Below are 54,971 nucleotides of genomic sequence, written 5' to 3' on the forward strand. Positions count from 1 at the left end.
GATCGCCGACTTCGACACCGCCGAGGAGATGATCAAGTACTTCATCCGCAAGGTGCACAAGCGCTCGACCTTCTCCAAACCCAAGATCATCGTCTGCGTGCCGCACGGCGCAACGCCGGTCGAGAAACGCGCGATCCGGCAGTCGGTTCTGTCCGCGGGTGCGCGCCGCGCCGGCCTGATCGCAGAGCCCATCGCGGCCGCCATCGGCGCGGGCATGCCGATCACCGACCCGACGGGCAGCATGGTCGTCGACATCGGCGGCGGCACCACCGAGGTCGCCGTGCTGAGCCTGGGCGATATCGTCTACGCGCGCTCGGTGCGCGTCGGCGGCGACCGCATGGACGAGGCGATCATTTCCTACCTGCGGCGTCAGCAGAACCTGCTCGTCGGCGAGACCACCGCCGAACGCATCAAGACCTCCATCGGCACCGCCCGCATGCCCGACGACGGGCGCGGCACCTCGATGCAGATCCGCGGCCGCGACCTGCTGAACGGTGTGCCGAAGGAAATCGAGGTGACCCAGGCCCAGATCGCCGAGGCGCTGGCCGAACCGGTGCAGCAGATCTGCGAGGCGGTGATGACCGCGCTCGAGACCACGCCGCCGGATCTTGCCGCCGACATCGTCGACCGCGGCGTGATGCTCACGGGTGGCGGCGCGCTGCTGGGCGATCTAGACCTCGCACTGCGCGAGCAGACCGGCCTTGCGGTGTCGATCGCGGACGAGTCGCTGAACTGTGTGGCCCTCGGGACCGGGAAAGCGCTCGAATACGAGAAACAGTTGCGCCACGCCATCGACTACGACAGCTGATCGCGTCACACTAGAGCCAAGGCCCCGGTCCGAGCCTCGCCGGGGCGAGGAGGCCCGCCAGCATGGCCAGGGATCGTTCCGGAAGTTCAGACTACGCCGGCCCGCTCCGCCGGCTGCTGCTGAGCGTGCTGGTGCTTTGCCTGCTAGCCGTGTTTCTCGTCTGGCGCATCGACAGCCCGCGCGTCGAACGCTTTCGTGCGCAGGTCAGCGACCGCTTCGTGCCGAGTTTCTCCTGGGCGATGGCTCCGGTCACGGGTGCGATCAATCTGCTGCGCGATTTCCAGAGCTACCAGAACCTCGCCGAGCAGAACCGCGAGCTGCGCTCCGAACTGCGCCAGATGCAGGCCTGGAAGGAGGCGGCCCTGCAGCTCGAGCAGGAGAACGCCCGCCTTCTCGACCTCAACAACGTGCGCCTCGATCCGCGCCTGACCTACATCACCGGCGTGGTTATGGCCGACAGCGGCTCGCCCTTCCGCCAGTCGGTCCTGCTAAACGTGGGCTCGCGCGACGGGCTGATGGACGGCTGGGCGACGATGGACGGCATCGGCCTTGTCGGGCGGATCTCCGGCGTGGGGCAGAACACCTCACGGGTGATCCTGCTGACGGACGCCTCGAGCCGCATTCCAGCGGTGATCCAGCCGTCCGGCCAGCGCGCCATCATCGCCGGCGACAACTCCGCCGCCCCGCCCATCGACTTTCTGGAAAACCGCGACCTCGTGCGCCCCGGCGACCGGATCGTGAGTTCCGGCGACGGCGGCGTGTTTCCGCCGGGGCTGCTGATCGGGCAGGTTGCCTCGGATCCCGGCGGTCGCCTTCGCGTGCGCCTTGCCGCCGATTTCGAGCGGCTCGAATTCCTGCGCGTGCTGCGCCACCACGGGACCGAACCCGTCTCCGATACCGCCCAGGTGATCGGCCCCGAACTGCCGCCACTGCCGGTGGAGCGCGGCGATGACTGAGCTGTCGCTGACCCGGCTCTGGGCCATGCGGCTCGGGTTCGCGCTGCTGGCGGCGGTGATCCTGTTCTTCCGGCTGCTGCCGCTCGACACCGCGCCGCGCAGCTGGGCGGGACCCGACCTGCTGCTGTGCTTCGCCGCGGCCTGGGTGCTGCGGCGCCCGGAATACGTGCCCGCCCTGCTGCTCGCGGCGATCTTCCTGCTTGCCGACCTGCTGCTGCAACGCCCGCCGGGCCTCTGGGCCGCGCTGGCCCTGATCGGCTGCGAAAAGCTGAAATCCCGCGCCCGCACCTTGCGCGATACGGGTTTTGCAGGCGAATGGTTCTCGGTCTGTCTGATGGTCGTGATCGTCACCCTAGCCTACCGCGCGGCGCTGGTTCTGACGCTGACCGAGCCGCCGACGCTCGGCCTGCATCTCTTCGCCATGGTCATGACGATGCTGTTCTACCCGCTTGCCGTGGCGGCCACCCACGGGCTGATGGGCGTGCGCAAGACGGTGCCGGGCGAACTGGACGCGGTGGGAGGCCGGATGTAATGTTCGCACGTTTCCTCCGGAGGGCAGTTCCGTGAGACGCACCCGCGCCGAAACCGATGCCAGCAACCGCGTGATCAGCCGCCGCGCCGCCGTGCTTGGCGGGGCGCAGCTGCTGTTCGTCGGCACACTCGGTGCGCGCATGCGGCACCTGCAGGTCGACCAGGCCGACCAGTTCCGCCTGCTCGCCGAGGAAAACCGCATCAACATCCGCCTGATCCCGCCGACCCGCGGCGAGGTATTTGACCGCAACGGGCTGCGGCTGGCGCAGAACGTACCTTCCTACCGCATCGTGATGGTGCGCGAGGATGCCGGCGACATCGACGCCGTGCTGGACCGGCTGCGCCGCATCGTGACACTCGACGAGGACACGCTGGAACGCGCCCGGACCGAGATGAACCGCTCGGCGCCCTTCCTGCCCGTGACCATCGCCGAGGACGTGAGCTGGGAGGACATCAGCCGGGTCTCGGTCAACGCGCCGGCCCTGCCGGGCGTGACGCCAGAGGTCGGGCTCAGCCGGATCTACCCGCGCCGCGGCGATCTGGCCCATGTTCTGGGCTATGTCGGGCCGGTCTCTGACTACGACCTCGAACGCATGGAAGACCCCGACCAGGTCCTGCGCATCCCGCGGTTCCAGATCGGCAAGGTCGGCGTCGAGGCCAAGCTCGAGAACGGATTGCGTGGAAAGGCCGGCGCCAAGCGGGTCGAGGTCAATGCCACAGGCCGCGTGATGCGCGAACTCGACCGCCGCGAGGGTGTCCCCGGCTCGGACGTGCAGCTGACCATCGACGCCAACCTGCAGACCTACGTCCAGGCGCGGTTGTCGGGCGAAAGCGCCTCGGCCGTCGTGATCGACTGCGACAGCGGCGACGTCGTCGCCTGCGCCTCGGCCCCGAGCTATGATCCCAATCTTTTCGTGCGGGGCATCTCGCGCAAGAACTACGCCGAACTGACCGAGAACAAGTACCGCCCGCTGGCCAGCAAGACGGTGCAGGGGCTCTATCCCCCAGGCTCCACCTTCAAGATGATGACGGCGATGGCCGCGCTCGAGGCCGGCATCATCGGCCCCGACGACACCGCCTATTGCCCCGGTCACATGACCGTCTCGGGGCGCCGTTTCCACTGCTGGAAGCGCGGCGGACATGGCTATGTGGACCTTCAGACCTCGCTGAAGCGCTCTTGCGACGTCTATTACTACGACCTGGCCGTGAAGATCGGCATCGAGAGGATTTCCGCCATGGCCGAGCGTTTCGGTCTCGGTGTGCGTCACGACGTGCCGATGTCCGCCGTGGCCCAGGGGATAGCGCCGACCAAGGACTGGAAATTCGCCAACTACGGAGACGATTGGCGCGTCGGCGACACGGTGAACGCCTCCATCGGACAGGGCTTCGTGCTGGCCTCGCCCCTGCAGCTTGCAGTGATGACCGCCCGCATCGCGACCGGTCGCGATGTGCGCCCGCGGTTGGTGAAATCCGTCGACGGCATCGAGCAGCCCTCGGGCGCCGGCGAAGCGATGGACATGAACCCCAACAACCTCGCCCGCATGCGCCGCGCGATGTTCGCGGTGGTCAACGACCGCCGCGGCACTGCCTACCGCTCCCGCATCATCGACGACGCCATGCGCATGGCCGGCAAGACCGGCACCAGCCAGGTCCGCAACATCACCGCCGCCGAACGCCGCGCCGGGGTGGTCAGCAACGCCGACTTGCCTTGGGAACGCCGCGACCACGCGCTCTTTGTAGATTTCGCACCCTACGAACAGCCGAAATATGCGGTGTCCGTCGTTGTCGAACATGGCGGCGGCGGCTCCACCGCGGCTGCCCCGATCGCCCGCGACATCACCCTGCAGGCGCTATTCGGCGGCGCGCCCCCGCTCGAGGCCTATCCCGCAAGCGAACGCGACGCCGCCGCCGAACGACAGGAGCAGCTGCAGAACCTGCATCCCGAGACCGCCACGCTCGAGAAGGATCAGGCATGAGCTATCTCGAGTATGCGGTCAAATCGGTCCCCAGCGGCTACCGCAAGATCTTCTATCTGAACTGGCCGGTGGCGATCCTCCTCGCCTCGGTTGCCGGTGTCGGGTTCCTGATGCTCTACTCGGTCGCGGGCGGCTCGTTCTCGCCCTGGGCCGAACCGCAGATGAAACGCTTCGCGCTCGGCTTCGTGCTGATGCTCGCCGTGGCGATGGTGCCGACCTGGTTCTGGCGCAGCGTGTCGGGCGCCGCGTACCTGCTGACGCTGCTGCTCCTGGTCGCGGTCGAGTTCTTCGGTACGGTCGGCATGGGCGCACAGCGCTGGATCGACATCGGCTTCATGCGGCTGCAGCCGTCCGAACTGATGAAGATCACTCTGGTGATGTTTCTCGCCGCCTATTACGACTGGCTGCCCGCGCGCAGGACGTCGCACCCGTTCTGGGTTCTGCTGCCCGTCATAATCATCCTGATCCCGGTCGCTTTTGTCCTCAAGCAGCCCGATCTCGGCACCGCGATCCTGCTTCTCGCCGCGGGCGGCGGGCTGATGTTTCTGGCCGGTGTGCACTGGGCCTATTTCGCCGCCGTCATCGCCGCCGGGATCGGTCTCGTCTCTACCGTGCTCCAGTCGCGCGGCACGTCCTGGCAGCTGCTCAAGGACTACCAGTTCCGCCGCATCGACACCTTTCTCGACCCGTCCTCCGACCCTCTTGGCGCCGGCTATCACATCACGCAGTCCAAGATCGCGCTTGGCTCCGGCGGCTGGACCGGCCGCGGCTTCATGCAGGGCACCCAGTCACGCCTGAATTTCCTGCCCGAGAAACACACCGACTTCATCTTCACCACGCTGGCCGAGGAATTCGGCTTTGTGGGCGGCGTGTCCCTGCTCGGGCTTTATGCGCTCATCATCCTGTTCTGCGTCTGGTCGGCGCTGGTCAACAAGGATCGGTTCTCATCGCTTCTGACCCTGGGCATCGCGCTGAACTTCTTTTTGTTCTTCGCGGTCAACATGTCGATGGTCATGGGGCTCGCCCCCGTCGTCGGCGTGCCGCTGCCGATGGTCAGCTACGGCGGCTCGGCCATGCTGGTGCTCATGCTCGCCTTCGGCCTCATGCAAAGCGCGCACGTCCACCGTCCAAGATAACAAGGTACACCAAAACATGACCCTGAACGTCCTGTTCGCGGCCCAGTCCGACCTCTGGGCCGACTACGAGGCGCCGCTTGCCGCGGCCTTGGCCGAAGCCGGTCTCGATGCGCGCCTCGACCTGTCGATTCCCGCGGCAGAGGTCGACTACATCATCTATTCGCCGGATTCCGAGCTGCAGGATTTCGCGCCCTACAGGCGCGCCAAGGCGGTGCTGAACCTTTGGGCCGGCGTCGAGAAGACCGTCGGCAACCCCACGCTCGTTATTCCCTTTGCGCGGATGGTCGACCCGGCGATGACCACCTCGATGACCGAATGGGTCTGCGGGCATGTGCTGCGCTACCACCTCGGGATGGACGCCGATATCGTCAACCCGGATCGAACCTGGGGCCCCCGCGTGCCGCCGCTCGCCGCCGAACGCCGGGTCTGCGTGCTCGGACTCGGGGAACTCGGCACCGCCGCGACGCAAAAGCTGGCGCAGTTCGGTTTTTCCGTGAGTGGCTGGAGCCGCAGCCCCAAGCGGATTGACGGCGTGACCTGCCATCATGGCCCGGACGGGTTCAGCAGGGCGCTGGGTTCGGCCGAGATCTTCGTGACCCTGCTGCCCGACACGCCGGCGACCGAGAACCTGCTCGACACGGCGGCCTTCGCGCAGATGCCGCGCGGCGCCTTTCTCATCAATCCCGGGCGCGGCCCGCTGATCGACGATGACGCGCTGCTCGCGGCTCTCGACAGCGGCCAGTTGGCCGGCGCCACCCTCGACGTCTTCCGCACCGAACCGCTGCCGAAGGACCACCCCTTCTGGGCGCATCCCCGGGTCACCGTCACACCGCACATCGCCGCCGCGACCCGGCCCGCCACAGCGTCGCGCGTGATCGCCGACAACATCTTCCGCAGCGAGGCCGGAGACCCGCTCCTGCACCGCGTCGACACCACGCGCGGCTACTGACCCTGCGGTCACAGCAGGTTTCTCTGGTTGAAAAATATCCCGGGGGAGTCGCGGCACCGCCGCGGCGGGGGCAGCGCCCCCGTCCGTCCTACCAGTCGCCGGCCTCGCGGTCGCCGAAACGGTCAACGAGAAAGTCGATGAACGCCCGCACCTTGGGCTGGGTGAAGCGTCCCGGCGGGTAGACCGCGTAGATACCCAGCTTCTCGCCCGGCAGATCCGGGATGGCATCCTGCACCAGACCCTTCTGCAGCGCATCGGCATAAAGAAAGCTCGGCAGGTAGGCGATGCCGAGACCCGAGATCGCGGCGTTGAGCAGCGACTGGCCGTCGTTGACGCTGAGCCAGCCCGCCGTGCGCACCTGGCGCTTCTCGCCCGAGGGCGCGGTCAGCTTCCAAACGTTGCCCGAGGACTGGCTCGAGTAATGCAGCAGCTTGTGCTCGTTCAAATCGTCGATGCGCATCGGTCGCCCGAAGCTCTGGAAATAGGAGGGCGAGGCGATCATGCGCTTGGTGGTCTCAGACAGCTTGCGCGCCCGAAGCGAGCTGTCTTCCAGCTCGCCGATCCGGATCGCCATGTCGAAGCCTTCCGAGATCAGCTCTACGTAGCGGTTGCTCAGCACCATGTTGACGGTGATGTCGGGAAAATCGGCTAGGAAGTCTCCGAGGATCGGCGACAGGTGGTTCACCCCGAAATCCGTCGCCACGGAGATCCGCAGCAGGCCCGAAGGCGCCGACTGCATCGACGTGACCAGCGCATCGGCCTCGCCCGCGTCGTTCAAAACGCGGCGTGCGCGGTCGTAGTATGCAAGCCCGATCTCGGTCGGGCTGACCCGGCGTGTGGTGCGATTCAGCAGCCGGGCACCCAGCCGCGCCTCGAGGCTCGAGACATGCTTGGAGACGGCGGATTTCGAGATACCCATCTTGCGCGCGGCATCGGTGAATCCGCCCTGGTCCACCACCGTGGCAAAAGCTTCCATTTCGGTCAGGCGGTCCATGTCCGTCCCCTTGAGCAGCATTCGACGTGCCCCCGGTTCTGTCGGTCAAATCAGGCAGGAAGGCGGCGTCTGTGGGACAGTATCGCGGTTTTTCGCCGCATCGTGGCGGCAACAGAAACGGACCCTAGGCTAGAGCCAGCGTTTCCAGCGCATGACCAGCACGACCAAAAGGGCGATGACGGCCATCGCCAGCGACAGCAACGCGAAGGCCACGGGGCTTCCGACCCCCGGCATGCCGCCGACGTTGACGCCGAACAGACCGGTCAGGAAGCCCAACGGCAGGAAGATCGCGGCGATCACCGACAGCACGTAGCCATTGCGCCCCTGGCGCAGCGTGGCCTGGGTGTCGTGGTGATCCTGTACCGAGGCCAGCCGCTCGCGGATCGCCGAGAGCTCCTCGACCGACACGGCGGCGCGGTTGGCCAGTTCGCGCAGATCGAGCCGGTCGGCCTCGGTCAGCAGGGGCGCGTCCGATCCGGCCAGCTTCTGCAGCGCAGCACGCTGCGGCTCGAGATAGCGCAAGAGGCGGATCACGCTGCGCCGCGCGGCGCCCAGGCCCGCTGGCAGGTGATCCTCGTCCTCATGTGTCACGCTTTCCTCAAACGTGTCGGACTGGTCCATGATGACGAGCACGCGCTCCTCGACCCGGTCGACCAGGCGCGTGACCAGCGCGTCGATGAACCGCGCCACGGTCATCGGGCTGCGCCCCGCCGCGATTTCGGAGCGGATGTCGTCGACCGCGAAGACGCGCCGGACCCGCGCGGTGACCAGGCAGCTCTCCGTCGCCCACATCCGGACCGAGACCATGCGGTCGAAAGACTGGCCTTCGTTGAGGTTGATGCCGCGCAGGTTTAGGATCAGCCCGTCCTCGAACCTGTCGCAGCGCGGCCGCGTCTCGGATTGCAGAAGGGCCTCGGCCGGGATCTCATGCAGCCGTTCGCGAATCCAGGGTTCGAATTCGGGGTCGGCGACATCGAAATGCCACCAGCGATAGCTTCCCTGTCCGGTCAGCCCACGATCTGCGGGCACCTGCGCGGTACCGTCGGGAAAGATGTCGAAAACGCAGACTGGCATCGGTGACCCGGGTGTTTGCCGAAACAGTGCCTCGGACCCGTCGAAAGGGCAACCGACACCGCGCGGCCGGCAGCGCGACACGGCGGCCGGCTTCGCGCAGGATCGCGCCCGACGTGAACCCCAACACGACCGCATCCATTCGCTCGCGTATGTTTGCAGCCAAAGTGCCCGCAGCGGCGCACTCCCACCGCTCCGTCTTGGGCGTGGTCAGAGGTTGGCGGCGAGTCGCGTGCCCTGGTCGATCGCGCGCTTGGCGTCGAGTTCGGCGGCGACATCCGCCCCGCCGATGACGTGGCAGGCGATGCCCTGCGCCTCCAGACGGTCCGCGAGGCCACGTTCCGACAGCTGCCCGGCGCACAGCACGATCGTATCGACCTCGATCAGTGTCGGGTTCTCGCGGCCCTCACCGAAGGACACGTGCAGACCTTTCTCGGAGATGCGCTCGTAGTTCACGCCGCCGACCATCTCGACCTGTTTCATCGCCAGCGCCGCACGGTGGATCCAGCCGGTGGTCTTGCCCAGCCCCTTGCCGGGGCGCTGGGCCTTGCGCTGAAGCAGCGTGACCTTGCGGGCCGGAGGTTCGGGTTGCGGCCCTTCTGGCGCGAGACCCGAGCGGTGTTCCGCCGGGTCCGCCACGCCCCATTCGCGCATCCATTCGGGCAGGTGCTCGGTCGGGCTGTCGCCTTCGTGCACGAGATATTCGGCCACGTCGAAGCCGATCCCGCCAGCACCGATAATGGCGACGCGATCGCCGACCGGCGCCTTGCCGCGCAACACGTCGATGTAGCCCAGAACGTTCGGGCCGTCCTGTCCGGGGATCTGCGGATCACGCGGCAACACGCCCGTCGCGACGATGATGTCGTCGAAACCGCCAAGCGCTGAAGCCTCGGCCTCGGTGTTGAGCCTCACGGTCACGCGGCGGTCGTCCAGCATCGTCTGGTACCAGTGCACCAGCCCGTGGAACTCTTCCTTGCCGGGGATCTCCCGGGCCATGTTGAGCTGACCGCCGATCCGGTCGTCGCGGTCGAACAACGTGACCGCATGTCCGCGCTCGGCGGCGGTGATCGCCGCAGCAAGACCCGCCGGGCCGGCCCCGACCACGGCGACCGATTTCTTGACCTCGGCCGGCGTGATGCGCAGTTCGGTCTCGTAGCAGGCACGCGGATTGACAAGGCAAGACGAAATCTTGCCCGAAAAAGTGTGATCGAGACAGGCCTGGTTGCAGGCGATGCACGGCGCGATTTTCTCGGCCTCGCCCGCCTTTGCCTTGGCGACGAAATCGGCGTCGGCAAGGAAGGGCCGCGCCATCGACACCATGTCGGCGCAGCCGTCGGCAAGCACCTCTTCGGCGACGTCGGGCGTATTGATCCGGTTCGAGGTGATGACCGGGATGCCCACCTTGCCCATGAGCTTCTTCGTGACCCATGCGAAGGCCGCCCTCGGCACCGAGGTGGCGATGGTCGGGACCCGTGCTTCGTGCCAGCCGATGCCGGTGTTGATGATCGTCGCACCGGCCGCCTCGACGGCCTGCGCCAGCTGCACCACCTCGTCATGCGTCGAACCGTTGGGCACCAGGTCGATCATCGACAGGCGGTAGATGATGATGAAATCCGTCCCGACGGCTTCGCGCGTGCGCCTGACGACCTCGACCGGAAGGCGCATGCGGTTCTCGTAGGCGCCGCCCCAGTCGTCGGTGCGCTTGTTGGTATGCGTGACAAGGAACTGGTTCAGGAAATAGCCTTCGGACCCCATGATCTCGACGCCGTCATAACCCGCCTCCTGCGCGCGCCGGGCACAGGCGACGATATCGGCGATCTGCTTTTCGATCCCGGCCTCGTCGAGTTCCTTCGGCGGGAACGGGGAGATCGGCGATTTCAGCGCCGAGGGCGCGACGCACTCGGGGCTGTAGGCATAGCGCCCGGCGTGCAGGATCTGCATCGCGATGCGGCCGCCGTCGGCATGCACGGCGTGGGTGATAACCGAATGGTTCGCCACATCCTCGTCCGAGACCATCATAGCCGCACCCGGAAGCACCGAGCCTTCGAGGTTGGGACCGATCCCGCCGGTGACCATCAGGCCGACACCGCCGCGGGCACGGGCGGCATAGAATTCGCCGACGCGCTCCCAGTCCTTGGTCTCTTCCAGTCCGGTGTGCATGGAGCCCATCAACACCCGGTTCGGCAGCGTGGTGAAGCCGAGGTCGAGCGGCGCCGTCAGGTTCGGGTAAAGCGTCATGAAACCCCTCCGTTGAGACTTGCCGGAGAACACCCTATGAGCGGATGCGTGTCACGCGCAACGCGGCGTCACGGAGGATGTCATGCTGAGATGGGCCGATCAGTCCGACGCGGCGGCGCTGGGTGAGGTGTTCCACCGCGCGATCCGGGAAGGGACGAGCCCCTATTCCGAGGCGCAGCGGGCGGCATGGTCGCCGCGACTGCGCGCGGCCGCTTTCTGGACGAAAAGGCTGGCCGGGCTCGAAACCCTGCTCGAAGAGACCGACGGGCGTATTCTGGGGTTCATGAGCATGGATGCGGCCGGCTATGTTGACCTCGCCTTCATCCTGCCCGAGGTGCGCGGCACCGGTATGTTCCGCCGCTTGCTGACCGGTCTCGAAGATCGCGCTTGCGGTCTCGGGATCGCACGGCTCTGGACCTTTGCTAGCCTGAGTGCCGAACCCGCCTTCCGGTCGGCAGGCTTTCGCGTTATCCATCGCGAAGAGGTCGAGATGACCGGCCAGATCCTGCGCCGCGCGAAGATGGAGAAACCGCTGGCATGACACCGGAGGAGATTGCCCGCCTGCCCTACCGACCCTGCGTCGGGGTCATGCTGGTCAATCGCGACGGAAAGGTCTTCGTCGGTCAGAGGCGCGACCGCGATCAGGATGCCTGGCAGATGCCGCAGGGCGGTGTCGACAAGGGCGAGGCGCCCCGCGCGGCAGCGCTGCGCGAGCTGCGCGAGGAAACCGGCGTCACCGAGGACCTGGTCTCGGTCGAGGCGGAAACGCCCGGATGGCTGACCTACGATCTGCCGCACGAGCTGGTGCCGCATATCTGGAAAGGCCGCTATCGTGGCCAGAAACAGAAGTGGTTCCTGCTGCGCTTTACCGGTAGCGACACCCAGATCGACATCGAGACCGACCACCCCGAGTTCTCGGAGTGGCGATGGTCACCGGCCGGCGACCTTGTGGCGAACATCGTTCCTTTCAAGCGGCAGGTCTATACGCAGGTGATGCAACTCTTCGAGGAGAAACTGTGATGCGACATGCAGGACTGTACTGTCTCGCGGGTGTGCTGACTGCGGCAATGCCGCTGCAGGCGGCGGCCCAAAGCTGTCCGCGCCAGCCGCTCGAAGCCGCATGGGAGCGCGCCTCCGAAGCCGAGGAGACCTTCGTGATCGTGCGCGGCGCGTTCGACTTCGATCCCGCGCTGAACCCCGAGCCGGACCCGTCCCGGTCCGAACCGGTCGAGTTCACCGCCGGCTTTCGCGGCGCGGTCATGGGTCCGGACGGCTTCGACACGCCGGTTGCCCTTGACCTGACGGTCGCCATCGACTGCGACACGGACGCCTGCGGCCTGCTCGAACCCGGCAAGGACGCCATCGCCTTCCTACGCGAGGGCACGGATACATATGTCCTCGAAACCGGCCCCTGCGGCGATTTCCTGCTTCAACCGGCCCCGTTGCGGTCCGAGCAACGGCTCATGGAATGTTTCGCCGGCGCGGATTGCGGGACCGAATAAATCCCGGGCATTGGCGCGCAACCGCACTGATTTACCAATTCCGGGTTGCGAATCTGCAATTCTGAATTGCGCAATACCTGCGGTCACCCAGGTCAACGCTTAGTTGTTTTTCTTTTTTCAAAGCTACTTCTAATTGTTGTCGCTTCTCCGGACTATCAAGCTCACCATATTTCGCGCGGCAATTCCGCAACGAAAATGCAGTGAACGCCTTTGCGCATCGAATAAATTTCGGGATTCTGCTTGTCCGCATGGCCACGTGATGCAGATACTTCGGTAATCGACTGGACCCGGTCGTATCGGGACAGACGGCAACAGATTGGAAAGGATTTCATCCGAAACTTCTAAATGGCGAACCGGGTGTAATGCACCGGAGCCCAGACTCGGAAGAAGTCCGAAATAAAAAGGAAAGCTGCAATGGCTACTATCAAACTCGAAAAGCTGTCGCTGGAAGAACTCAAGCAACTGCAAAAAGACGTGGCGAAGGCAATCGACGGCTACGAGACGCGCAAACGCCAGGAGGCTCTGGCCACGCTGGATGCGAAGGCAAAGGAAATGGGTTTCACGCTGGCCGAGTTGACCGGCGCGTCCAAGAAAAGCGGCCGGAGCGTCAACGCACCGAAGTTCCGTCATCCGGAGAACCCGGAAATGACCTGGAGCGGTCGCGGACGCCAGCCCGGGTGGATCAAGGAAGCGCTCAAGGCCGGGAAATCCCTCGACGACTACTTGATCGCGAAGTGATCTCCGCGCAGCGCGCGACGCAATTGGAAAGGCCGCCCGAAACCGGCGGCCTTTTTCAATGCGGTCGACAGGCATAACCCGGGATCAGAATTCAATTTTCGTCCGGCTGGCTTCCGGGAAATAGACATGCCCCGGATCGAGCAACGCCAGGATGTCGATCAGGGAATGCTGGATCGGAACAAGACGCTGACACAGGATCACCGGGCTGGTCGCGTAACGCTGGATATCTTCACGCAACGGATCGAGCCAACGATCCATTTCCGGCGGTCGTCCAGTCAGGAAAGACGCATATCCAAGGCAATGGGATCCACCTGTTTCTCGCCGGATCATCAATTCACCAACGGCACGCTGCTCACCCGCGAAGAGCCGAAAGACCGGGCCCAGCGCATCGGTCTGGAAACTGGCGTAAACACCGTCCTGCAACTTGCGAAGCGCCTGGGTCTTTTCCTGCTCTTCCATTTCCATGAAGCGGATGTCCTGACGCACGAGTTCGGTCCAGCCGAGAAATTGCGCGACAAGGAAAACCGTGTTCTCGACCGCGTATTTCTGTTCGCGATCATTGCCGTTCGCGAGGTACCGCTGCAGAAATCCCTGCTCGGAGATATTGTAGATCCGGCTTTGCAGGTCGAACGCCGCGTGCAGCAAAGGGTCGCGATAACGCGCGACGATATCCTGTTTCTCGAACAGGCGTTCGCGCCGGGATTTCTCTTCGTCGATACGCGCGTCCATCCGGCGCAGGCTGCTTTCGGTCTGCCGCGACAGGCCGGTGTTCACGATCGCCAGCACCAGCGCCGTCAACAGCCCTATCGCCGCACTGACCATCCCGGCCACGATCGTCGGATCATCGAACATATCAGCCCCGCCCCACGCAAGTCGGGCGCGAGTCTAGCACGGTCGCGATGCTTCAGGCAGTGTCGTGTTCAGCGCGTGAAGATGGGCGCGCGTGGACCCGCGGTGTCCGGCAACTCGCCGGTCGCGCGCGGATCGTCGGCAATGTCGACACTCTGCCGGACGGGCACAAAGCCGCTGCGGATGTAGAACCGCAGCGCCTGTGGGCTGTCGCCGGTGCAGGTGTGGACATGAAAGCGCGAAATTGGTCGGGACCAGGCCCGCGCGATCGCCTCGTTCATCAGGTATCGCCCGACGCCGCTCCCGATCAGCTCGGCCGCGACGCCGAAAAAGGCAAGCTCGCATGCGCCCGGCGTACGGAAATCAAGTTCCAGAAGCGCAAGGTCCAGCCCGTCCGACGTCAGCGTGTAGACCTCGACCCGCGCATTGGCGAGCAGCCGTGCAAGGTCGGCTTCGGGCATGCGCAGGCGCGAGATCCAGAGCCAGTCCAACGCCCCGACCCGGGTGTAGATGTCGCGGTACCAGTCCGGGTCCGGCGCCTCGACGCGGCGGAACGCAAGCCCGTGGGGAAGGCTGGCGGGGCGGGTCGGTGCCCGGGCCGTCATTTCGAGATAGGTGACGATCACGGCGAGCTTGCCGGGCGGAACCTCGTATTCGCCGTTTTCCAGCGCCGTCAATCGACAAGACCCTCGGCGCGGAACACCTGCATCATGTCGCGTTCGGGACGCGGACCGACATGGCCGATGACTTCCGCCGCGCAGGCCACACCCATCCGCCCACAGGTCATCAGATCCCGGTCCGTCGCCAACCCGTAGAGGAATCCGGCGGCGAACTGGTCGCCCGCGCCCGTCGCATCGACCGGCACGACCCGTTCGACTGGCACGTCCACGCGGTCGCCGTCGCGCAGGATGGTGACCGCGTCGCCTGAACGGGTGCAGACCACGATCCCGCACATCTCGGCGGTGCGCGCGATCGCCTCCTCGGTATCCTCGGTCTCGAACAGCGAGCGGATCTCGGCCTCGTTCCCGATCACGTAGTCGAGTTCCTCACCGATCATGCGCAGAAAATCCGGACGGTGCCGGTTCACGCAGAACGGATCGGAGATCGCGATGCCCGCCATCCCGCCGGCCGCACGGGTCAGGCGCGAAGCCTGCAGGAAGGCCTCTTTCCCCTTGTCCTTGTCGAAGAGATAACCTTCGAGGAACATGATCCGGGCCTGCGCCGCGACATCCTCGGAGACGTCGTCGGGGCCAAGCTCGGTCGAGATGCCGAGGTAGGTGTTCATCGAGCGTTCGCCATCCGGCGAGACGAAGATCATCGATCGTGACGTGGGCAGCTCGCCGCCCGGCACCGGGGCGTTCACGAAATCGGTGCCACCCTCCTGCATCGACCTGGCATAGAACCGGCCCAGCGCATCGTCATGCACGCGCCCGATGAAGGCCGTCGGCAGGCCCAGCGCCCCGACACCGGCAATCGTGTTCGCCACGGATCCGCCGGGGGTCTGAAGTCGCTCCTTCATCGCGGCGTAGAGCAGTTCGCCGCGCTCGCGCTCGATCAGTTGCATGATACCCTTGGTGATGCCCATGTGCTCGAGAAAGCTGTCGTCGGCAGGGGAGATCACGTCGACGACGGCGTTGCCGATGCCGACCAGTTCGTACTTTGTCATGTGGTCTTGTCCTCGAATGGGCAGAGATCGCGGATCAGGCAGGTCGGGCACATCGGCTTGCGCGCCTTGCACTTGTAGCGCCCGTGCAGGATCAGCCAGTGATGTGCGTGAAGCTGGAACTCGGCCGGTACCTGGTCCTCTATGGCGCGCTCGACCGCCTCGACGGTCTTGCCGGGCGCGATTCCGGTCCGGTTGCCGACCCGGAAGATATGCGTGTCGACGGCCTGTGCGGGCTGGCGGAACCACATGTTGAGCACGACGTTGGCGGTCTTGCGCCCGACGCCCGGCAATGCCTGCAGTGCGGCCCGGCTCGATGGCACCTCGCCGCCATAGTCGTCGACGAGAATCTGGCTCAGCTTCATGACGTTCTTCGCCTTCTGGCGGAAAAGGCCGATGGTCTTGATGTGGTCTGTCAGCCCGTCGATCCCGAGGTCGAGCATCTTCTGCGGCGTGTCGGCGACAGCGAACAGCGACCGGGTCGCCTTGTTCACGCCGGCATCGGTCGCCTGCGCCGAAAGCGCTACCGCAACGACCAGCGTGTAGGCGTTCACGTGCTCCAGCTCGCCCTTCGGTTCGGGATCGGCCGCGCGGAAGCGCGCGAATATCTCGTGGATCGTGTGGTAATCGAGCTGTTTCGCCATGGGTCACGATATGCGGGCAAATGCCGCCGGGGGCAAGCATGGCGCGATCCGCATCCGGTTTGCGCAAGTTCCGGGTCGCTTGGCGGGGTGCGAGGCTGGTAGAAGAGGGCATGACAAAGCACCAGCCTCTTCCCGACACCTCGGACGCATCCTACCACTACCGCGTGATGCGCCGCGCCATCGACCTCATCGACGGCGCCGAGGACCCGCTGACGCTCGACGCGATCGCGGAACGCATGGGCATGAGCCCCGCGCATTTCCAGCGGCTGTTCTCGCGCTGGGCCGGCGTGTCGCCGAAGCGTTACCAGCAATACCTCACGCTGGGCCATGCCAAGACCCTGCTGCGCGAGCGTTTCACGACACTCGAGGCGAGCCATGCGCTCGGCCTGTCGGGCAGCGGACGCCTGCACGACCTCTTCCTGCGCTGGGAGGCGATGAGCCCCGGAGAATATGCCCGCGACGGATCGGGGCTGACCATCTTCTGGGGCTGGTTCGAAAGCCCGTTCGGCCCGGCGCTGGTGATGGGGACGGACCGCGGCATTTGCGGAATCGCCCTGTCGGCGGAGACCGGCGAGGCCCACGCGATGAAGGACATGACCGGGCGCTGGCCCAAGGCCACATTCGTTGAAGACGTGATGCGGCTGCGGCCCTGGGTGCTAAGCGCGTTCGGCGCGCAGGAGGGCGGACGGCTCGACCCGGCGCCGCTTTACCTGATCGGCGCGCCGTTCCAGATCAAGGTCTGGGAAGCGCTGCTTGCCGTTCCCTCTGGCCAAGTCACGACCTATTCAGAAATCGCCCATTCGATCGGCGCGCCGCGCGCCGTGCGAGCCGTCGGCACCGCCGTCGGACGCAACCCGATCAGTTGGCTGATCCCCTGCCACCGGGCCTTGCGCAAGTCCGGCGCTCTGGGCGGCTACCACTGGGGATTGCCGATGAAACGCGCCATGCTGGCCTACGAATCCGCGCGCGCCGACGCCTGAAACGGCCTCAGGACTGGCGCCAGCGCACGCCGACAGCGTGCCTTCACGTTCACGCTCGGCGGCCAAGTTCTCCTTGGCACCGGAGGGAACCGCGGGCATACATGCTGCATTCACCACGAGACGCCCTGCCCGAACGGGGCCAAGCAGCCAAAGGCAGTACCCATGATTTCCAGCAAGACATCTCTCGTTTTCGCCCTCGCTGGCGCGATGGCGCTCGGGGCGTGCACGAACCCCGGCGCGCTCGACGGCAGCACGACGGGCAACCAAAACACTCAGACGGGCGCGCTGATCGGAGCAGGCGCCGGCGCGGCACTTGGCGCGCTGGTCGGCGACAGCACCAGTTCCGCGATCAAGGGCGCGGCGGTCGGAGGCGCGATTGGCGCCGGCATCGGCTACTCCCTCGACAAGCAGGAAGCCGACCTGCGCCGTCAGGTCGCCAACAGCAACGTACAGATCACCAATACCGGCGACCGCCTGATCGTCACCCTGCCGCAGGACATCCTTTTCGCCACGGACAGCTCGGCGGTCCGTCCCGACCTGCAGGACGAGCTGCGCGCCGTCGCGGGCAACCTGCAGCAGTACCCGCAGTCGACGATCCAGATCGTCGGTCACACCGACAGCGACGGCGATGCGGCCTACAACCAGCAGCTTTCCGAGCGGCGCGCGGGCGCGGTTTCGAACGTGCTTCTGAACGCAGGCGTGCCAGGCAACCGGATCCAGGCCATCGGCCGCGGCGAGACCCAGCCCGTCGCCAGCAACCTCAATGCCGCCGGCAAGGCGCAGAACCGGCGCGTCGAGATCGTGATCCTGCCGACTGCGGCCTGACGCGGACCACGGATCCAAAAACCGCAAGGCCCGGGCATGTCCGGGGCCTTTTTCGTTTCCGCGCTTCGTCAGTCTTCGGGCACCGATATCTCGATGAGGTTGCCATCCGGGTCGCGGACGTAGACCGACGTGATCGGCCCCCGCGCGCCCGAGCGCGGCACCGGTCCGTCCTCGATCTCGACCTGGTGAGTCTCGAGATGCGCGAGCCACTCGTCGAGCGGCGCGTCGGTCAGAAAACACAGGTCGGCACTGCCAGGCCGCGGGTCCGCCGCCCTGGGGTCGAACTCGCGGCCCTTCTGGTGCAGGTTGATCTTGGAGCGGCCGAAAAGCAGCGCCCAGCGCCGCGTGCCGTCGGCGACTTCGAACTGGGTGCCGCGCATGCCCAACACCTGCGTGTAGAACCGCACCGTCTCGGTGATGTCCGCAACCGTCAGGACGAGGTGGTCGAGCTCCCTGACCCGGCACTGGATAGGGGATTGCGGCATCGACGGGCTCCTTGCTAGAGAAACTGAATGCAGGATGCGGCGACACGGCAGGCAAGTCAAAACGATGCGCTGGATACGGCCCGCGCCGAAACGCTGCAGATCGCCCTCGGGCTGCCGGCCGCGATCGGCAAGGGCGACCCGCTGCCGCCGTTCTTCCATCACGTCTATTTCTGGGCGCCCCAGCCACCGGCGGCGCTCGGGCGCGACGGCCATCCGAAGGTCGGCGGGCTGGTGCCGGACATGGGTCTGCCACGACGGATGTGGGCGGGCGGACGCCTGCAATTCGACACGCCGCTGCGCGCCGGCATCCCGGCCACGAAAACGACCATCTGCGAACGCCAGTCGCACAAGCAGGGCCGCAGCGGACCCCTTGGACTGGTCACGCTGCGCCACGAGATCCGTCAGGGCGGACGTCTCTGCGTGACCGAATGGCAGGACCTCGTCTATCGCGAAGACCCCGAACCGGACGCGCCGGCCCCGGTCCCGCCCACCGCGCGCACCGACGAAGAGGAAATGCACGAGGTGGGGTTCGACGCGGTCCTGCTGTTCCGATACTCGGCGCTGACCTTCAATGCGCATCGCATCCACTTCGACATCGACTACGCCCGCGACGTCGAGGGCTATCCGGGCCTCATCGTGCACGGCCCGCTACTGGCGCAACACCTGATGCTGATGGCGGAGACCCGGCTCGGCTCGCTCACAAGCTTCAGCTACCGGGCGACCGCGCCGCTGTTCCACACCGAGACCGCGCAGCTCTGCGCCGCGGGCCGCAGCTTCTGGGTGCGTGGACCGGACGGTCGGCAGATCATGGAAGCCGAGGCCTGAGCGGGCTTAAAGCGACGCCTCGACCCTGAATCCCTCCGGGATCTCGTCGCGATCTTCCAGCACCAGCCGTGCCATGACCTCGGCGACCTTCGGGGCCATGCCGAAACCGATCTTGAATCCGCCGTTGGCGATGTAGTGACCCGCCCGGCCGGGCCAGGGTCCGAGCATCGGGGCGCGGCTGCGTGTCCGCGGACGCAGGCCGGCCCAGCGCAGAACCACCGGCGCATCCGCGAGTCTCGGCAATGCGGTCCGCGCCCTCTGGATCAACGGGTCGAGAAGGGCGTCCGTCTCGGACGGTGACGCGAATTCGCGTTCCGTCGTGCTGCCGATCGCAACCGTTCCGTCCGCATGCGGAACGACGTGCAGCCCCTCGACGAAAAGCTGCGGCGCGCTGCGCGCGTCATGCTGCAACAGCGCCGCCTGACCCTTGATCCCGGTGCCGACTGTACGCCCGAGGTCTTTGCCCAGCTGCTCGAGCCCTGCCGCGCCGGTCGCCCAGACCACGCGCCCGGCATCCGGCGCCTCGGCACGGATATCGACGTCGCGCGCACGAAGCGCCGCGACCAGAGCCGCGCAGGCCTGTCGCGGATGGATGCGCGCGCTCAGCGTGTCATGAATCAGCCAGCCGGAGGGCGCGGCGGGTTCCCAGCCCCGGCCTTCCGCCGGAACGACGGCCCAGGTTGCATTTTCGCCCCAGTGTTCCGCGGCACCGGCACAGCGCGTGCGGGCCATCTCGAGTGCCGCGGCATCTCGGATCGGTTGCAGGCGTCCGGTTCGCGCATAGCCTGCCTTCAGGCCGCCGGTCGCGGTGACGCCGGCCCAGAAGCTTTCGGCCATCAGCAGGCTCTCTAGCTGGAAGGCCTTCTTGGCGTTCCAGTTCTCGGGAACATGCGGCGCCAGCGCGCCGACGATCCCGCCGCTGCTGCCGGCACCGGGACCCGCGGGGTCGATCACGCGCACCCGCGCGCCCTGCCGCACGCAGGCCCAGGCGATGGACAGGCCGAAAATCCCGGCGCCGCGCACGGTTACGTCGACCATTGCCAATCCCTTTGCGCTGTCCCACTGTCCCGACCGTATTCCCCAGTCTACAGGTGCGCAGGGTGCCGAACCAGACGGCAGATGTGGCATGGAAGGACAGTGGCGTTCCGGTCTCGGAACGCTTCGACGATCCCTATTTCAGCCTCGAGAACGGCCTGGCGGAAACGCGCCACGTCTTTCTCAACGGCAACGGGTTGCCGGGGCGGCTCCGGGGCGGGTTCCGCATTGCCGAACTTGGCTTCGGCACCGGGCTGAACTGCCTGACGACGCTTCTGGCATGGCGCGGCGCGGGCGCGCCGGGGCGGCTGACCTACACCAGCTTCGAAGCCTTTCCGATGCACGGGCGCGACATGGATCGCGCTCTCTCGGCCTTTCCGGAAATGGCAAAGGTCGCGCCGGCGCTACTGCGTGTCTGGACGCCGGACACGGGGCGCTACGAGCTTGGCGACGGCATGGTGCTGGAACTGTTGGTAGGCGATGCGCGCAAAACCCTGCCGTCCTGGGAGGGTGTTGCGGATGCGTGGTATCTCGACGGTTTCGCGCCGGCCAAAAACCCCGAGCTGTGGTCGCCCGAACTGATGGCCGAGGTCGCGCGCCACACCGCGCCGGGCGGCACCTGCGCGACCTACACCGCTGCCGGAGCCGTTCGGCGCGGCCTCGAAGCGGCAGGATTCGACATCACCCGGGCGCCGGGCTATGGCCGGAAACGGCACATGACCCGCGGAGTCCTTCCCGAATGACCCATACCGGCGCGCTGCGCCCGGCGCAGAGCAACAACATCCGCCTCGGCGTCGCGCTGATGCTGCTGACGACGGTGGTCTTTGCCGTTCAGGACGGCATTTCGCGTCATCTTGCGGGCGAGTACAACGTCTACATGGTGGTGATGATCCGCTACTGGTTCTTCGCCGCTTTCGTGATCAGCGTCGCGGCCCGAAAGGCCGGCGGACTGCGCGCCGCCGCGCGCACCAGCCAGCCGGTGGTGCAGGGGTTCCGCGGATTCCTGCTGGCGGCCGAGATCTGCGTCATGGTGGCCGGGTTCACCCTGCTCGGCCTCGTCGAAAGCCACGCGGTCTTTGCCTGCTACCCGCTCCTGGTCGCGGCGCTGTCGGGACCGATCCTCGGCGAGCGGGTCGGCTGGCGGCGCTGGTCGGCCATCGCCGCGGGATTCGTCGGCGTGATGATCATCCTGCGGCCCGGTTTCGGCGTTTTCGAGCCTGCGGCGGTGATCCCGCTGATCGCTTCGCTGATGTTCGCGCTTTACGGTCTCCTCACCCGCTACGTCGCGCGGCGCGACAGCACCGCCACCAGCTTCTTCTGGACCGGCACCACCGGTGCCATCGCGATGACGGCGGTGGGGCTGTTCTTCTGGGAACCGATGACCGCAACCGACTGGGGTTGGATGGTCGCACTCTGCATCACCGGGGCCTCCGGGCACTGGCTGCTGATCCGCTGCTACGAGGTGGCCGAGGCCAGCGCCGTGCAGCCCTTTGCCTATTTCCAGCTGGTCTTCGCATCGCTGATCGGCATCGCGGTCTTCGGCGAAACCATCGCGCCGAACGTGGCGCTCGGCGTGGCGATCATCGTTTCGGCGGGGCTATTCACCCTGTGGCGCGAACGCACGAAGGGTTGAGCCGGTCAGTTCCTCCGAGAACGGCACTGGCAATGCCTCTTTCCCGAGCCGCGCGCGATAGCTCGGCAGGCTCTCGGTCACGCGCATGACGTAGTTCTGGGTCTCGCGGAACGGGATGTGTTCGATCCAGTCGACGACATCGATCCCGCCGCGCCGGGGGTCGCCGAACTCGCGCATCCAGCGGTCGGGCCGTCCGGGTCCCGCGTTGTAGCCGGCCGACATCATCACCACGTTGCCGTCGAAGCGCCGCGCCAGCATCGCAAGATAGGTCGCGCCGAGTTCGGCGTTGTAGGCCGGATCCGAGATCAGGCGCTCGGTCGAGTGCGCGCGCCCACGTCCGAGACGCTGCGCCACCTCGCGGCCCGTCGCCGGCATGATCTGCATCAGCCCGCGCGCGCCCACCGAACTTTGTACGCGCGGATCGAACTCGCTTTCGCGCCGGGCGATGGACAGCACCATCTCGGGCGCCATCGGTAGCCGCGCCCTGGCGACCGCGTCGACCGGAAAATAGGCCAGCGGGATCACGAGACCGCGCTGTGCCACGCGCTTGGCGATCATGAGAGCGAGGTGCGAATCGCCCGCGTCGATGGCGATCTGTGCGAGGATCGCGGCGTCGCTCTCGTCGAGGCTTTCGGCGAGATGCGTCCAGAAGCGTTCGGCCAGCGCGGTCTCGCCCGAAGCGCGCAGCAAAAGCCCGGCCTCGAAGACCGGGTTGTCGGCAAAGCGCGCGGTGGTCCAGCTGCCCGACGGTTCCTCGGTCGCAGCCTTCGTGTCAAAGGGCAGTCCGGCGCGTTCGGCGGCCAGCAGCCCGTAGAACGAGGTCTGGTGCTGGGCGCCCTCGGCATAGGCCTGGTCCGCTGCGGCGGCGTCGCCCAGCGCCTCGAGCGCGCGCCCGCGCCAGTAGCCGGCGCGCCCCTTGGAGATCGGCGAGGCCACGGCCGCGTCGTGGTTGCGGAAATGGGCGAGCGCCGTCTTCGGCTCTTTGAGCTTGGTCAGCGCGATGTATCCGGCCAGCCATTCGAGGTCGGCGTAATCCGAGCCTTCGGTCAGAAAGTGGCGCGCGGCGAGTTCGTAGGCGCGCACCGGGTCGCCGTCGCGCATCTCGTCACGGGCCATCGAGCGCCGCCGGTTCGACCATTTCTCGGGCCGTCCCAGCGCGTCGCGGCTCACCGAGCGTTCGTGCAGCAGCGCCTTGGCGTCGTCGTAGCGCCCGGCCCGGATCCGCCAGGTGAACCGGTCGTATTGCAGGCCGGCGTCGTCGGCGAGGCTTGCAGGCACCGCCGCGATCAGCGTGTCGACACCCGGCGCGCGTTTCTGCAGCGCGATCCGTGCCTTGGCCAGCCGGGCATGCCCATCCGGCACGAGGTCGAACATGCGCGTCGCATTCTCGGGGTTCCCGGTCCAGAGCATCTCGTCGAGGCGGGCGACGTGATGCGGTTTCAGCAGGTCCGGAAACTCGGTCAGGAACAGCTTGTGCGTGGTGCTGGCCATCGGCAACGTGCGCCAGCCCAGCACGATCTCGGCATCCGCATCGCCGGAGCGCCCGGCCCGGCGCAGCGCCGCCGCGTAGGTCAGCAGGTTGTCAGGCGTGCTGGGCCGCTGGGCCTCGTAGAAGGTGATGATTTCGGCATCGGGTGCCGAGGCCATCGCGTCGCTCGCCTTGCTGCGCAGGTAGCTTTCGCCGGGCCAGTCCGGGCGGCGGTCGAGAAAGTCCATCACGTCCTGCGCGGTCCCGCCGCCCGAGCGCAGGCGGATCCATTCGATGACATCGGCGGCCACTTCGCCGTCGCGGGCCGCGATCCTGGCGGCACTGTCCCAGTTTCCGGACCGCATCGCCTCCATCGCCCAGCCCAGGGGCCGGGGCCGCTGGGCGCTGGCCGGAAGGGCGGTGAGGAAAACGCAGAGAAGGGTCCAGAGAAGCTGTCTCGTCACTTGCAATTCACTCGGGTTGAGGGCTAAGGCCTCTGATACTTAGCGCGCCGTTACCGTGAAGTTAAATCACGATCGGGACAGGCGTGTGGCACCCACCAGGCCTTTTGCCGGCCATAATACAAAGGAGCGTGAACATGTTCAAAGGCTCGATGCCTGCCCTCGTCACGCCGTTCCGGAACGGCGAACTGGATCTGGACACGCTCAAGAAACTCGTGGACTGGCACATCGCCGAAGGCTCGAGCGGCATCGTTCCGGTCGGCACCACCGGCGAGAGCCCGACGCTGACGCACCGCGAGCACGAGATCGTGGTGGAAGAGGTCGTGAAGGCGGTCGGCGGGCGCGTGCCGGTGATCGCCGGGGCCGGGTCGAACAACACCGTCGAGGCGATCCGCCTGATGCGCCATGCCGAGAAAGTGGGCGCGGACGCCGCGCTGGTGGTGACGCCCTATTACAACAAGCCGACCCAACGCGGCCTCGTCGCGCATTACACGGCGCTACACGATTGCTGCGACCTGCCGATCGTCATCTACAACATCCCGCCGCGCTCGGTCATCGACATGCTTCCCGCGACGATGGGCGAGTTGGCGAAACTGCCGCGGATCGTCGGCGTGAAGGACGCGACCGGGGACCTGGCCCGGGTCAGCTGGCAGCGGATTTCCTGTGGACCCGACTTCGTGCAGCTGTCCGGCGAGGACGCCACCGCGCACGGGTTCAACGCGCAAGGCGGGGTGGGGTGCATCTCGGTCACCGCCAACGTTGCGCCGAAGCTTTCGTCGCAGATGCAGGCGGCCTGCGCGGCGAACGACTATGCCAAGGCGCTGGAGATCCAGGACCGGCTGATGCCGCTGCACCGCGCCATCTTCACCGAGCCGGGACTGGTCGGCGTCAAGTACGCAATGTCGCTGCTGGGGCTCTGCTCGGAGGAGGTGCGGCTGCCGCTGACCTGCCTGTCGGACGAAACCAAGGCTTTGGTCCGGGATGGCATGGCACACGCCGGCCTGCTCTGAACCCGACCGGGGCGGGGGCGCTGCCCCCGTCGCGCGCTGCGCGACTCCCCCGGAATATTTTCCAACCAGAGAGAGGCCTGCGCGGTCACTGCGACAGGACGATCGCCTCGACCCGGCGATTGGCCTCGCGCCCGTCCGGCGTGAGGTTCGAGGCACGGGGGGCAAGGTATCCCATGCCCTCGGCCTCAAGCAGGTCCGGATCGGCGCCGTGCGCCTCGACGAGGCGCTGGCGCACCGCGCGGGCGCGATCGCGCGAGAGCCCGATGTTGGCGGCAAGCGAACCGGTGCTGTCGGTGTGGCCGACCAGGGCGATGCGCAGACCGGGGCGGTCCTGCAGCACCTGCGCCAGTGCGGCGAGCGAAGCGAAGGGGCCGGTGCCGAGCTGGGCGCGGCCGGAGGGGAAATCGAGATCCGAGAGCACGACATGCCCGTCGCGCAGCAGGACTCTTGCGAGCGCATCGGTCTCGCCCGCCTCTTCCGGCACGTTCTGCACCGTATTCGGGACGACCGGGGCCGGCGCCGGCTGGGGGGCAGAGCCGCTCTCGGCCTCGATCACCTGCAGGTAGGTCGCGGCCTCCGCCCGGCTGGCGAGGATCGAAACCACCGCGTCGGGGGATGCCGCCGCCCCCCGGATCGCGGTCACCGCGTGATAATCGCGCAGGTCGACGTACATGTTCGGGCCCGGCAGAACCTCGATTGCGAACCGGAAGTCGAAGCCGCCGCAAGCGCGGCTCGCGCAGTCGAGAACAACCGCATAGCCCGCGGCCTCGTACTGTTCGCGCAGGCGCGCGGCAATCTGCAGCGGCGCGGTGCGTCCGCCGGGGATACGCCAGGCGCGACGCAGCACAGTGCCCTCGATCCGCCGCATCGGAACCTGAGCATCGGCGAAAATCCCGACGGGTGCGGCATGGACATCGAGCGGGCTGGCGCGTTCCACCGTGAGGCGCGCACCCTGCGGCAGGTCCGGCTCGAGCGCTGCGGCGGGCAGCGCCTGCACCAGTAGAACCGCCAGCGCGGCGGCGCGCACGCTCATCGCGCCTGCGCGTGGTAGTCGTCGTTGGGACGCATGGCGGTGGCGCTGGCCACGCGGTTGGTCATGTTGAAGAAACCCGCGACGTTGGCGATGTCCCAGATGTCGCGGTCCGAAAAGCCCGCGTCGCGCAGCGCCTGCCGGTCGGCCTCCGAAACCGCGGCGCTGCTTTCGGTGATCCGCGCGGCGAAATCGAGCATCGCGCGCTGGCGTGGATCGAGCGGGGCGACGCGGTAGTTCATCACCAGCATCTCACCCAGCTTCGGATCGCCCGAGAGCGCGCGCACCGCGGCACCATGCGCGACGAGACAGTAGAAGCACCGGTTGATCGCCGAGACGACGACCGCGATCATCTCGCGCTCGAGCTTGCTGAGCCCGGAGGGCGCCAGCATCAGGTTGTTGTACATCGCGGTAAAGGCATCGAGCTTGTCGATGTCGAAGGCGTAGGCCCTCAGCACGTTCGGCACCATGCCCAGTTTTTCGACGCAGATGTCGAAGTATTTCTGCGTGGCCTCGGGCAGCGGGTCGACCATCGGGAGGTCGAGCGCGGTGGGCGGATGTTCGTCGACCATGCGCGGCCTCCTTCAGTCTTGGCTAACGCGATAATGGTACTGTCCCGCGACGGTGAAGCCCAGAGACGAATAGAGCGCGTTGGCGCCCGTGTTGGCCCGCGTGCAGAGCACTGCGAGGGTCTCGGCGCCCTGGGAGGCGCCCCAGAAGGCAGCCTGGCGCATGATCCAGCGCGCGACGCCCTGCTTGCGCTGGTGCGGCAGCACCTCGACGGCGTGCACCATGCAGATACGATTAGCGACGGCGGCGAAGGCGACACCTGCGGGCTTCTCGTTCCAGCGCGCAAGGATGCCGGTTCGCGTGCGCGCGCGGGCCATCACCGCGATGCGCGCCGGACCGATAGCGCCCTGGGCCCAGATCTCGAGCATAATCGCCAAGGGTTCCCAGATGCAGAAGGTGGTCACGCGCGGGATCGGCTCGGTGGTCAGCGCGCTGATCGGGGCCACGTAGACGTTGACCGGGTCGATGACGGAATAGCCGCGCGCCTCGAGCATCGCGTCGAGCGCCGCCTCGCCGGCCCGGATCATGAAAAGCGGCACCTCGCCCATCCGGCGCATGGCGGCCTCGGCCTCGGGAATATCGGCATCGGAAAACTCCGCCTCGGCGGTCGCAGCCGAGACCCGCTTGCCGCCGCCTTGCCCGTCGCGCAGCATCCAGGGTCCAGCGCGCCAGGCCCGCGCCGGGGGCCAGGTGGCCTCGGTCGTCGCATAAAGATCGGCGATCTGCAGGCTCACCGCGCGAACACTTCGCCGAGCCGGGCCAGGGCCTCTCGCACCATCGCGCCGTCCTGCCCGCGGATCACAACGTTCGCCCCGTACTTGCCGTCGCGCTGGAACGGGTAGGAGCCCATGCTGAGATCGGGATAGGCGCGCGCAAGTTCGGCCAGCGGTCCTGCGATATCGCCCTCGCCCCGGTCGATGCGCAGGGTCTCCGAAATCAGCGGCGCGCCGCCGGTGAGCGTCGGCAGCACGCTTTGCACCATCGCCTCGAATATCGCGGGCACGCCGGCCATGACATGCACGTTGCGCAGGCTGAAGCCCGGCGCGACCGAGACCGGGTTCTCGATCAGGGCAGCACCGTCGGGGATGCGCGCCATGCGCAGGCGCGCGGCGTTGAACTCCAGACCGGATTTCTCATAGTGGGCCGCCATCAGCGCCCGGGCATCCTCGCGTATGTCGATTGCCACGCCGAACGCCTCGGCGATGGCGTCGGCGGTGATGTCGTCATGGGTGGGACCGATCCCGCCGGAGGTGAAGACGTGATCGAAGGCGTCCGACAGCGCGCGGACCGCGGCAACGATCGCCGCAGCATCGTCACTGACGACACGCACCTCGCGCAGGTCGATGCCGGCTTCCGTCAGCCGCCCGGCAAGATGATGCATGTTGGCGTCCCGCGTGCGCCCCGACAGGATTTCGTCGCCGATAACCAGCATGGCGGCCGTGGGGTTAGGCATCGGCGGGCTCCTTGAATGTCTTGCCTGCATTGGTATAGGGCCGCCCCCATGCGCTTTCAAACCCAACTTGTCCCGGCCCGGCTGATCCGGCGCTACAAGCGTTTCCTCGCGGATTGCCGATTCGAGGACGGGCGCGAGGTGACCGCGCATTGCGCCAATCCCGGCTCGATGATGGGTCTCGCGGACCCAGGGACAAAGATCTGGCTGGAGCCCAATGAAGACCCGCGAAAGAAGCTGCGCTACGGTTGGCGCCTCGTCGATCACGAGAACGGACACTTTACCGGTGTCGACACGGCCTTGCCGAACCGGGCGCTGCGCACAGCACTCGAGGCCCGCGAGATCGCCGAACTGTCAGCCTATGACACCGTCCGCCCGGAGGTGAAATACGGCACGAACAGCCGGGTCGATTTCCTGCTTGCCGCGCCGGGACTGCCCGACGCCTATGTGGAAGTGAAAAGCGTCACGCTGTGCCGCGAACCCGGGCTCGCCGAGTTTCCCGACAGCGTCACTGCACGCGGGACAAAGCATCTTGCCGAGCTGGCAAAGGTCGCCGCTGCCGGTCACCGGGCGGTGCTTGTCTACCTCGTACAGCGCACGGATTGCGGGCGGTTTGCGGTTGCCGCGGACATCGATCCGGCCTATGCCGCCGCCTGCGCGGCCGCCCGCGTCGCCGGTGTTGAAACACTCTGCATCGGTACCGATATATCCCCGACTTCCATCACCCTTGCCCGGCGCCTCGACGTCGTGGACCCGCACGGCACTGGCCCTTTCGCGGCGTCCGCGCTACACAGCGGGTAGGAGACACGGAGATGCGCGTGAACGAGAACCTGCGTGGCCGTCATACCAAGGACGGCATCCGAATTTACGAACGATCCGACTTCGCTGGCATGCATGCGGCGGGGGCGCTTGCCGCGCGCCTGCTCGACGAGATCGCCGCGCATGTCTTTCCGGGCCAGACCACGGGCGAGATCGACCGGATCATCACGCAAAAGGTCGAGGATGCCGGCGCGAAGTCCGCCACCATCGGCTACAAGGGCTACCAGCACGCCACCTGCATCTCGGTCAACCATGTGGTCTGCCACGGCATTCCGGGCGACAAGACCCTCAAGGACGGCGACATCCTCAATATCGACGTCACCGTCATCGTCGACGGCTGGTACGGCGACACGTCGCGGATGTACGTGGCCGGAAAGCTGCCCCGCAAGGCGGAACGGCTGATCGAGGTCACCCATGACGCGCTGATGCGCGGCATCGAGGCGGTGCGCCCCGGAAACACCTTCGGGGATATCGGCCACGCAATTCAGAGCTTCGTGGAAAGCCACCGGATGTCGGTCGTGCGCGATTTCTGCGGTCACGGACTGGGTCGCGTCTTCCACGCCCCGCCCAACGTGCTGCATTACGGGCGACCGGGCACCGGGGCTGTTCTCGAGGAAGGCATGTTCTTCACCATCGAGCCGATGGTGAACCTCGGCCGGCCCGAGACCAAGACCCTGTCCGACGACTGGACGGCCGTCACCCGCGACAAGTCCCTGTCGGCCCAGTTCGAGCATTCGGTCGGGGTCACGGCGGACGGATGCGAGATCTTCACGCTCTCGCCCGCCGGAACCTTTCATCCGACCTATTGACGGCCGCGCGTGGCGGCCGCACCGGATCAGTCAAGAAAGCCGTCCGCGTCGCGGTCGGCGCCGGCGAAATTGTCCGCCATGTGTTGACCGAACTCTGAGGTGCTGACGGTTCCGCTGGAATCGGCATCCAGTTCGGAGATCAGGTCGTTCGCCAGATGTGCCTCCATTTCGGCCGGTGTGAGCGAACCGTCGCGGTTCGCATCCATCGACCCGAAGGCGAAGTTGGCGAATTCCTGGTACTCGGCGCGCGAGACACGCCCGTCACCATCCTTGTCGAGCTTCTGCAAATCCGCTTCGCTGAACGTCTGGGCGACGGCTGGCGCCGCGGCAACCGCAAGCGCAATTGCGATGGTTGTTCCGATCTTCATCCGATCATCCTCCCTCAGCAGGAATATCTGCTACCCGCAACGGCACCCGCGCCGGCACCGGCCGCACGCAGGATGTCCTGCCCGGAACCGCCGCCGAAGGCATTGCCGATGGCCCCGCCCAGAAGCGATCCGCCGACCGTGCCGCTGACGCAGGCGATCTCGTGCTGCCGTGCGGCTTGTGCTTCGGGCGTGGGCGCGGGTCCGCAGGCCTGAACGATCGCCAGAGCCGCGAAAGCGACGCCTGTCATCTTGAGTTTCATTCGACACATCCTCTTGTACCGATTCATGAACATTGAGGCCGCGACCCGCAGGTCCGACCACCGCCTCAAGCCTAGTCAGCAGGGCCAACGCCGTAAAGCACGCGATCAGATGACCCTGGGGCCGTGCGCCACTTCCCGCGCATCCCGCGCGGCCGGGCGGGTCCGCGCGAGGGACCGGGCCGACGCTCCCCAGCGCCGACCCGATCCCTTCCGCCCCCCTGGCCCCTCCCGCAAGGAGGGCGGCAGCCCGGCTGGCCGCACCGCGGCGTGCAGGCCGTGGAGCGACATCTTCGCCGCGCCGAACCTCGCACGCGGCGCCACGATCTGCGCGGCGGCTGCGGTTTTTAAGTTCGGCAGGCCTATCGCTAGCGCGTCGTGGCGCGCGGGTAAACACTTTTGCGTGTTTCCTTCGAAATCATGCAACTATAGAGAGATTATTGCCCGAAACGAGGGTCTTACAGGCTCACCGCGTCCCGCGGTCGTCGGGCATTGTCCCGTCGCGATCCCTTTCGGCCTCGGCCCGCAGAAGCGCCATCAGCAGCGTGCCGCCGTGGACCGGCAGCACGGCATCGCCGATAAAGACCGGGCCTGCGGTGCGTCTGCATGGCCGGTCGACGTCGGCGCGGGTCTCCGGTGCGGAGAACCCCTGCATCATCCGGGATGAGAGCGCGGCGATCATGCGCGAACTCTGCCACGTCAGGCGGGATCGGTCAAAAGAAGCGTGACATGCGTGTCGCCATATCGCCGTCGGTCAACGGCCTCGAAGCCATCCGGCGCTGACATTTCGGCGTTTTCCTCCCACACCACGAGGCCGCCTGGCGCCAGCCACCCCCCGCTTGCGGCAGAGGCGAGTGCCTTCTCCCCCAGCCCCTTGCCGTAGGGCGGATCGAGAAACACCAGATCGAACCCGTCCCCGTCGCAAGCGCCGAGGCGCGTGGCGTCGCGGCGCAACAGTCGGGCGCAATCCGTGACGCCAAGCCGCGCGATGTTTTCGCGGATCAGTTTTTGCGCCACCCGCCCGTCATCGACAAAGACCGCTTCGCGCGCGCCACGCGAGATCGCCTCGAGCCCCAGCGCGCCGGTCCCGGCGAAGAGGTCGAGCACCCGCGCGCCCTCGACCGCTCCACGATTGCCGAGCAGATTGAACAGGCTCTCGCGCACCCGGTCCGCCGTGGGTCGCAGATGCGCCCCGCGGTCTCCCTTTCCGACCGATGCCAGCGGCACCGAGCGAAAGCGTCCTGCGACGATCCTCACGCCTTGAGCAGCGGCTTGAGGTTGGCCTCGGGATCCGCAACGACATCCGGATCAGGCGTCTTTCCCATCTCTATCAACCGCTTGCCGATCATGTAGCCCCGCGCGTCGTTCATTGCATCGACAGCGACCAGCGCACCGTCGCTGTAGTACCAGAAGGACACGGCACGCCCCTCGCCGGGACGGGTCACGACCCGGTCGTAGCCGGTGTTCAGCCCTGCGATCTGCAGCTTGACGTCGTATTGATCCGACCAGAACCAGGGGGCGGCCACATAGTCCTTTTCCGCGCCCATGATGTTCTCGGCCACGACCTCGGCCTGGTCGATGGCATTGGGCACCGATTCAAGCCGGATACGGGCGCCGCGGAACGGGAACGAGCTACAGTCGCCCGCCGCCCAGACGTTAGGCACCGAAGTGCGCCCCTGCGCGTCGACCCGGATGCCGTTGTCGATCTCGAGACCCGCCGCCTCGGCCAATGACGTCGCGGGTGCGATCCCGACACCGACCACGACGAAATCGACAGCCACTTCGGTACCGTCGCTCAGCACCGCGCCTGACACGGCCCCCTCACCGATCAGCTGATCGAGCCCGACACCTTCGAGGATCCTGACGCCGTGATCGCCGTGCAGTTTGCGGAAATAGTCGCTGGTCTCGGGTGCCGCGACACGTTGCAGGATGCGGTCGGCCATCTCGACCAACGTGACCTCCAGACCGCGCATCGCCGCGACCGCCGCCGCCTCGAGCCCGATGTAGCCGCCGCCCACGATCAGCACCTTCGCCCCGGCCTCGAACCGCGGCGCCATGCGGTCGACGTCCGACAGATCGCGCACGGTAAAGACGCCGGCGAGGTCGCCGCCGATCGCCGCAGGCAACCGGCGCGGCTCGGAGCCGGTGGCGAACACGAGATCGGAGTATTCGAGGGTTTCGCCGCCCACGCTCACCGTCCGGGACGCAGTGTCGATGGAGTGGACCTGCTGGCCGAGGCGCAACGCAATGTCGTTCTCGGCATAAAAGGATTCCGGGCGCAGGTAGAGCCGTTCGACCTCCATCTCGCCCAGCAGGTAGGCCTTGCTCAGCGGCGGTCGCTGATAGGGCGGCACCGGCTCGGCGCCGATCAGCGTGATCTGTCCCGCGAACCCGCCGTTGCGCAGCTTGGCCACGCAGGAGGCCCCGGCCTGCCCGGCCCCGATCACGATCACATGCTGCATCCCGCTCCCCCGTTTTTTCTGGTCCCGTCTGACGGCAGAGCCTATACCTCGCCGGAGGACAATCGCAATCTTCACCGAAAGGCCGATGACATGAGCATATCCACGGGCGACCAGCTTCCCGACGCGACCCTTGTGCAACTCGGTGCCGAAGGGCCCGAACAGGTGTCGATGACGGACAAGACCAAGGGCCGCAAGGTGGTGATCTTCGCGGTACCCGGCGCCTACACGCCGACCTGCCATTCGGCGCATGTGCCGAGCTTCGTGCGCACCAAGGCGCAATTCGATGAAAAGCAGGTCGACGAGATCATCTGCGTGTCGGTCAACGATCCCTTCGTGATGAAGGCCTGGGGCGAGGCGACCGGTGCCACCGGCGCCGGGATCACCATGCTCGCCGACGCGCAGGGCGAATTCACCAAGGCGATCGGGATGGATTTCGACGCGCCCCCGGCCGGCCTGATGGGCCGTTCGAAGCGGTATGCGATGCTGGTCGAGGACGGCAAGGTCTCGCTGTTCCAGGCCGAGGAAAGCCCCGGCACCTGCGATGTCTCGGGCGGCGAGGCCTTGCTGGCGTCGATGTAACGGCACTTGCGCCGTCCCGGCCGTCAGGCAGGGGCAAAATTCTTGGCAAGAATTTTGGCCGGAAAATGCCTCATTTTCCGGTCAGTTCAAAGCGGCGGCCAGGCCATCCATCTTCCGCGCCAGCTTGGCGTCCTGCGCGCTCAGCCCATCGACGTCATGGGTCGTGAGCACGACCTTGACGGTCTTGTAGACGTTCTCCCACTCGGGGTGATGGTCCCATTTCTCGGCCCAGATCGCGACACTGGTCATCCACGAAAACGCCTGCACGAAATCCTCGAAGACGAACGTCTTCCTGATCGCGTCCCGGTCCTCGGCCATCTCCCAGCCGGACTTGAACAGCGGCTCCAGCAGCGGCCCGCGTGTCTCTTCGCTCAGTTTCTCGGTCATTGCTGTTCCTCCATCCGGTCGCGCCTGAAAGGCCCGTATTCGGTCAGCACCTCGATTTCCTCGTCCACCGCGCCGCGCTCGGCCTCGAGGTAGCGCGCGATGGCGTCGGCGAAACCGGGATCGTTGAACCAATGCAGCGACCATGTCGGTGTCGGCAGGTATCCGCGCGCCAGCTTGTGATCACCCTGCGCCCCGGCCTCGACCCGGTCGAGCCCCAGGGCGATGGCCAGGTCCATGGCCTGATAGTAGCACAGTTCGAAATGCAGGCAGGGGTGATGCTCGACGCACCCCCAGTAGCGCCCGAAGAGCGTCTCGCGCCCGACGAGGTTCATCGCGCCCGCAACCCAGCGCCCGTTCCGTTCGGCAAGCACCAGCGCGATGTCCTCGCGCAGCCGCTCCTGGGCGAGATCGAAGAAGCGGCGCGTCAGGTAGGGCGTGCCCCACTTGCGCGCGCCGGTATCCTGGTAAAAGCGCCAGAACGCCTCCCAGTGCTCGGACCGAAGATCATCGCCCGTGAATGTGTGGATCGCGCCGCCGAAGTCCTGCGCCTGGGCGCGTTCCTTGCGGATGTTCTTGCGCTTTCGCGAGCTCAGACCGGCAAGAAAGTCGGCGAAGTCGTGATAGTCCCGGTTCTGCCAATGGTACTGCTGCGACTTGCGCACCAGCAGCCCGATGTCCTCGCCGCGCGCGGATTCCTCGGTCGTGCAGAATGTCACGTGCAACGACGAGACCTTGTTGTTGCGCGCCAATTGCACGGCGCCTTGCGCAAGAGCCGCCGTTCCGGCCTCCTCGAACCCCGGCCGCACGAGGAAGCGCCGCCCCGTGGCCGGGGTATGCGGCACGGCGATCTGCAGCTTGGGATAGTAGCGCCCGCCGGCGCGCTCGTAGGCATGCGCCCAGTTGTGGTCGAAGATGTATTCGCCCTGGCTGTGCGACTTGACGTACATCGGCGCGACGCCGATGAGCGTGCCGTCAATGCGCGCGGCAAGATACTGAGGCTGCCAGCCGGTCCCGGCCCCGACCGATCCGCTGTCCTCCAGCGCGCTTAGGAAGCGATGCGTCGTGAAGGGATCGTAGGGTCGGCCCCCGTCGGCGGTTTCCGGACAGGCGCAGCCGTCCCAATCCTCCGCCGCGATCTCTCTCAGGCTCGGGACGACCCGGATTTCGACTTCCTGTTCCTGCACTGCGCGCTCCTGCCCGTCAGCACCCTACTTGTGCCTGAACGGTCGGGCTTCAACCCGGCAGGGGCGGAAGGTAGCCCTCGAAAGTGACGTTTGCCGCCACCCGGCGCGCCTGTGCCTCTTCTGCGGGCGACCGGACGGTCCAGCACAGCACCGCCGCTCCGGCCTCCTTCAACTCCGTGACCCGCGCCCGGCCGAGATCGCCGCGTTCGTGGCTGATGAAGCAGGCCCCGACACAGTCGTAATCCGGGATCTCGCGCAGACGGTCGCAGGTCGCTTCCGGCAGAGGCCAGTCCTCGGGCCGGTAGGCGCTGGTCACGAGGCCGCGCGGCACGTCCGGTGCAAGCTCGGCCAGAAGCGCCACAGAATGGGGGTTGAAGGACATGACCGCCAGCGGACCGTCATACCCGGCAATGGCCTGCGCCACGTCCCGCTCCAGCGGCCCGACGTCGGGGCCCATCGCACCGTCCTGGTCCTTGATCTCGATGACCAGCGGCACCTCGCCCGCGACAAGCCCGAGGATTTCGGAAAGCGTCGGAATGCCCTCGTCCCCCCCTTTCAGGGCGATGTCGCCCAGAGCCGCCGCATCGAGGCTGCGCACCGGCCCCGCGCCGTTTGCAAGCCGATCGAGCGCGTAGTCGTGAAACACCATCGCCTGGCCATCCGCGCTGAGCTGGACGTCGATCTCGATGCCGTAGCCGGCCGCGATGGCCGCCCGGACCGCGGCGCGGCTGTTCTCGGGCCGCCCGTCGCGGACATCGTGAAGGGCGCGGTGCGCGACCGGCAGGCGCAGGAAGGCTTCGGGCAGGGCGGGTGTCATTCGATCTCGAAGATGCCTTCGATCTCGACCGCGACCCCGAGCGGCAAGGACGCCGCGGAGACGGCCGAGCGTGCATGTCGTCCGGCATCGCCCAGCGCCTCGACGAGGAAGTCGGAGGCCCCGTTGATGACCTTGGGCTGGTCGGTGAAATCGGCGGTCGAGTTGACGAAGCCGGTCAGTTTCACGACCCGTTTCAGCCTCTCGATGTCGCCGTCGCAGGCCGCCTTGACCTGTTCAAGCAGGCTGATCGCGCAAAGCCGCGCGGCATCCGCGCCTGCCGCCACATCCATGTCGGCACCCAGCTTGCCCTTGACCATCCCGTCGGGACCGTTCGAGATCTGGCCCGAAACGTAGAGCGTGGCGCCGGATTTCACGAAAGGCACGTAGTTGGCGGCGGGGGCTGCGGGGCTGCCGAGTGTCACGCCAAGCTCGGCGAGGCGGTCGGTGATGCTCATGGGGCGAATCCTTCTGATCGTCGCGGCCGGGCGCCGCTGGCGCGACGCTATCCGGGATGGCGCGCGGCCGGAAGGGGTCGGCTCAGGTTTCGCGGAAGGCGCGCGAGAAGTAGTCGGTGAAAGGCTTCACCAGATAGGCAATCGGCGCCCGGTCGCCCGTACGGATATAGGCCTCGACCGGCATGCCCGGGATCAGCACCGTGCCCTCGGGCAGCTTCTTCATCTCGCCGGAGTTCAGCGAGATCTCGGCGCGGTAATAGCTTTGCCCCGTGGCCTCGTCCTCGAAGGCATCCGCCGAGATCTGTTCGACGACGCCGTAAAGCTCCGGTGTCGTGCGCTGGTCGAGCGCGGACAGGCGCAACGTGACTTCCTGCCCGGCGACGAGTTCGTCGATGTGGATGAGTTCCACCCGCGCCGCGATGATCAGCGGACGGTCCTGCGGAACGAGGTACATCAGCGGCTCGGCCGCACGGATGACCGAACGCGGGGTCCGCACCGTCATCCCGTAGATCACGCCCGAGACCGGCGCCCGGATCTCGAGCCGCTCGATCTCGGTCAGCGTGGCGCGGCGCTGTTCGTTCAGCTCCAGCTCCCGGTAGCGCAGGTCGCGGAGCTGGCTGATGGCCTGCTCGCGCGCTGAGGTGCCAAGTTTGATGCGCTCGATGTCGATCTCGGTGATGCGGCCCTCTGACTGCGCCTTGCTGGCGATCAGTTCGCCCATCGTCCCGTTGAGTTGCGACGACTGGCGTTGCAGCGCCAGCACCGTGCTGGCCTGCGCCAGCCCGCGTTCGAGCAGGTTCTGCTGGTTCTCGAGCTCCTGCCCGATCAGCTCGAGCTGCTGGCCGATCGCCTCCTGCTGGGCTTCGACGCCGGAGATCTGGCTCTGGATCTGGGCGCTGCGTTTGCCGAGCTGGTCGATTTCCTGCTGGATCGACGCGCGCCGCGCCTCGAAGAGGTTCTCTTGTCCCTGCATCAGCTCGCGCACGTCCGGCAATTGTTCGCCAGCCTCGACCAGCAGCGGGTCGAACTCGATGCGGTCGACCTCGTCGCGTTCGGCCTCGAGCCGGCCGCGGCGGGCCATCAGCTCGTAAAGCTCGCCCTCGATGATCATCAGCTGCGATCCGAGCTGTGCGTCGTCGAGTTGGATCAGCAGATCGCCGGCGGCCACGGTATCGCCCTCGTCGACGAGGATTTCCGCCACCGTACCACCGGTCTGGTGCTGCACGACCTGCCGGTTGCGGTCCACCTCGACCCGGCCCGAGGCGACGATCGCCCCGGCGATCTCGGTCAGCGCGGCCCAGCTTCCGAATCCTCCGACCAGCGTGATCAGGGCGACGAACCCGAAGATGACCGGCGTTTTCGCGCTCCAGCGCCTTTTGTCGCTCATGCCACACCTCCCGCGTTCGCCGGGGCCTGAAGAATTTCCTTGTAGTTCTTCACCACGCCGGCCAGCACCTCGTCCTTGGGACCGAAGGCCATGCGAACCCCGCTATCGAGCACCAGCAGCGTGTCGCATTCCTGGATCGCCGCCGGGCGGTGCGCCATGATCAGAACCGAGCGGCCTTCCGCCTTGAGCGACCGGATCGCCTGGTTCAGAGCCTGCGATCCGACATTGTCGAGGTTCGAGTTCGGCTCGTCCAGCACCACGATGACCGGGTCGTCGTAAAGCGCACGGGCTAGACCGATGCGCTGCATCTGGCCGCCCGACAGGCGCACTTGCCCGGCCGCGATCGGCGTATCGTATCCGCGTGGCAGTTCGAGGATCATCTCGTGCGCCGCCGCCATCTTCGCCGCCGCGACCACCTTGGCATCATCGGGATGGCTGTCGAGCCGGGCGATGTTCTCGGCGATGGTGCCGTCGAACAGCTGCACGCGCTGCGGCAGGTAGCCGATATGACGCCCCAGCACGGCGGCATCGTATTGGTCGAGCGCCGCGGCATCGAGCCGGATCGAACCGCCAGCAGGAGCCCAGACACCCGTGAGTGCCCGCGCAAGCGTCGACTTTCCGGCTCCGGACGGGCCGATGACGCCGACGGCCTGCCCCGGCTCGACCTCGAAGTTCACCGATTTCAGTGCTGCCTGCTTCTCGCCCGGCGGCACCACGGTCAGCGCGCGCGTGACAAGCCGCGCGCGCGGCTTCGGCAGCTGCGTCCGCGCGGACTCGGGCGGCACGGCGCCCAGCAGCTCGCACAGGTTCTGCCAGCCCTTCATGCCGCGCTGCACGACCGGCCATTGGTTCAGCGCCATCTCGATCGGGGCCAGTGCCCGGCCCAGAAGGATCGACCCTGCGATCATCGCGCCGGCCGTCATCTGGTTCTGCAGCACGAGATAGGCCCCCAGACCCAGCATCGCCGATTGCAGGAACAGGCGCAGCGTCTTGGTCAGCGAGGTGAAGGTGCCGCCGACATCGGTGGCGCGCACCTGCTGGTCGAGCGCATCGCCCCGCGCCGACTGCCAGCGTGTGAAGGCGGCGTCGCGCATACCCATCGACTGCACCATCTCGGCCTCGGTGCGGATCTGCTCGGCCATCAGCCCGGCCCGGTGACCGGCCACGGTCGCGTCGGCCTGCGGCTGGCGCGACAGCATCTGGTTGGCCAGCGCAATCAGCACCAGCACCGCGGCGCCGGTCACGGCGAGGATGCCGAGCCAGGGGTGGAAGATGAAGATCCCGGCGAAAAACACCGGCGTCCAGGGCATGTCGAACCCGGCCATCAGGACCGGCGAGGTCATCAGGCGCTGAACAGCCTCGAGATCGGAAAGCCCGGTCTGGGTCTTCAGATCCGGCGCCACCGCGGACTTGCGCACCACTGCGTCGAAGACACGCCGGTCGAGATCGGCCTGAAAGCGTGCGCCGACCCGGGCCATGATGCGTCCGCGCGTGTAGTCGAGCACGCCCATGATGCCGTACATGAAGACCACGAGGATGGAGAGCGCGATCAGCGTCTCTTCCGATCCCGACCCCAGGACCCGGTCGTAGATCTGCAGCATGTAGAGCGGGCCGGTGAGCATCAGCAGGTTGGCAAACAGGCTGAAGAGTGCGACCGTCCAGTAAAGCCCGCGGCTGCGCGCGCGCACCGCCTTCAGTTCCTGCCGGCCGGCCTTTACATATGCGCTGTCCATGGGCACCTTTTCGCCTGTCGCCGCTTCGCAAAACCATAGGTCAATGCGCGGCCCGCCAACATATGTCAATCAGAACCCGGTCCAGCGCTGTCGCTGAACGATCACAACATCGATTTCGCTGCACTGCGCACTGGGAATGGCAGCGGAATGGACCTAGGTAAGCCATAGTCAGATTAACGGGATATTTCCATTGTCTCTTACCCTCAGACCAGCTTCGGCTTTCGCGCGCCCGGCCCTTCTTGTCAGCGTCCTGCTGCTTGGCGCCTGCGCCGGAGGCGAACAGGTCTCGCGGAATGCGGATGGCATCTACGACCCTTACGAGGCGCGCAACCGCCGCGTCCACGAGTTCAACAAATCCTTCGACCGCAACTTCTTCCGCCCGGTGGCCAACGGCTACGCGGCGGTTTTGCCGCTGGGCGTGCGCAACTCGGTGAACAACTTTTCCGACAACCTGCAGACGCCGGGCGTCGCGGTGAACAGCCTCTTGCAGGGCAATTTCGCCGACGCCAGCATCGCGACCTTCCGCTTCGCGTTCAACTCGACCATTGGCTTCGGCGGGATCTTCGACGGCGCCTCGGAGTTCAACATCCCCAAGCCCGACACCGATTTCGGCGAAACCCTCGCGGTCTGGGGCGTACCGGAAGGTGCCTACATCGAAGTTCCGTTCATCGGGCCGAGCACCGTGCGCGATTCCGCAGGGCGCGTGATCGACTTCTTCACCAACACCAACCCGGCGACCGCGGGTCTCGACTTCCCCCAGCGCGGCTACCCGATCGCGACCCAGGCGCTGGCCGGGGTCAACAACCGCGCCAAGTTCGGCGATACCATCGATTCGGTGCTGTACGAAAGCGCCGACAGCTACGCGCAGACGCGGCTCATCTACCTGCAAAGCTCCCGCTTCGGAATCGGGACCGGCCTCGCGAACGCGGCGGACCCGTATACCGACCCCTATGCGAACCCCTACGCGGATCCCTATGCGGATGCAGCGGCCGGACAGGTCGCCGCCGCACCCGGTGCCGAAACCGCGGCGCCCGCCGCCGCACAGGCCCCGGCCCAAGGCACTGCCCTCCCCGCCCCCTACGAGGACCCCTATGACCTTCTCCAGTAGTCAGAACCGCAGACAATTCCTGGCAACCTCCGCCGCCGCCTTGACCTGCGCCGGCATCGCCGGTCCCGCCGCAGCGCTGAGCGAAAGCCAGGCCGTGAATCTCGTCAACTCGATCGTCGCCGAGATCAACCGCGTCATCGCCTCGGGCAAGTCCGAAGCCGCGATGATCGGGGATTTCGAAGCGCTTTTCGTGCGTTACGCCGACGTTCCGATCATGGCGCTCTACGTGCTCGGCAACGATGGTCGCAGCGCCTCCGCGGCGCAGAAGCGCGCTTTCACCCAAGCGTTCCAGGGCTATATCTCGCGCAAGTACGGGCGTCGGTTCCGCGAATTTATTGGCGGGCGTATCGACGTGCAGTCCGCACGGGCGATCAAGCCCGGCTACGAGGTGCGCAGCATCGCGTACCTGCGGGGCGAGGCTCCTTTCGACGTGACCTTCCTGGTCTCGGACAAGTCCGGTCGGCCGCTTTTCTTCAACATGTTCATCGAAGGCGTGAACCTGCTTCTGACAGAGCGCACCGAGATCGGCGCGATGCTCGACCGTCGCGGCGGGAACATCGACCAGCTGATCGCGGACCTGCGCGCGTCCGCCTGACCTTCGACGATCGCGCACAGATCACACGTCAAACGCGTTTTGGCGTGCGACGCGGATTGCGCTATTGTAGAACGGGCATTAGTGGCCCGGCCTGCAATTGAAGGTTGCGGCGCTCATCACGACGCGGGATCGAACCATGCTGGACATCGGCGGAGATACCGCCATCAGCCTGATCTACGAAGCCGCCGCAGACGCGGCGCTCTGGCCGTCCGCGCTCGACCGGATCGTGCAGGTCACCGGCGCGAAAGGCGCCGCGTTGCTGATCCGCCCGCCCAGCTCCACCGGCCACGTCAGACCCCATTTCGACACCCGCCTCGATCGCTTTGCGCGATCCGCGCGCGGGATCTACTTCGCCGTCGGTCCCGGCAAGGACCGGCGCCCGGGTTGGAGCGATCTTTGGGGCTGCGCCCTGCACAAACCCGTCCGCGACGACCGCTTCGGCATTCCTGCGTCGGACCTCGATGCGCGCCGGGACTATCGCTATCTGCGCCGGCGGCTGGGGTTCGGACGCCGGATCGGCGTGCGGCTCAGCCCCGATCCGGCATGGTGCGAAGGTCTCGCACTGTTTCTCGGCACCGGGCAGACCGTGCCAAGCGATGATGCATTGCGCCCGCTTCTGCCGCACCTGACGCAGGCGCTCCGGCAGGCGCGTCTTCTCTCAAGCCTCGGTGCGCGGCACGGCACCGGGCTCGACTCGCTGAGACATCTGCGCATCGGCGCCATCTTGGTTCGCCAGGACGGGCGCATAGCACTGCGGAACCGCGAGGCACGGCGGATCCTGTCGCAGGCCGACGGGATCGCCGCGCAGCCCGAGCACAACTTCCGCTGCCATTCGGCACTGCTGACCGCGCGCCTGCACGCTGCCGTTGTCGAGGCCTGCGCGACCGCCGAGGGTCGCGGCAACGTGCCGAGCTTCGAAACCCTGATCGACCGGCCTTCGGGTGCGGCGCCCTGGATCGTCGACGCAACACCTCTGCGCACACGCGGGATCGCCGGTAAGGGCATGGAGAACGCGGCCCTGCTCACCCTGATCGACCCGGACCGGACGGCATGGGTGGACCTCGACGGCTTCGCGCGGATCTGTGGGCTCGGTCCCGCGGCCCGGGACGCCTGTGCCCTGATGCTCGAGAAAGGCGGCACCGGCGCGAAAATCGGTGTGCTCGGGGTCGGGACGCGCGCGGATCTGTTGCGCCTGATCGCCCGGGTCATGCCGCCCGTCGGCTGACCCCAATGCTCAGCGTTCCTCGCCGCGCGGGACCTGGTTGCCCGATCCGCCACCGCCGCCACCGCGCCCCAGAATATCGTTGAGCAGCCCTTCGATCAGGCCCTGCACGGCCCCGCCGCCGCCACCGCTGGCGCCACCGGAGTCCGCAACGGCCCCGCCGTCCCGGACCGATCCGCCACCCTGCGGCGGCAGCATCGGCAGCGGCTTGGGCGGCACGCCTTCATGGACGCGCACCATGACCTCGCGCCAGATCTCGGCGGGAAGACCCGCGCCGGTGACCCCGGTCAGCGGCGTGTTGTCGTCATAGCCCATCCAGACGCCGGCGACGTAATCCGCCGAGAAGCCGACGAACCAGGCATCGCGCGCGGCCTGCGTCGTGCCGGTCTTGCCGGCAAGCTCGCGGCCCTCGAATTGCGCACGGCCGCCGGTGCCCTGCGCGACGACCTTTTCCATCATCCAGATCAGCTGCAGCGCCGCATCCTCCTGGATCACGCGCTCGCCGATGCCGCCGCCTGTGCCCATGAGCGGCTCGGTCTCTCCCTGAAGACGCAACTCGACAAGGCCATAGGGCGTCACCGAGGAACCACCGTTGAGGATGCCGGCATAGGCCCCGGTCATGTCGAGCAGCGTCACCTCGGACGTGCCCAGCGCCATTGCCGGCGTATCCGAAAGATCGCTCTGGATTCCGAAGTCGCTCGCGACCTGTCGCACCAGATCGCGCCCGACACTTTCCGAAACCTTGACCGCGGGAATGTTCAGGCTCTCCTGAAGGGCATACTCCAGCGAAACGACGCCGGCGTACTTCCGATTGTAGTTCTCCGGGCACCAGCGCCCCGAGCCAGGGATGTCCATGCAGAACGGCGCATCCTCGACCGTGTCGAGCGGCGAATACCCGAGATCGAGCGCGGCGGCGTAGATGAACGGCTTGAAGGCCGATCCGGTCTGGCGCAGCGCCTGCGTGGCGCGATTGAAGGCGCCGCTGACCTTGGTCTTGCGCCCGCCCACCATCGCACGGACCGCACCGTCGGCGGACATCACCACGATCGCGGCCTGCGCCTCCGAGCCCTCGCGCACCTTGTTGTCGAAGATCCACTTCAGACCCTCTTCGGCCGCCTTCTGCAGGCGCGGGTCGAGCGTGCTGGAAATGATCACGTCCTCGGTGGTGTTGCGGGTGAAGAACTCCGGTCCCGACGACATCAGCCAGTCGGCAAAGTAACCCCCGGCCTGCGCCTCGGCGGCTTCCGACAGCACCGCCGGGTTGTCGCGGGCCTGCTGCGCCTGTTGCGCCGTCAGGTAGCCCTGCTCTTCCATCAGGCGGATGACCACCGCCGCGCGGTTCTGAGACCGGTCCAGATTGTTCGTGGGCGCAAGCGTCGACGGCGCGGTCAACAGACCGGCCAGCATCGCGCCTTCCGCCGCGTCCACGGCAGCGGCCGGCTTGCCGAAGTAGCGCTGCGCCGCGGCCTCGGCCCCGTAGGCGCCGCCGCCCATATAGGCCCGGTTGAGGTAGATCGAGAGTATCTCGTCCTTGGAGTACTTGAGTTCCATCGCCATCGCGTAGACGGCTTCCTTCATCTTCCGGCGCAGCGAGGTCCGCCTGCAATCGGCCTCGTATTCTGCCTCGGTCATGCCCGAGGACTTGTCGTAGGGTTCGCCGAGGCAGAGCAGCTTGGCGGTCTGCTGGGTGATGGTCGAGCCGCCGTGTCCCTGCAACGGACCACGGCCTTCGCTGAGGTTGATCCGGATTGCGCTGGCGATACCGCGCGGGCTGAGTCCGAAATGCCTGTAGAAGCGCCGATCTTCGGTGGCGACAACGGCATTCTTGAGGTGCGGCGACACGCTGTCGGCCGTGACCACGCCACCGAACTGGTCGCCGCGCCAGGCAAAGACTTCTCCGTTGCGGTCGAGCATCGTGACCGACCCGCGCGCGCGTCCGTCCAGAAGCGCATTCACGTCGGGCAGGGAGGTGTAGTGGTAACCCACGATCAGCGCGACCATCAAAAGAACAACGATCGTGGTGACGACAAACGTGGTCCAGACAAAGCGCATAATCCAGCGCGCCACAGCGCTGAAAAAGCCCAGGATGCCGCCGCGGCGGCGCGGTGCCTGGCGCTTCGGCTTTCGCCCGAACCAGCGCGACGACGTCTTTGCCGATTTCTTCGAACCGGTCGCACGTTTCGACTTGCGCGACGCCGGCTTGGCGTAGCGCTTGTCGGCCACCAGCGGCCGTTTGCCCTTCGATGAATCACCCATGAATGCCTGCCCGGCCTGTCTTGTTTTCGGCAGTCTAGTCGGTCTCGCGGGAATTGTTGAGACGGTCAACCCCGCTTTCGGACTTTCTCGATCGCACAAAAATCAGGCATTTTTCCCGCACCGCCTAAAATTCAATCATTCGCCTTCGCTTTAAGGTCGCAAACCCGACGGCTCAACTTCCGCCCACGGACACAACTGCGGTCTTGTTCACCCACGCTGACCGCAGGACGACCTGCCACAACAAGGGGACACGGGGTGAAACTAATCATTGCGACAATCAAGCCGTTCAAGCTGGAGGAGGTCCGCGAAGCGCTGACCACTGCCGGTGTGCGCGGCATGATGGTGACGGAGATCAAGGGGTTCGGTTCCCAGTCCGGGCACACGGAAATCTATCGCGGCGCTGAGTACGCGGTGAACTTCGTGCCGAAGGTCAAGATCGAGATCGTCGTCGCCGAATCTGCCGTCGACCAGATCGTCGACACGATCACCAAGACCGCCCACACCGGCAAGATCGGAGACGGCAAGATCTTCGTTCTGAATGTCGATCACGCCGTGCGCGTCCGCACCGGCGAAACCAACGAAGACGCGCTGTGAACCCGCGCCGATAACCAGGGATACGTATCATGAAGTTTCACAAGCTCCTCCCCTACGCCGCAGCCGCGATCGCGCTGCCGACGCTGGGACTGGCACAGGAGGCGACGGAGGCTGCCGAAGCCGCCGAGCCTGCAACCGATTTCGCCTTTGTCCTCAACACGCTGCTGTTCCTGATCGGCGGTTTTCTGGTGATGTGGATGGCGGCCGGCTTCGCCATGCTCGAAGCAGGCCTCGTGCGGTCGAAGAACGTGGCGATGCAGCTCACCAAGAACATCGCGCTCTTCTCCATCGCCGCCATCATGTACTGGTTCATCGGGTATTCGATCATGTACCCCGGTGACGGCTGGGCGATCCCGGGTTATCTCGGCAACCTCTTCTCGCCCTATCCGGTGAACGGTGAACCGGATCTCGAGACCGGTTACTCGGTCGCCTCCGACTTCTTCTTCCAGCTGATGTTCTGCGCCACCACCGCCTCGATCGTCTCGGGTACGCTGGCCGAGCGCATCAAGCTCTGGCCGTTCCTGATCTTCACGGTCGTTCTGACCGGCGTGATATACCCGATCGAGGCGTCCTGGCAGTGGGGCGGCGGCTGGCTGTCCGAAGCCGGCTTCAGCGACTTCGCCGGCTCGACGCTCGTTCACGCGGCAGGCGGCTGGGCAGCGCTGGCAGGCGCCCTGATCCTCGGTCCGCGCCTCGGCAAGTACGCCAAGGACGGCAAGGTCGTCCCGATCCAGGGCTCGAACCTCGCTCTGGCCACGCTCGGCACGTTCATCCTGTGGCTCGGCTGGTTCGGCTTCAACGGCGGTTCCGAGCTTGCTCTGGGTGCCAACGGCAGCGCGAACAACGTCTCGATCATCTTCGCCAATACCAACATGGCCGCAGCGGCCGGCGCTGTGACGGCGCTGATCCTGACGCAGCTGGTCTTCGGCAAGGTCGACCTGACGATGGTGCTCAACGGCGCGCTGGCCGGCCTCGTGTCGATCACGGCGGGTCCGCTCGACCCGACGCTCTTCGGTGCGCTCTGGATCGGTGCCATCGGCGGCGTGATCGTGGTCTTCACGGTCCCGATGCTCGACAAGCTCAAGATCGACGACGTGGTCGGCGCGATCCCGGTCCACCTGCTTGCAGGAATCTGGGGCACGCTCGCGGTGCCGTTCTACACCGACGGCGCCTCGTTCGGGACGCAGCTTCTCGGCATCATCTCGATCGGCATCTTCGTCTTCGTGGTCTCGGCGGTGATCTGGTTCATCCTCAAGGTGACCATGGGCATCCGGGTCAGCGAAGAGGAAGAGATCATGGGTCTCGACATGGCCGAACTGGGCATGGAGGCCTACCCGGAGTTCGCAAAAGGCTGACCGTTTCCCTCCCTCGCGGTCAAAACGGAAAGGCCCGGGCAGTCACGCCCGGGCCTTTTCTCGTTGCACGTCACGAATTGACTATTCCGCGGCGGTCCGCGGCGTGTCGTCGGTCACTGGCAATGACGGATCGCCATGCTCACCGGTTTCCAGCGCCTTGCGCACACCGGCCTCGTAGTCGGGGTGGACCTTCTTCAGCACTGCAAGCCAGCGTTCCTTGACCCCGTCGGACACCGGCGCCATGCCACCGGCCATGTTGCGGTGCAGCCGGTCGCGTTCCTCGTCATTCAGCACCTCGGCATAGAGCGCGCGCGGCTGAACGTAGTCAATGTCGCTTTCCTCCTGCTCGAAGCGTGCCGCGACAGCCTCGGGGTCGATACGCAAGGGCGGCTCGGCCACCGAGGCATCCGCGACAGGGCCGTCGTGCTGGTTCGGCTCGTAATAGGCATCCGGGTTGCCAAAGTCGTTCGAGAAGAACCGCATCGCGCCGTCCTTGTGGTAGTGCTGAACCTTGGCGTTCTTGGGCGCATTCGCGGGCAGCGCCTCGTAATGGGTGCCGATCCGATAGCGGTGCGCGTCGGCATAGGACATCACCCGCGCCTGAAGCATCTTGTCGGGTGAGAAACCGATCCCCGGGACGATGTTGTTCGGGTTGAACGCCGCGTTCTCGACCAACTGGAAGTAATTCTCGGGCATGGTGTCCATGACCAGCTCACCCACCTCAATCAGCGGATAGTCGCCATGCGGCCAGACCTTGGTCAGGTCGAACGGGTTGAAGTCGGTCTCGAGCGCCTGCTCCTCGGTCATGACCTGGATGAAGAGCGTCCACTTGGGAAAGTTGCCGTCCTCGATCATGTGCCACAGCTCTTCCTGGTAGCTCTCGCGGGTCTTGCCGATGATCTCGGCCGCCTTGGCGTCGGTCAGCCACTCGTGACCCTGCTGGGTCTTGAAGTGGAACTTGACCCAGTGGCGTTCGCCCTGCGCATTCCACATCGAGAAGGTGTGGCTGCCGTAGCCGTTCATGTGCGCGGGCGAGCGCGGAATGCCGCGATCCGACATCAGGATGGTGACCTGGTGGACCGACTCGGGCTGGGCCGCCCAGAAATCGAACATCGCCTCGGGGCTGCGCATATTCGTCTTCGGGTGGCGCTTCTGGGTGCGGATGAAGTCCGGGAACTTGAAGGCGTCGCGGACGAAAAAGATCGGGGTGTTGTTGCCGACCATGTCCCAGTTGCCGTCCTCAGTGTAGAACTTCAGCGAAAAGCCCCGCACGTCGCGCTCGGCGTCCGCCGCACCACTTTCGCCGGCCACGGTCGACCAACGCGACAGCACCTCAGTCTGCTTGCCGATCTCCGAGAAGACCTTGGCGCAGGTGTATTTCGTGATGTCTTGGGTGACGCGGAAGTGCCCCTGAAGGCCCCAGCCCTTCGCATGTACCACGCGCTCGGGGATTCGCTCGCGGTTCTGGTGCGCGAGCTTTTCCAGAAGGTAGTGATCCTCCATCAGCAGCGGGCCACGGGCGCCTGCCGTCAGCGAGGTCTCGTTGGTCGGATAGGGCTTGCCGGAAGTCGAGGTGAGGGTGGGCTTCTTGGTCACGGGCCTGGCTCCTGTGCTGTGAATGCGCCGCACGGCCCAGAGGCCGTGCGCTCAGTCACAGAACGGACCCGCCTGCCGGAGGGTTCCCGAAATACCTCGCCCGCCGTGGCGAGTCAGACGCCGACGTCGATGATCGCCTGGGCCAGCTTCGGCACGGTCCGGTCGTTCAACCCGGCGATGTTCATCCGGCTGTCGCCGATCATGTAGATCGCATGATCCCGGCGCAGCGCCTCGACCTGCTCGGGCGTCGCCCCGAGGCGCGAGAACATGCCGCGGTGGTCGCTGATGAAACCGAAGCGGTCCGAGCCGGAGATCTTCTGCAACGCGCCCGCAAGGCTTTCGCGCAGACGCAGCATGCCCTTGCGCACTTCCTCGAGCTCCGATGTCCAGTCGGCGCGCAGTTCGGGATCGGTCAGGATCATCGTGACGACGCGCGCGCCGTGGTCGGGCGGAAAGCTGAAATTCTGCCGGTTCAGGAAGGCCAGCGTGTCCTGGTCGAGCTTGCGCGCCGATGTGTCCTGGCTCACCGCCATCAGCAGGCCGGTGCGTTCGCGGTAGATGCCGAAGTTTTTCGAACAGCTCGCCGCGATCAGGCACTCGGGCACCGAGGACGCCACCAGCCGCGTGCCTTCGGCGTCGGCTTCCAGCCCGTCGCCGAAGCCCTGGTAGGCGATGTCGATCATCGGCACCGCGCCGGTCTCGTTCAGCACTTCGATCACTGCCTGCCATTGCTGGCTGTTGAGGTTGGCGCCCGTCGGGTTGTGGCAGCAGCCGTGCAGCAGCACCACGTCGCCCTTGCCGGCCGTCTTGAGGTCTTCGATCATCCCGTCGAAGTCGACCGCGCGGCTGTCGTTGTCGAAGTAGCGGTAGGGCACCGTCTCGATCCCGAGGTAGTTCAGGATCGACAGGTGATTGGGCCAGGTCGGGTCCGAGACGAAGACCTTGGCGTCGGGCCGCGCCATCTGCACCAGTTCGAAGGCCTGGCGCACCGCGCCGGTCCCGCCGGGCGTCGCGGCGAACGCCACGCAGTCCATCGGCACCGCATCGCCGAGGATCAGCTTTGCCATCGCCTCGCCAAAGGCCGGGTCGCCGATCAGCCCCGTGTAGGCCTTGCTCTCCTGGGTCTCCCACAGCTTGTGCTCGGCCGATTTCACCGCCCGCATCACCGGCGTCACGCCGTTGGCATCCTTGTAGACGCCGACGCCGAGGTCGATCTTTCCGTCCCGCGGATCCTCGCGGTACATCTGCATCAGGGCGAGGATCTTGTCGGCCGGCTGGGCCTTCAGGGCTTCGAACATCTTATGCGTCTCCGGTGGCTACGGGCACGGTCGGGAACATTCCCCACTCGGCCCAGGATCCGTCGTAAAGCGACCAGTTGGCCACGCCCATGCGCTCCAGCGCCAGCGCCAGAACAGCCGCGGTGACGCCGGATCCGCAGGAGGTGATCACGGGCTTTTCGAGGTCGACGCCGGCCGCCTCGAAGATCGCGCGGCAGGTCTCGGGATCCTTCATCGTCTTGTCGTCGTTCAGAAGGTCGGTGAAAGGTACGTTGCGCGCGCCCGGGATGTGTCCGGCGCGCAGGCCCTCGCGCGGCTCGGGAGCTTCGCCGCGGAAACGCGAAGACGAGCGCGCGTCGACGATCACGTGATCGCCGAGCTTTGAGGCCGCGGAGACCTGCGTCACGTCGCGCACCAGCTGGTTCTGCACCCGCACGGTCATGTGCCGGTCGCGCACGACGGGCGGCATGTCCTCGACGGGCCGGCCCTCGGCCTGCCATTTCGGGAAACCGCCGTCGAGCACGGCGACGTCCGTCTGTCCCATCAGCCGGAACAGCCACCAGACCCGCGGCGCCGAAAAGATGCCGGCCCCGTCATAGATCACCACCTGGTGGCCGTCACCCACGCCCATCGCGCGCATGCGCGACATGAACTTCTCGGTCGGCGGCGCCATGTGCGGCAGGTCCGAACGCTGGTCGGAAATCTCGTCGATGTCGAAGAACCGCGCGCCGGGGATATGCGCCGCGTCGTATTCGGCTTTCGCGTCGCGCTGCATGTCCGGCAGGTACCACGAGGCGTCGAGCACACGCAGGTCGGGATCCTTGAGGTGTTTGGCCAGCCAGTCCGTGGAGACCAGCGTTTTCGGATCGTCACCCATGCGACAGCCCCCAGCTTTGAAAACGCCTCGTCGTACCGCCGCAACCGGGCCGAGGCAACCCTGCTCAGGCGGTGAACGGCCTCGGGTCGGTGCGCGCAAAGCTGGGCCGGCGCGAGATCGTCCGAAAGCGGGCCAGCAGCGCCGGGCAGTCTCCCAGCATCTCGTGGCCCTGGGGCGCCATGTCGAAATAGGCGAGCATCGGCATCAGGTGCAGATCGGCCTGGGTCACCGGACCGTCGCCCAGCGCAAAGCCTTCCTCCGCGATCCCCTCCAGCGAGGTCAGCACAGGCGCCGCGTCCGCGATCGCCGCCGCGATCCTGTCCGGATCGCCCGGCGTACCGAAAGCAGGGTTGAAGACGGCCTCCGAGAAAACACCGCGTACCAGCGCGCGGTACCCGTAGTGATCGATGATCCCGATGACCTGCTGCATGCGCGCCACCGCGCGCGGATCCTCCGGGGTGAGCGACGGGTCGGACCCGAGCCCGTCGAGGTAACGCACGATGGCCGCGGTTTCGTAGAGATGGAAGTCGCCGTGCGACAGCACCGGCACGCGGCCGAACGGCGTATGTTGGCCGAGGATCGGATCGACCGGATCGCCGAACGGATCGACCTCGACATGATCGGCCTGCAGGGACTTTTCAAGAAGCGTCATACGCACGACGCGCGTGTAAACGCTGAACCGGTAGCCGATCAGGCGCAGATCAGCCATGGTCCTTGAGCAGACGGGATTTCTGCCGGGACCAGTCGCGCTTGGCCGCGGTCTCGCGCTTGTCGTGCAGCTTCTTGCCCTTGGCGACGCCGATCTTGATCTTCGCCATGCCGCGATGGTTGAAGTAGAGCACCAGCGGCACCAGCGTCATGCCCTTGCGCTGGGTCGCGTTCCAGAAATTCGCCAGCTGCTTGCGGTTCACCAGCAGTTTGCGGCGGCGCCGCTCGTCATGCTGGAATGTCTTGGCCTGCTTGTAGGGCGCGATGTAGGAGTTCACCAGCCACAGCTCGCCCTCCTCGACCGCGGCATAGCTTTCGGCGATGTTCGATCCGCCCTCGCGCAGCGACTTGACCTCGGAGCCTTCGAGCACGATGCCGCACTCGACGTCTTCCTCGACATGATAGTCGAAGCGCGCGCGCCGGTTTTCGGCGACGACCTTGTAGTTGGGGTCGGGTTTCGTCTGGGCCATGGCCGGCAGATGTAGTGCCCGGCGCAGGGGCGCGCAAGAAGCCTGCTACTGGCCGAGCTTCTTGTGAACCTCGTCGAGGTCGATCTCGGCCACCGGCATCCTGTTGGCCGGATCCCAGGCGTCGTACTTGAAAACCTCGAAATCGCGCTTGTACATCTCGTAGACCAGATGCATCGACAGGTCGTCGAAGAAGTCCTCGACCGGGTGGGCGCGTTCCGGTCCGTGATCGGCGCTTTCGTTGAAACGCGGAACCGCGGACAGATCCACCGGCACCGGCGTCTCGATCGCGTCGAGCACCCCGCGCATCCCGTCCTCGAACCGCTCGGTCCAGATGATCCGGTCGTAGCTGCCGCCGTTGACGATGAAGGTGCTGACGTGTCCCGACATCGCCGACCAGTGGATGTCGGGCTCCATCGGCTTGCGGAAACGGACCGTGTCGCGGGCGAAGAGCAGAAAGCGACGGAACGAGGCGATCTGGTCGAAGTCGCCACGCCCGTCCGCGCCGCCGACCTCAATGCCGTATTTCTGCGCGAGGATCGGCACCAGGTTGCCGCGGTAGCGGTTGCCGTTTCGCTGGATGCCACAGATCTTGTCGAAGAACGAACTCAGGATTCGCGTGTAGGGGTTGCGCACGCAGGTGAAGGCAAAGGATTTCCGGCCCGTGACGGTCTCGGTGATCCTGGCCTGGCTTTCGGGCATCGCCCATTTGTGCAACCCGCTGTCAGCGTCGTGAATGTCGCCGTCGTAAAACGTGCCGTGATCGGAGTAGTAGAGGATCTGGCCGATGGTCGAGCAGGCGCATTTCGGTACCACGCGGTAAACCGCGCTTTCGCTTTGCGTCATCCATGTGCCCGGAAAGCCCATGTCCTGGCCGCTCCTGCCTGATGCACCCGTTCCCCCCGGCTTGCGCGCCCGGAGGAGGTCGAAAGGCGGTTGACGCTCCGGCCGGAACCACCCTTCATCACTATCAGGTCAAACGACGGCGGACAAAAGGGCAGACGGCACCGAGACATGGCGAAACTGGCCTACATCCTGCTTTGCCACAAGGACCCGGCCACGGTCGTCGACCATGCCCGCCGGCTGACCGCCACGGGCGACGTCATGGCGATCCATTTCGACCGGCGCGCGTCCGCAGCAGACTTCAAGCGTATCCGGTCGGAACTGGCGGACAACCCGTCGGTGCGCCTCGTCGAACCGCGTCTGCGCTGCGGCTGGGGTGAGTGGTCTCTGGTCAAGGCGACGATCTCGGCGCTGCGGACCGCGCGCGCCGCCTTCCCGGACGCGACGCATTTATACCTGCTGTCGGGCGATTGCATGGCGATCAAGTCAGCCGAGTACATCCACGCCTTTCTCGATGCGCGCGATGCCGACTTCATCGAAAGCTTCGACTTCTTCGACAGCGACTGGATCAAAACGGGCATGCGCGAGGACCGGCTGATCTACCGCCACGTCTTCAACGAGCGCCGCCGCAAGCGCCTGTTCTATGCCGCCTACGAGGCCCAGAAGAGGCTCGGCCTGCGCCGCAAGATCCCCGCCGGCCTGCGCATCCAGATCGGCAGCCAGTGGTGGTGCCTGCGCCGGGAGACGGTGGACAAGGTGCTCGACTTCGCAGACAGCCGGCCCGACGTGATGCGCTTCTTCCGTACCACCTGGATCCCGGACGAAACCTTTTTCCAGACGCTGGTGCGCCACCTCGTGCCGACGCCCGAGATCGAGACGCGGACGCCGACCTTCCTGCTGTTTTCCGACTACGGCATGCCGGTGACCTTCTACAACGACCACTACGATCTGCTGCTGGCGCAGGACTACCTCTTTGCACGCAAGATCAGTCCCGAGGCGACCGACCTGCAGCGCAAGCTGGGCGCGCTTTATGCGGCGAAAGGCATCCGCTTCCAGATTTCGAACGAGGGCCGGTCGCTCTTCGAGTTCGTCACAAAGCGCGGGCGCATCGGGCGGCGCTTTGCCGAACGGGTCTGGGAAAAGGACTCCACCGTCGGGCGGGACCGCGAACTGCTGATCGTCCTGTGCAAGAAATGGCACGTGGCCAAGCGCGTGCTCGACCGGATCCGGCAGGTCACCAACGTGCCGGCGCTGGAATACATCTTCGACGAGGACGAGGCCGGGCTTCCGGATCTCGGCGGTATCGAGGCGTCGCTTGCCAAGCGCACCCGGCACCGTCGCGCGTTGATGCGGATGCTGTTCGACTTCTTCGGGACCGACCGGATGATCGTCTGCGTCGACCCCGGTCGCCTGGATCTCGTCGCCGATTTCGCCCGCGACCGCTGCACCACGCGGCTGCTGGAGATCGAATGCCATTTCAGTGACAGCTACCTTGCGGGCCACGCGGTGCGCGTCGGTCTGGCAGGCGCGCAGACAGCACCCTCGACACTTGCCCGGGTCCTGCCCACGATCCGAAACGACATCCTGCACGAGGCCGACCGACTCCGCGACGCGGGTTTCCACAACCACCTGCGCATGCGAGAACGCGCCGGTGTCGACGAAAACGCTCATGCCCTCGCCGAATTCCTGGCGCTCGGGGCGGATGGCGCGCGCGAGATCGCGTCGACGGAATACCTTTTTGCCGATTGAGAGAGCGACATGGCCTACAGCTACGACGACCAGAACATCTTTGCGAAGATCCTGCGCAAGGAAATTCCCAACGACACGGTGCTCGAGACCGAGCACAGCCTCGCGTTTCGCGACATTGCTCCACAGGCACCGGTGCATGTGCTGGTGATCCCGAAAGGCGCCTACGTCAGCTATGACCATTTCGCCGCCGAGGCTTCGGACGCCGAGGTGCTGGATTACACCCGCGCCATCGCGAAGGTCTGCGAGATGGAGGGCGTGAAGGTCGATGCCAGCGAGGGCTTCCGGCTGATCTCGAACGCCGGTGCGCATGGGGTACAGGAGGTGCCGCACCTGCACGTGCATATCCTCGGAGGCCGCGAATTGGGCCGAATGCTCGGCAGGGCCGACTGAAACGGCCGATTCGCGCGAAGTGGCGGCCTTCGATCACGGCGTGTATCGCTGCAATCTGAGGTCGCAGCCGTGTTCGACGGCTGCGCGGCGTGGCACAACTTCGGCGCATCATTCGCGCTGGGCCGCCTGAATTTTGTGCAATCATCGGCTGACCCGGTAAGCGAATTACAACTTTAGTCTGATACGCGATATGCTCCGGGTCACATTTTCAGTGACGCATTTTCGGGAGCTTTCGATGACCGAAGCACGCAATTATTCTCGTTTGATACCTTTATTTCTGCTCTTAACTTTTTCTGCGGGCCACCCCGCGCAACCCTCGGAAGCGGGGCGCGCGACATTCGTCGAGTTGCGGATCAGCGCCTGCCGGGATGACGAGTGCCGCGATTTCTCGCTGCTGTTCGACCCCTTCGAGGTTTCCGTGATGACCTGCATGATGTCTGCGCAGCAACAGGCCGCCCTGTGGAGCGCGTCGCACCCCGGTTGGAACATCACGCGCTTCACCTGCAGCATGCACGGCGCGGACGGTCTCGAAGCCTGACGCCGCCGCCCGACGAAGTGCCAGAACGCGGCCTGCGAGGGCCTGTTCCCTCAACCGGTTTCACGTTTTCGGGAACCTTCCCGAAGGCGTCGGGTTGAGTCTCAGGGACAGCCAGGGACACTACCTTTTCATGTCGATGACGGTCCGGCACGCGATCATCCTGCCGACGTTACTTGTTTTGTCCGCCTGCGAGGGACGGCACAACTGGCTCTCCGGCGCCGGACGCGAAGCTTCGCAGATCGAAACCTTGTTCTGGCCGCTTGTCTTCGGCGCGGCCGTTATCTGGCTGCTGGTCGTGGGCCTTGCCATCTA

At 66.2% G+C, this 54,971-nt stretch carries 60 protein-coding genes (2 of these 60 only partly in view); 28 read left to right on the forward strand and 32 right to left on the reverse strand.

Annotation, left to right across the window (positions count from 1 at the left end; translation table 11 throughout):
* The 6 genes from R5H30_RS19195 to R5H30_RS19220 form a co-directional block, all read left to right on the forward strand.
* Nucleotides 1-808, forward strand: partial view of a rod shape-determining protein gene (locus R5H30_RS19195; RefSeq protein ID WP_318330249.1) — the 3' portion only. It extends 239 nt beyond the left edge of the window; 808 of the gene's 1,047 nt are visible here — the last part of the coding sequence; the start codon falls outside the window, past its left edge; its stop codon occupies nt 806-808.
* 62 nt (nt 809-870) lie between these two features.
* Nucleotides 871-1,764 (forward strand): rod shape-determining protein MreC, encoded by an 894-nt coding sequence (mreC, locus tag R5H30_RS19200; protein ID WP_318330250.1) that lies wholly within the window; start codon nt 871-873, stop codon nt 1,762-1,764.
* The gene (locus R5H30_RS19205) at nt 1,757-2,296 is read left to right on the forward strand and encodes a rod shape-determining protein MreD (RefSeq protein WP_318330251.1); all 540 of its coding nucleotides are present in this window, start codon (nt 1,757-1,759) and stop codon (nt 2,294-2,296) included. Before mreC ends, R5H30_RS19205 begins: the two co-directional genes overlap by 8 nt.
* A 31-nt stretch (nt 2,297-2,327) precedes the next feature.
* Entirely contained in the window at nt 2,328-4,271 is a 1,944-nt protein-coding gene (gene mrdA / locus R5H30_RS19210) for a penicillin-binding protein 2 (RefSeq protein ID WP_318330252.1), read from the forward strand.
* Complete coding sequence (gene rodA / locus R5H30_RS19215; protein WP_318330253.1) at nt 4,268-5,407, forward strand: rod shape-determining protein RodA; 1,140 nt, start codon at nt 4,268-4,270, stop codon at nt 5,405-5,407. The genes mrdA and rodA overlap by 4 nt, the downstream gene beginning before the upstream one ends.
* Nucleotides 5,408-5,423: 16 nt before the next feature.
* On the forward strand, nt 5,424-6,356 hold the full coding sequence (locus R5H30_RS19220; protein ID WP_318330254.1) for a 2-hydroxyacid dehydrogenase: 933 nt from the start codon (nt 5,424-5,426) through the stop codon (nt 6,354-6,356).
* Between the two features lie 88 nt (nt 6,357-6,444).
* On the opposite strand, the gene R5H30_RS19225 is transcribed toward R5H30_RS19220, so the two are convergent.
* From R5H30_RS19225 to R5H30_RS19235, 3 genes are all read right to left on the reverse strand, one after another.
* Nucleotides 6,445-7,350 (reverse strand): LysR family transcriptional regulator, encoded by a 906-nt coding sequence (locus R5H30_RS19225; protein WP_318330256.1) that lies wholly within the window; start codon nt 7,348-7,350, stop codon nt 6,445-6,447.
* Between the two features lie 129 nt (nt 7,351-7,479).
* Nucleotides 7,480-8,424: a zinc transporter ZntB gene (locus tag R5H30_RS19230; protein WP_318330258.1), complete on the reverse strand. Its 945-nt coding sequence runs from the start codon at nt 8,422-8,424 to the stop codon at nt 7,480-7,482.
* A 207-nt stretch (nt 8,425-8,631) separates the two neighbouring features.
* The gene (locus R5H30_RS19235; RefSeq protein WP_318330260.1) at nt 8,632-10,659 is read right to left on the reverse strand and encodes an FAD-dependent oxidoreductase; all 2,028 of its coding nucleotides are present in this window, start codon (nt 10,657-10,659) and stop codon (nt 8,632-8,634) included.
* 82 nt (nt 10,660-10,741) lie between these two features.
* Here R5H30_RS19235 and R5H30_RS19240 point away from each other — a divergent pair, with 82 nt between their 5' ends.
* The 4 genes from R5H30_RS19240 (at nt 10,742) to R5H30_RS19255 (ending at nt 12,899) form a co-directional block, all read left to right on the forward strand.
* Nucleotides 10,742-11,200 carry a GNAT family N-acetyltransferase gene (locus tag R5H30_RS19240; protein ID WP_318330262.1) on the forward strand — a complete coding sequence of 153 codons (459 nt, stop codon included), beginning with the start codon at nt 10,742-10,744 and terminating at the stop codon, nt 11,198-11,200.
* Complete coding sequence (locus R5H30_RS19245; protein ID WP_318330263.1) at nt 11,197-11,679, forward strand: RNA pyrophosphohydrolase; 483 nt, start codon at nt 11,197-11,199, stop codon at nt 11,677-11,679. Before R5H30_RS19240 ends, R5H30_RS19245 begins: the two co-directional genes overlap by 4 nt.
* Nucleotides 11,679-12,161, forward strand: coding sequence for a hypothetical protein (locus R5H30_RS19250; protein ID WP_318330264.1), 483 nt, complete (start codon nt 11,679-11,681; stop codon nt 12,159-12,161). The genes R5H30_RS19245 and R5H30_RS19250 overlap by 1 nt, the downstream gene beginning before the upstream one ends.
* 414 nt (nt 12,162-12,575) lie before the next feature.
* Nucleotides 12,576-12,899, forward strand: coding sequence for an H-NS histone family protein (locus tag R5H30_RS19255; protein WP_318330265.1), 324 nt, complete (start codon nt 12,576-12,578; stop codon nt 12,897-12,899).
* A gap of 84 nt (nt 12,900-12,983) precedes the next feature.
* Here the strand turns inward: R5H30_RS19255 and R5H30_RS19260 are convergent, their stop codons facing one another.
* From R5H30_RS19260 to nth, 4 genes are all read right to left on the reverse strand, one after another.
* Nucleotides 12,984-13,751 (reverse strand): hypothetical protein, encoded by a 768-nt coding sequence (locus R5H30_RS19260; RefSeq protein WP_318330266.1) that lies wholly within the window; start codon nt 13,749-13,751, stop codon nt 12,984-12,986.
* A gap of 68 nt (nt 13,752-13,819) precedes the next feature.
* Complete coding sequence (locus R5H30_RS19265; protein WP_318330267.1) at nt 13,820-14,425, reverse strand: GNAT family N-acetyltransferase; 606 nt, start codon at nt 14,423-14,425, stop codon at nt 13,820-13,822.
* Nucleotides 14,422-15,414 carry an adenosine kinase gene (locus tag R5H30_RS19270; RefSeq protein ID WP_318330268.1) on the reverse strand — a complete coding sequence of 331 codons (993 nt, stop codon included), beginning with the start codon at nt 15,412-15,414 and terminating at the stop codon, nt 14,422-14,424. Before R5H30_RS19270 ends, R5H30_RS19265 begins: the two co-directional genes overlap by 4 nt.
* A complete protein-coding gene (nth, locus tag R5H30_RS19275; RefSeq protein ID WP_318330269.1) occupies nt 15,411-16,055 on the reverse strand; it encodes an endonuclease III in 645 nt (214 codons plus the stop codon). The genes R5H30_RS19270 and nth overlap by 4 nt, the downstream gene beginning before the upstream one ends.
* A gap of 110 nt (nt 16,056-16,165) precedes the next feature.
* Between nth and R5H30_RS19280 the strand changes: the two genes are divergently transcribed.
* Together R5H30_RS19280 and R5H30_RS19285 are read left to right on the forward strand one after the other, a co-directional pair.
* Nucleotides 16,166-17,035 carry a methylated-DNA--[protein]-cysteine S-methyltransferase gene (locus tag R5H30_RS19280; RefSeq protein ID WP_318330270.1) on the forward strand — a complete coding sequence of 290 codons (870 nt, stop codon included), beginning with the start codon at nt 16,166-16,168 and terminating at the stop codon, nt 17,033-17,035.
* Between the two features lie 162 nt (nt 17,036-17,197).
* The gene (locus R5H30_RS19285; protein WP_318330271.1) at nt 17,198-17,860 is read left to right on the forward strand and encodes a YiaD family glycine zipper/OmpA-like lipoprotein; all 663 of its coding nucleotides are present in this window, start codon (nt 17,198-17,200) and stop codon (nt 17,858-17,860) included.
* Between the two features lie 68 nt (nt 17,861-17,928).
* Here the strand turns inward: R5H30_RS19285 and R5H30_RS19290 are convergent, their stop codons facing one another.
* Nucleotides 17,929-18,345, reverse strand: coding sequence for a VOC family protein (locus tag R5H30_RS19290; protein WP_318330272.1), 417 nt, complete (start codon nt 18,343-18,345; stop codon nt 17,929-17,931).
* 27 nt (nt 18,346-18,372) lie between these two features.
* On the opposite strand from R5H30_RS19290, the gene R5H30_RS19295 reads away from it, so the two are divergent.
* Nucleotides 18,373-19,170 carry an HTD2 family dehydratase gene (locus tag R5H30_RS19295; RefSeq protein ID WP_318330273.1) on the forward strand — a complete coding sequence of 266 codons (798 nt, stop codon included), beginning with the start codon at nt 18,373-18,375 and terminating at the stop codon, nt 19,168-19,170.
* 6 nt (nt 19,171-19,176) lie between these two features.
* Here R5H30_RS19295 and R5H30_RS19300 read toward each other — a convergent pair whose 3' ends face one another.
* The gene (locus R5H30_RS19300) at nt 19,177-20,208 is read right to left on the reverse strand and encodes an NAD(P)/FAD-dependent oxidoreductase (RefSeq protein ID WP_318330274.1); all 1,032 of its coding nucleotides are present in this window, start codon (nt 20,206-20,208) and stop codon (nt 19,177-19,179) included.
* A gap of 62 nt (nt 20,209-20,270) precedes the next feature.
* On the opposite strand from R5H30_RS19300, the gene mnmC2 reads away from it, so the two are divergent.
* Entirely contained in the window at nt 20,271-20,948 is a 678-nt protein-coding gene (gene mnmC2, locus R5H30_RS19305) for a tRNA (5-methylaminomethyl-2-thiouridine)(34)-methyltransferase MnmC2 (RefSeq protein WP_318330275.1), read from the forward strand.
* On the forward strand, nt 20,945-21,838 hold the full coding sequence (locus R5H30_RS19310; protein WP_318330276.1) for a DMT family transporter: 894 nt from the start codon (nt 20,945-20,947) through the stop codon (nt 21,836-21,838). The genes mnmC2 and R5H30_RS19310 overlap by 4 nt, the downstream gene beginning before the upstream one ends.
* On the opposite strand, the gene R5H30_RS19315 is transcribed toward R5H30_RS19310, so the two are convergent.
* Nucleotides 21,803-23,770: a lytic transglycosylase domain-containing protein gene (locus R5H30_RS19315; protein ID WP_318330277.1), complete on the reverse strand. Its 1,968-nt coding sequence runs from the start codon at nt 23,768-23,770 to the stop codon at nt 21,803-21,805. The genes R5H30_RS19310 and R5H30_RS19315 overlap by 36 nt on opposite strands.
* Nucleotides 23,771-23,904: 134 nt before the next feature.
* On the opposite strand from R5H30_RS19315, the gene dapA reads away from it, so the two are divergent.
* Nucleotides 23,905-24,777, forward strand: coding sequence for a 4-hydroxy-tetrahydrodipicolinate synthase (gene dapA, locus R5H30_RS19320; protein WP_318330278.1), 873 nt, complete (start codon nt 23,905-23,907; stop codon nt 24,775-24,777).
* 85 nt (nt 24,778-24,862) lie between these two features.
* Here dapA and R5H30_RS19325 read toward each other — a convergent pair whose 3' ends face one another.
* From R5H30_RS19325 to R5H30_RS19340, 4 genes are read right to left on the reverse strand one after another with little or no spacing between them, the layout of a single operon-like run.
* Nucleotides 24,863-25,810, reverse strand: a complete 948-nt coding sequence (locus R5H30_RS19325) for an OmpA family protein (protein ID WP_318330279.1) — start codon at nt 25,808-25,810, stop codon at nt 24,863-24,865.
* On the reverse strand, nt 25,807-26,379 hold the full coding sequence (locus R5H30_RS19330; RefSeq protein ID WP_318330280.1) for a peroxidase-related enzyme: 573 nt from the start codon (nt 26,377-26,379) through the stop codon (nt 25,807-25,809). The genes R5H30_RS19325 and R5H30_RS19330 overlap by 4 nt, the downstream gene beginning before the upstream one ends.
* 12 nt (nt 26,380-26,391) lie before the next feature.
* A complete protein-coding gene (locus R5H30_RS19335; RefSeq protein WP_318330281.1) occupies nt 26,392-27,111 on the reverse strand; it encodes a GNAT family N-acetyltransferase in 720 nt (239 codons plus the stop codon).
* Nucleotides 27,108-27,830, reverse strand: a complete 723-nt coding sequence (locus R5H30_RS19340) for a competence/damage-inducible protein A (protein WP_318330282.1) — start codon at nt 27,828-27,830, stop codon at nt 27,108-27,110. The genes R5H30_RS19335 and R5H30_RS19340 overlap by 4 nt, the downstream gene beginning before the upstream one ends.
* 48 nt (nt 27,831-27,878) lie before the next feature.
* Between R5H30_RS19340 and sfsA the strand changes: the two genes are divergently transcribed.
* Together sfsA and map are read left to right on the forward strand one after the other, a co-directional pair.
* Nucleotides 27,879-28,628, forward strand: a complete 750-nt coding sequence (sfsA, locus tag R5H30_RS19345; protein ID WP_318330283.1) for a DNA/RNA nuclease SfsA — start codon at nt 27,879-27,881, stop codon at nt 28,626-28,628.
* Nucleotides 28,629-28,639: 11 nt separating this feature from the next.
* Nucleotides 28,640-29,455 carry a type I methionyl aminopeptidase gene (map, locus tag R5H30_RS19350; RefSeq protein ID WP_318330284.1) on the forward strand — a complete coding sequence of 272 codons (816 nt, stop codon included), beginning with the start codon at nt 28,640-28,642 and terminating at the stop codon, nt 29,453-29,455.
* A 26-nt stretch (nt 29,456-29,481) separates the two neighbouring features.
* Here the strand turns inward: map and R5H30_RS19355 are convergent, their stop codons facing one another.
* The 5 genes from R5H30_RS19355 to R5H30_RS19375 form a co-directional block, all read right to left on the reverse strand.
* Nucleotides 29,482-29,823 (reverse strand): EF-hand domain-containing protein, encoded by a 342-nt coding sequence (locus R5H30_RS19355; protein WP_318330285.1) that lies wholly within the window; start codon nt 29,821-29,823, stop codon nt 29,482-29,484.
* A 14-nt stretch (nt 29,824-29,837) separates the two neighbouring features.
* Nucleotides 29,838-30,083: a hypothetical protein gene (locus R5H30_RS19360; RefSeq protein ID WP_318330286.1), complete on the reverse strand. Its 246-nt coding sequence runs from the start codon at nt 30,081-30,083 to the stop codon at nt 29,838-29,840.
* Between the two features lie 463 nt (nt 30,084-30,546).
* On the reverse strand, nt 30,547-30,762 hold the full coding sequence (locus R5H30_RS19365; RefSeq protein WP_318330287.1) for a hypothetical protein: 216 nt from the start codon (nt 30,760-30,762) through the stop codon (nt 30,547-30,549).
* Nucleotides 30,763-30,779: 17 nt separating this feature from the next.
* Complete coding sequence (gene rsmD, locus R5H30_RS19370; RefSeq protein WP_318330288.1) at nt 30,780-31,337, reverse strand: 16S rRNA (guanine(966)-N(2))-methyltransferase RsmD; 558 nt, start codon at nt 31,335-31,337, stop codon at nt 30,780-30,782.
* The gene (locus R5H30_RS19375) at nt 31,334-32,542 is read right to left on the reverse strand and encodes an NAD(P)/FAD-dependent oxidoreductase (protein ID WP_318330289.1); all 1,209 of its coding nucleotides are present in this window, start codon (nt 32,540-32,542) and stop codon (nt 31,334-31,336) included. The genes rsmD and R5H30_RS19375 overlap by 4 nt, the downstream gene beginning before the upstream one ends.
* A 90-nt stretch (nt 32,543-32,632) precedes the next feature.
* Here R5H30_RS19375 and R5H30_RS19380 point away from each other — a divergent pair, with 90 nt between their 5' ends.
* Nucleotides 32,633-33,121: a peroxiredoxin gene (locus R5H30_RS19380; RefSeq protein WP_318330290.1), complete on the forward strand. Its 489-nt coding sequence runs from the start codon at nt 32,633-32,635 to the stop codon at nt 33,119-33,121.
* An 81-nt stretch (nt 33,122-33,202) separates the two neighbouring features.
* Here R5H30_RS19380 and R5H30_RS19385 read toward each other — a convergent pair whose 3' ends face one another.
* From R5H30_RS19385 to R5H30_RS19410, 6 genes are all read right to left on the reverse strand, one after another.
* Nucleotides 33,203-33,508, reverse strand: a complete 306-nt coding sequence (locus R5H30_RS19385; protein ID WP_318330291.1) for a 4a-hydroxytetrahydrobiopterin dehydratase — start codon at nt 33,506-33,508, stop codon at nt 33,203-33,205.
* Nucleotides 33,505-34,692: a GNAT family N-acetyltransferase gene (locus R5H30_RS19390; protein WP_318330292.1), complete on the reverse strand. Its 1,188-nt coding sequence runs from the start codon at nt 34,690-34,692 to the stop codon at nt 33,505-33,507. The genes R5H30_RS19385 and R5H30_RS19390 overlap by 4 nt, the downstream gene beginning before the upstream one ends.
* Before the next feature lie 49 nt (nt 34,693-34,741).
* Complete coding sequence (locus tag R5H30_RS19395; protein ID WP_318330293.1) at nt 34,742-35,509, reverse strand: glycerophosphodiester phosphodiesterase family protein; 768 nt, start codon at nt 35,507-35,509, stop codon at nt 34,742-34,744.
* Entirely contained in the window at nt 35,506-35,964 is a 459-nt protein-coding gene (locus R5H30_RS19400; RefSeq protein ID WP_318330294.1) for a RidA family protein, read from the reverse strand. Before R5H30_RS19400 ends, R5H30_RS19395 begins: the two co-directional genes overlap by 4 nt.
* An 82-nt stretch (nt 35,965-36,046) precedes the next feature.
* Nucleotides 36,047-37,351: an HlyD family type I secretion periplasmic adaptor subunit gene (locus tag R5H30_RS19405; RefSeq protein ID WP_318330295.1), complete on the reverse strand. Its 1,305-nt coding sequence runs from the start codon at nt 37,349-37,351 to the stop codon at nt 36,047-36,049.
* Entirely contained in the window at nt 37,348-39,084 is a 1,737-nt protein-coding gene (locus R5H30_RS19410; protein ID WP_318330297.1) for a type I secretion system permease/ATPase, read from the reverse strand. Before R5H30_RS19410 ends, R5H30_RS19405 begins: the two co-directional genes overlap by 4 nt.
* Before the next feature lie 190 nt (nt 39,085-39,274).
* Between R5H30_RS19410 and R5H30_RS19415 the strand changes: the two genes are divergently transcribed.
* From R5H30_RS19415 to R5H30_RS19425, 3 genes are all read left to right on the forward strand, one after another.
* On the forward strand, nt 39,275-40,192 hold the full coding sequence (locus R5H30_RS19415; protein WP_318330299.1) for an MlaA family lipoprotein: 918 nt from the start codon (nt 39,275-39,277) through the stop codon (nt 40,190-40,192).
* Nucleotides 40,176-40,787: an MlaC/ttg2D family ABC transporter substrate-binding protein gene (locus R5H30_RS19420; RefSeq protein ID WP_318330301.1), complete on the forward strand. Its 612-nt coding sequence runs from the start codon at nt 40,176-40,178 to the stop codon at nt 40,785-40,787. The genes R5H30_RS19415 and R5H30_RS19420 overlap by 17 nt, the downstream gene beginning before the upstream one ends.
* Before the next feature lie 136 nt (nt 40,788-40,923).
* Nucleotides 40,924-42,012 (forward strand): hypothetical protein, encoded by a 1,089-nt coding sequence (locus R5H30_RS19425; RefSeq protein ID WP_318330302.1) that lies wholly within the window; start codon nt 40,924-40,926, stop codon nt 42,010-42,012.
* A 9-nt stretch (nt 42,013-42,021) separates the two neighbouring features.
* Here the strand turns inward: R5H30_RS19425 and R5H30_RS19430 are convergent, their stop codons facing one another.
* Entirely contained in the window at nt 42,022-44,265 is a 2,244-nt protein-coding gene (locus R5H30_RS19430; RefSeq protein ID WP_318330303.1) for a transglycosylase domain-containing protein, read from the reverse strand.
* 255 nt (nt 44,266-44,520) lie between these two features.
* On the opposite strand from R5H30_RS19430, the gene R5H30_RS19435 reads away from it, so the two are divergent.
* Nucleotides 44,521-44,859 carry a P-II family nitrogen regulator gene (locus tag R5H30_RS19435; RefSeq protein WP_318330304.1) on the forward strand — a complete coding sequence of 113 codons (339 nt, stop codon included), beginning with the start codon at nt 44,521-44,523 and terminating at the stop codon, nt 44,857-44,859.
* A 29-nt stretch (nt 44,860-44,888) separates the two neighbouring features.
* On the forward strand, nt 44,889-46,214 hold the full coding sequence (gene amtB / locus R5H30_RS19440) for an ammonium transporter AmtB (RefSeq protein WP_318330305.1): 1,326 nt from the start codon (nt 44,889-44,891) through the stop codon (nt 46,212-46,214).
* Nucleotides 46,215-46,295: 81 nt separating this feature from the next.
* On the opposite strand, the gene R5H30_RS19445 is transcribed toward amtB, so the two are convergent.
* The 6 genes from R5H30_RS19445 to R5H30_RS19470 all read right to left on the reverse strand — a co-directional run bounded on the left by R5H30_RS19445 (nt 46,296) and on the right by R5H30_RS19470 (nt 52,006).
* Nucleotides 46,296-47,810, reverse strand: a complete 1,515-nt coding sequence (locus R5H30_RS19445) for a catalase (RefSeq protein ID WP_318330306.1) — start codon at nt 47,808-47,810, stop codon at nt 46,296-46,298.
* Nucleotides 47,811-47,923: 113 nt separating this feature from the next.
* Nucleotides 47,924-49,108, reverse strand: a complete 1,185-nt coding sequence (locus R5H30_RS19450) for an amino acid aminotransferase (protein WP_318330307.1) — start codon at nt 49,106-49,108, stop codon at nt 47,924-47,926.
* A gap of 1 nt (nt 49,109) precedes the next feature.
* A complete protein-coding gene (gene sseA / locus R5H30_RS19455) occupies nt 49,110-49,964 on the reverse strand; it encodes a 3-mercaptopyruvate sulfurtransferase (RefSeq protein WP_318330308.1) in 855 nt (284 codons plus the stop codon).
* 64 nt (nt 49,965-50,028) lie between these two features.
* Nucleotides 50,029-50,673, reverse strand: coding sequence for a glutathione S-transferase family protein (locus R5H30_RS19460; RefSeq protein ID WP_318330309.1), 645 nt, complete (start codon nt 50,671-50,673; stop codon nt 50,029-50,031).
* Nucleotides 50,666-51,142 (reverse strand): SsrA-binding protein SmpB, encoded by a 477-nt coding sequence (smpB, locus tag R5H30_RS19465; RefSeq protein ID WP_318330310.1) that lies wholly within the window; start codon nt 51,140-51,142, stop codon nt 50,666-50,668. The genes R5H30_RS19460 and smpB overlap by 8 nt, the downstream gene beginning before the upstream one ends.
* Before the next feature lie 45 nt (nt 51,143-51,187).
* Entirely contained in the window at nt 51,188-52,006 is an 819-nt protein-coding gene (locus R5H30_RS19470) for a sulfotransferase family protein (RefSeq protein ID WP_318330311.1), read from the reverse strand.
* 147 nt (nt 52,007-52,153) lie between these two features.
* Between R5H30_RS19470 and R5H30_RS19475 the strand changes: the two genes are divergently transcribed.
* The 4 genes from R5H30_RS19475 to R5H30_RS19490 all read left to right on the forward strand — a co-directional run.
* Nucleotides 52,154-53,731, forward strand: a complete 1,578-nt coding sequence (locus R5H30_RS19475) for a DUF5928 domain-containing protein (RefSeq protein WP_318330312.1) — start codon at nt 52,154-52,156, stop codon at nt 53,729-53,731.
* A 9-nt stretch (nt 53,732-53,740) separates the two neighbouring features.
* Nucleotides 53,741-54,121, forward strand: coding sequence for a histidine triad nucleotide-binding protein (locus R5H30_RS19480; RefSeq protein WP_318330313.1), 381 nt, complete (start codon nt 53,741-53,743; stop codon nt 54,119-54,121).
* Nucleotides 54,122-54,356: 235 nt separating this feature from the next.
* Entirely contained in the window at nt 54,357-54,659 is a 303-nt protein-coding gene (locus R5H30_RS19485; protein ID WP_318330314.1) for a hypothetical protein, read from the forward strand.
* Nucleotides 54,660-54,789: 130 nt separating this feature from the next.
* Nucleotides 54,790-54,971, forward strand: partial view of a c-type cytochrome gene (locus R5H30_RS19490; protein WP_318330315.1) — the start only. Its footprint extends 787 nt past the window's final position; the window shows 182 of its 969 coding nt (coding positions 1-182); it begins with the start codon at nt 54,790-54,792; its stop codon lies off the right edge, out of view.

The organism is Roseobacter sp. FCG-D35 (assembly GCF_033436665.1).
Taxonomy (GTDB): Bacteria; Pseudomonadota; Alphaproteobacteria; order Rhodobacterales; family Rhodobacteraceae; genus JAWQFO01.

Coding starts and splice junctions, on each gene's coding strand:
- mreC (WP_318330250.1), top strand. CDS start 871: ATGGCCAGGGATCGTTCCGGAAGTTCAGACTACGCCGGCCCGCTCCGC.
- R5H30_RS19205 (WP_318330251.1), top strand. CDS start 1,757: ATGACTGAGCTGTCGCTGACCCGGCTCTGGGCCATGCGGCTCGGGTTC.
- rodA (WP_318330253.1), top strand. CDS start 4,268: ATGAGCTATCTCGAGTATGCGGTCAAATCGGTCCCCAGCGGCTACCGC.
- R5H30_RS19220 (WP_318330254.1), top strand. CDS start 5,424: ATGACCCTGAACGTCCTGTTCGCGGCCCAGTCCGACCTCTGGGCCGAC.
- R5H30_RS19225 (WP_318330256.1), bottom strand. CDS start 7,350: ATGGACCGCCTGACCGAAATGGAAGCTTTTGCCACGGTGGTGGACCAG.
- R5H30_RS19230 (WP_318330258.1), bottom strand. CDS start 8,424: ATGCCAGTCTGCGTTTTCGACATCTTTCCCGACGGTACCGCGCAGGTG.
- R5H30_RS19235 (WP_318330260.1), bottom strand. CDS start 10,659: ATGACGCTTTACCCGAACCTGACGGCGCCGCTCGACCTCGGCTTCACC.
- R5H30_RS19240 (WP_318330262.1), top strand. CDS start 10,742: ATGCTGAGATGGGCCGATCAGTCCGACGCGGCGGCGCTGGGTGAGGTG.
- R5H30_RS19245 (WP_318330263.1), top strand. CDS start 11,197: ATGACACCGGAGGAGATTGCCCGCCTGCCCTACCGACCCTGCGTCGGG.
- R5H30_RS19250 (WP_318330264.1), top strand. CDS start 11,679: ATGCGACATGCAGGACTGTACTGTCTCGCGGGTGTGCTGACTGCGGCA.
- R5H30_RS19255 (WP_318330265.1), top strand. CDS start 12,576: ATGGCTACTATCAAACTCGAAAAGCTGTCGCTGGAAGAACTCAAGCAA.
- R5H30_RS19260 (WP_318330266.1), bottom strand. CDS start 13,751: ATGTTCGATGATCCGACGATCGTGGCCGGGATGGTCAGTGCGGCGATA.
- R5H30_RS19270 (WP_318330268.1), bottom strand. CDS start 15,414: ATGACAAAGTACGAACTGGTCGGCATCGGCAACGCCGTCGTCGACGTG.
- nth (WP_318330269.1), bottom strand. CDS start 16,055: ATGGCGAAACAGCTCGATTACCACACGATCCACGAGATATTCGCGCGC.
- R5H30_RS19280 (WP_318330270.1), top strand. CDS start 16,166: ATGACAAAGCACCAGCCTCTTCCCGACACCTCGGACGCATCCTACCAC.
- R5H30_RS19285 (WP_318330271.1), top strand. CDS start 17,198: ATGATTTCCAGCAAGACATCTCTCGTTTTCGCCCTCGCTGGCGCGATG.
- R5H30_RS19290 (WP_318330272.1), bottom strand. CDS start 18,345: ATGCCGCAATCCCCTATCCAGTGCCGGGTCAGGGAGCTCGACCACCTC.
- R5H30_RS19295 (WP_318330273.1), top strand. CDS start 18,373: ATGCAGGATGCGGCGACACGGCAGGCAAGTCAAAACGATGCGCTGGAT.
- R5H30_RS19300 (WP_318330274.1), bottom strand. CDS start 20,208: ATGGTCGACGTAACCGTGCGCGGCGCCGGGATTTTCGGCCTGTCCATC.
- R5H30_RS19310 (WP_318330276.1), top strand. CDS start 20,945: ATGACCCATACCGGCGCGCTGCGCCCGGCGCAGAGCAACAACATCCGC.
- dapA (WP_318330278.1), top strand. CDS start 23,905: ATGTTCAAAGGCTCGATGCCTGCCCTCGTCACGCCGTTCCGGAACGGC.
- R5H30_RS19325 (WP_318330279.1), bottom strand. CDS start 25,810: ATGAGCGTGCGCGCCGCCGCGCTGGCGGTTCTACTGGTGCAGGCGCTG.
- R5H30_RS19330 (WP_318330280.1), bottom strand. CDS start 26,379: ATGGTCGACGAACATCCGCCCACCGCGCTCGACCTCCCGATGGTCGAC.
- R5H30_RS19340 (WP_318330282.1), bottom strand. CDS start 27,830: ATGCCTAACCCCACGGCCGCCATGCTGGTTATCGGCGACGAAATCCTG.
- sfsA (WP_318330283.1), top strand. CDS start 27,879: ATGCGCTTTCAAACCCAACTTGTCCCGGCCCGGCTGATCCGGCGCTAC.
- map (WP_318330284.1), top strand. CDS start 28,640: ATGCGCGTGAACGAGAACCTGCGTGGCCGTCATACCAAGGACGGCATC.
- R5H30_RS19355 (WP_318330285.1), bottom strand. CDS start 29,823: ATGAAGATCGGAACAACCATCGCAATTGCGCTTGCGGTTGCCGCGGCG.
- R5H30_RS19360 (WP_318330286.1), bottom strand. CDS start 30,083: ATGAAACTCAAGATGACAGGCGTCGCTTTCGCGGCTCTGGCGATCGTT.
- R5H30_RS19365 (WP_318330287.1), bottom strand. CDS start 30,762: ATGATCGCCGCGCTCTCATCCCGGATGATGCAGGGGTTCTCCGCACCG.
- R5H30_RS19375 (WP_318330289.1), bottom strand. CDS start 32,542: ATGCAGCATGTGATCGTGATCGGGGCCGGGCAGGCCGGGGCCTCCTGC.
- R5H30_RS19380 (WP_318330290.1), top strand. CDS start 32,633: ATGAGCATATCCACGGGCGACCAGCTTCCCGACGCGACCCTTGTGCAA.
- R5H30_RS19385 (WP_318330291.1), bottom strand. CDS start 33,508: ATGACCGAGAAACTGAGCGAAGAGACACGCGGGCCGCTGCTGGAGCCG.
- R5H30_RS19395 (WP_318330293.1), bottom strand. CDS start 35,509: ATGACACCCGCCCTGCCCGAAGCCTTCCTGCGCCTGCCGGTCGCGCAC.
- R5H30_RS19400 (WP_318330294.1), bottom strand. CDS start 35,964: ATGAGCATCACCGACCGCCTCGCCGAGCTTGGCGTGACACTCGGCAGC.
- R5H30_RS19405 (WP_318330295.1), bottom strand. CDS start 37,351: ATGAGCGACAAAAGGCGCTGGAGCGCGAAAACGCCGGTCATCTTCGGG.
- R5H30_RS19410 (WP_318330297.1), bottom strand. CDS start 39,084: ATGGACAGCGCATATGTAAAGGCCGGCCGGCAGGAACTGAAGGCGGTG.
- R5H30_RS19420 (WP_318330301.1), top strand. CDS start 40,176: ATGACCTTCTCCAGTAGTCAGAACCGCAGACAATTCCTGGCAACCTCC.
- R5H30_RS19425 (WP_318330302.1), top strand. CDS start 40,924: ATGCTGGACATCGGCGGAGATACCGCCATCAGCCTGATCTACGAAGCC.
- R5H30_RS19430 (WP_318330303.1), bottom strand. CDS start 44,265: ATGGGTGATTCATCGAAGGGCAAACGGCCGCTGGTGGCCGACAAGCGC.
- amtB (WP_318330305.1), top strand. CDS start 44,889: ATGAAGTTTCACAAGCTCCTCCCCTACGCCGCAGCCGCGATCGCGCTG.
- R5H30_RS19450 (WP_318330307.1), bottom strand. CDS start 49,108: ATGTTCGAAGCCCTGAAGGCCCAGCCGGCCGACAAGATCCTCGCCCTG.
- sseA (WP_318330308.1), bottom strand. CDS start 49,964: ATGGGTGACGATCCGAAAACGCTGGTCTCCACGGACTGGCTGGCCAAA.
- R5H30_RS19460 (WP_318330309.1), bottom strand. CDS start 50,673: ATGGCTGATCTGCGCCTGATCGGCTACCGGTTCAGCGTTTACACGCGC.
- smpB (WP_318330310.1), bottom strand. CDS start 51,142: ATGGCCCAGACGAAACCCGACCCCAACTACAAGGTCGTCGCCGAAAAC.
- R5H30_RS19470 (WP_318330311.1), bottom strand. CDS start 52,006: ATGGGCTTTCCGGGCACATGGATGACGCAAAGCGAAAGCGCGGTTTAC.
- R5H30_RS19475 (WP_318330312.1), top strand. CDS start 52,154: ATGGCGAAACTGGCCTACATCCTGCTTTGCCACAAGGACCCGGCCACG.
- R5H30_RS19480 (WP_318330313.1), top strand. CDS start 53,741: ATGGCCTACAGCTACGACGACCAGAACATCTTTGCGAAGATCCTGCGC.
- R5H30_RS19485 (WP_318330314.1), top strand. CDS start 54,357: ATGACCGAAGCACGCAATTATTCTCGTTTGATACCTTTATTTCTGCTC.